Here is a 57,671-nt window from a genome sequence, read left to right as displayed (position 1 = left end):
TCTGATATTGCGACGCTGGAAGCGCGTATCAATGATCTGGAATCGCGCCTGGCACAAACTGAGCAAACCGCGCAGCAGGCGCAAGAATCCGCGTCTTCGTTTGAGTTCCACGGCTATGCGCGCGCAGGCCTTTTGATCAATGACAATCTCAATGGCGCAACAGGCACTGGCCCTTACATGACCGCCGCCGGTGCACTGGGTGCACCAGTTGGCCGCCTTGGTCTGGAAGACGACAACTATCTTGAAGCTAACCTGATTCACAACCGAACGCTTGATGACGGTTCGACCGCCCGCTTTCGTATCATGTTGGCTGACAGCGTTGAAACCAACAACGAATGGACCGCAGACGACAGCCAACTCAACGTGCGTCAGGTGTATGCCGAACTGGCGAACTTAAGCTCGTTCTCCGGTGCGTTTGAGCACTCGACCCTGTGGGCCGGTAAACGCTTCGACCGCGATAACTTTGACATCCACTTTTTTGACTCTGACATTGTGTTTCTCTCTGGTACCGGCGCTGGCATCTACGATGTTCAGTTTACCGACAGCTGGAAAGCCAACTTCTCTGTCTACGGCCGAGACTTTGGTGAAATCGACAGCTCAAGCACCGACGTGGAAAACTACATTGCGACCATGAATAACCGTTTTGGCAACTTCCAACTGATGGTCAGCGGCATGACTTCGTCGGATAACCAAGGCCGCGACACCGACAGCGCCTCACCAAGCAAACGTGCAGAAAACGGTGTACACGCGCTGTTTGCCTACCATGGTGAGAGTTTCTATGGCCTGAGCGACGGTTTCTCCAAATCCGGCGTGTTGATCGGTCAGGGCTTGGGTGCTGAACTGAAAGGCATCGGCTCAAACGGCGACCTGAACGATGACGCTAAAGCCATGCGTTTGTTCAGCTACGGCGTGACCCGCTTTGCGGACAACTGGCGCATCGCCCCGGCCGTCATGGCGGAATACAGTCAGGACCGCATCAAAACCAATGACGAATTCAAATGGGCTTCGGTCAACGTTCGCCTCGCGCAGGAACTGACCCAAAACTTTGAAATGGTGTACGAAGGTTCATACCAGTACATGGATCTGGACAACAGCGTCGATAAAGCCAAAGGCAGCTTCTACAAAGCGACGATAGCCCCGACTTTCAAACTGGCGACGTCAGCGGGCTTCTTTGACCGCCCGGAAATTCGCTTTGCCGTGAGCTATGTCGACTGGAGCAGCGCGCTGGATGATTACGCCGTCAGCCTCGACAGCGATGCCAGCACCATGGGCAGTGGCGGCGAAACCGTCTTTGCCCTGCAAATGGAAACCTGGTTCTAAACCACACCTCCCATCAACCCGGCTTCGGCCGGGTTTTTTGTTGCGTTTAAGATAGCAAGCCGTCAGTTGCAGAGCCTAAAGGAGCCAGCTAACCTTTAGGCTGGGTTTACAATTAGGTGGATGTAATGGGCGAAAAATCAGAACATTGTGAAAGAATAGTCTGCCAGCAATGCGCGGCAGAGCGTGCGTTGGACTTCGATTTTACCATGGCATTTCAGCCTATTATTGACTGTCAGGCGCAACGTGTATTTGGCTACGAAGCACTGGTGCGAGGTCTCCACAATGAGCCTGCTCCTGTGGTGATAGCACATGTAACCGAAGAAAATCGCTACCTCTTTGACCAGCAATGCCGCATTAAGGCCATTTCTCTTGCCGCGAAGCTGGGTATTGACGGCATACTGAGTATCAACTTTTTGCCCAATGCGGTCTACCAGCCGGAACGCTGTATTCGCACCACCCTGGAGGCGGCGAAAACTTATCAGTTTCCCACCCAGAACATTATGTTTGAATTCACCGAAGGCGAGCAAATTTCCGACAGTCGTCATATCAAACGCATTATTGAATACTATCAGTCGCTGGGGTTTAGAACGGCGATTGACGATTTCGGTGCCGGCTATTCGGGGTTAAATTTGTTAGCTGACTTTCAAACCAACATCGTCAAACTTGATATGGCGCTGATACGCAGCATCGATAGCGATTTCGCGCGCCAAGCCATTGTGCGCCATTGTCTGGCGATGTTTGCCGAACTCAATATTACGCCGCTCGCTGAAGGGATTGAAACGCTGGCTGAATATCAATGGCTCAAGGAAGCGGGTATTTCTCTGATGCAAGGCTATCTTTTTGCCAAACCCGGTTTTGAGTGCCTGCCTGCGGTAAATTTTATCCGTTGATCGTTACCTTGGTCTGCAAAGACAAAAGCCACCTTGGCGGTGGCTTTTTAGCATGCGGTGAAATCACCAACGTAATGATTAACGCGGTGCAAATGACCATTGCATGGCGTTGAGCGGGGCAAACGTGGCGCTGGCTACCGCATGATTCAGCGAAATATGCGTCGCGTTTGACGGCGTAAATACGCGCCCGGTCATCACGTGCTCACCATCATTGATGAAGATTTCCAGCGATGAGTTGTCCGCCAGAATGCGCAACTTCACCTCGCTTGATGTCAGTGGCAGTTCACGAATGGTATCGCCCTGACGAATCTGGGTGTGGCTTCGGTCAAACCGCAGCACGCCTTGCTCGCCGTCAAGAGTCAGCACCACAGCGTGCTCATCATTGTGCAGTAAACGCAGTTCACTGCCCCAAGGCAGTGTCACTTCCAGATCGAAGCTTTTGCAACCCAGATCCAGCGGCTGCTGGTTGAGCGTCAGTGCGCGAGCCTCACCACGCAATTGCGCCAGTTCTGCAATAGGTTGTTGAATGATTTTGCCGTTGTGCCAACTCAGCTCGCGCAGCGCAGTAAACTGATGAATCCAACCATTGTCACAGCTTGGGTGTTGAACCTCGTCCGGCAATCCCATCCAGCCGCACATCACGCGGCGGCCATCGGCGGTTTGCATCGATTGCGGAGCATAGAAATCGAATCCCGCATCGAGTTGCCAGCCTTGCAGAAAATGAAAGCCGCCGTTGTCATCCTGATGAATGCGAAAGATGCGATTGTGATGAACGATGGTGTGATGCGGATTATCCGCATGAATCCCTTGCGGACCAAACACCACAAACTGCTCACCGGCCATTTCAAACCAATCCGGGCACTCCCACATATAACCGTAGGGCGCCAACTCTTCGCCATACAGCTTATCAAACTGCCAGTGCTGCAAATCCGTCGAATGGTAGACGGCCAGACGACCTTGCAAATCTTGAGTCTGTGCACCGAGCAACATATGCCAGCGCCCCTGGCGTTGCACCACTTTCGGGTCGCGAATGTGTTCCGTGACGCCCGGCGGTAACGTGCGAATCTGCGGGCCTAATTTTTCAAACTGATTCTGTTGATTGAGGCGCGCTGCACACTGCATTGTCTGGCGTTGACGGTCGTGTCCAAGACGCGTGTTACCGGTGTAGAACAGCCATAAATCGTCACCATCACTGACAGCATGACCAGAAAATACCCCGTGGCTGTCGAACCAATCCGACGGCGTTAAGGCAATGGACTGCCACGTCCAGTTCACCAGATCCTGGCTTTTCAGGTGCACCCAGTATTTGTCTTTGTGCTCACAGGCAAACGGATACCACTGATAGAACAGATGGTACTCTCCTTGGTGATAGATAAAGCCGTTCGGATCATTGAGTAATCCCTGCGGCGGTGAAATGTGCCACTGTGGGCGATACGGACAAGGCGTCGGCTGCAAATACGCTGAAGCGGCCTGACGCTGCGCACTGGCGATGGCCAGACCAAGCTCGGCGAGATCAGCATCGGTGATGTCGCTACCGCGCGCCATACACAGCTGCCACTCGCCCAGTACTGACTCAGCACTCACCTCTTGCGGCAGCGGATGAACACGCTCAGCATCACGCACCGCCACCGTCACCCGCCCTACCGGGGCTAAAATTCGTTGAATATTATCGACCCCGCCCGCGAGATCAATAAGTCGCTGTAGTGACATGAACTTACCTAATATCAAATTCGGGAACGTTCTCAAAAATATAAAACAAACATCGTTTAGGCAAGTTTTTCCGTAATAAAGCGAGGGATAATCCGGTTGAGTGTGAAGCCGGGCACAGAAACCCGGCAACAGCAGAGAGGAATGTGAACGTGAGTTTTAGCAGGTTTCGCGGGCTACATTCTGGAAAGTGAGCACAACTTTACTCATCTCCTGGCCGCGTCCGGCAATGCGTTCCAGAAGCATCTTTGCTGCATTTTCTCCAGCTTTATCAAAGGCATAATTAAAAGTCGATAACGAAGGTGTGCTGACATAGGCCAGTTCGTCATTGCCGACTCCGAGTAGTTTCACCTGTTCACCAACCTTTACGCCAGCTTCTTGCAGCGCTTTGATCGCGCCGACGGCCAAACGGTCGGTTGCACAGAACAGGCCATCCATTTGCGGATATGATTTGATCTGCTCTTTCGCCAGACGATAGCCGGATTCAATCGAAAAATCGCCACGCACATGAAACAGCAGCGGCTTATTGTGAAACGCCAGAGCCTGCTCCAGACCTTGTGAACGTTGGACATCCACCGCAATGTCATCACTCTGCACGCCGATAAAACCGATCTGTTCGCAGCCCGCTTGCACTAAGCGGTTGCCCGCTTCAAAGCCAACGCGCGTATCATCGTGCACCACACTCGGAATATTGTGCAGCGAGCCGTCCTGTCCCACCAGCACCACCGGCACCGCCGATTGCTGAATCGCTTTAACGAGCGGCGCGTCCAGATGGGTGGCATAGAACACAATCCCTTCGACACGCTTTTGGTTAAATATTTGAATATATTCAAGTTCTTTTGCATGAACCTGATGAGTATTGGCAAGCAATACATGTTTGCCCGCTTGTTCGAAGATCGCCGTCAGGCCATCCACGCCTTGTGCAGTCGCATGGGACGATACCCGCGGCACAATCACACCAATCAGGTTAGTTTTCTGTGATTTAAGATCTTTCGCCACCTGGTTAACGACGTAACCACACTCAGAAACTGCCTTTAACACTTTGATTTTGGTCGACTCTTTTACGCCGTACTCATCATTAATTACGCGAGAGACGGTCGACTTTGACACGCCAGCCAACCTGGCGACGTCATGCAAACTTGCCATAAAGCATCCTATTTCACCTTCCAATTGGGATTGATTGCAGAAATACCCGATTCCAACCCCGGCATTAGCGTGATTTTACCCTTGTTTTGTTGTTTCTCGATCCTGCTTTTGGCGATCATTCTCACAGAATTCATCACGATCTTTTGACCGAGCGGAATTAATTGACAAGAATCGCTTTTGCAAACGTTCCCAAAAATATAATCATAAAGCAGTACACAACTAAACCCAGACACATTGAAGCGGCCGACACCGCGCAACTTCAGACAGGACGGGTATACTGACAAGTAACAAGAACCGGGGTGAGTTATGGACTATCCAGTCATAGCAAAACAACTTCTCGAGCACTTGGGTGGCAAAGCCAACATCCAGGCGCTGGCACACTGCGCAACACGACTACGTCTGGCAGTGAAAGATGAATCACAGATTGATGAAAGCGCAATCGAAACGCTGGATGGCGTCAAAGGCCAGTTCAAGGTCGCGGGCCAATACCAGATCATTTTTGGCTCAGGTATCGTCAATCAGGTGTATGCCGAAATGGCGAAACTGACCGGCATGGCCGATATGTCGACCAACGATGTCGCCAGCGCTGGCGCGCAAAAACAGAACATCGTGCAGCGCGCGGTAAAAGGCCTATCCGATATTTTCGTGCCTATCATTCCGGCCATCGTTGCGGGCGGTCTGCTCATGGGCCTGTTCAACGTACTGACCGCCAAAGGCTTGTTTATTGATGGTCAATCGCTGATTGATGCCAACCCCGGTCTGGCGGATTTGGCCAGCATGATCAACACCTTCGCCAACGCCCCGTTTGTTTACTTACCCGTTCTGCTGGCGTTCTCTGCGTCACGCAAATTTGGCGGAAACCCGTTCCTTGGCGCGGCACTGGGTATGCTGATGGTTCACCCGGATCTGCTTAACGGTTGGGGCTTTGGTAGTGCGACCGTGGCTGGCACTGTGCCGACGTGGAATATTCTCGGGCTGGAAATTCAGAAAGTGGGCTATCAAGGCTCGGTTCTGCCAGTGCTGGTTTCGGCCTTCATTTTAGCCAAAGTTGAGCTCGGTCTGCGCAAAGTGATTCCGTCCGTGCTCGATAATCTGCTGACACCGATGCTGGCGATTTTCATCACCGGTTTCCTGACGTTCACCTTAGTGGGCCCAATCACGCGTGATGTTGGCTTTATGCTGGGTGACGGCCTCAACTGGCTGTACGATTCGGCAGGCTTTATCGGCGGCGCGCTGTTTGGTTTTATCTATGCTCCGTTCGTGATTACCGGCATGCACCACAGCTTCATTGCGATTGAAACTCAGCTGCTGGCGGATATCGCAACCACTGGCGGCACCTTCATTTTCCCGATTGCAGCCATGTCAAATGTGGCACAAGGCGCCGCAGCGCTGGCGGTCGGCTTTACCACCAAAGACATCAAGCTCAAAGGCATTGCCGTGCCATCGGGCATTACCGCACTGCTGGGCATTACGGAACCGGCGATGTTTGGTGTGAACCTGAAACTGCGTTACCCGTTCATCGCCGCCATCACAGGTTCTGCGATTGCCAGTGCGTTCATTACTCTGTTTAACGTCAAAGCGCATGCACTGGGTGCGGCAGGTTTGCCAGGCATCATCTCCATCAACCCGGAGAAAATCGGTTACTACGTGGTGGGCATGGTGATTTCGTTTGCGGTTGCGTTTGGTCTGACTCTGATGTTGGGCATGCGTGAAAAAGCAAAACAAGGCGTTCGCGCTACAGCGTAATACGTGCCCCCTATAACGATTACGCTTTGCCCACTCGATTGAGTGGGCATTTTTTATTGCCAGAGGAAGTTGATCGTTACCTCGCGGCCATTGTCGCGTTCAATGGTGTGATACTGCCATTTATAGTGACGAATAATGCGATTGGTCAGCTCAAGGCCCAGACCAAAGCCGAGTGTATCCTGAGCATCACTGCCACTGTGATCCTGATTGGAAATGGTCACCTGAGCCCCTTGCTGAGTGATGAGCACTTTGCCAAACAACGTGTGTTGATAGGCATTGCGAATGAGGTTACTCAACACAATGTGACACAGCGTTTTGGGCAGTAAAAACTGACCGGGAGAGAGATGCACTTCCACCTCTACCTCTTTGTTTTGCACCAGATAACTCAGTTCCTGACTGATGTGTTCAACCAATGTACACAGCTCCACTTCACTCAGCGGTGGTTCACTCTCGTTGCCGCGATTGAGCCATAACAGCGTTTCAGTCAGGTCGGTCATCGTAACCCCTGCACGTATTATCCGTTCCACCACTTGTTTCTGCTTGTCCAGGCTGTCCGGTTTATCAAGCAGCTTAGCCAGCAACTCAGCGTTGCTGCGCACCACGGCGATCGGTGTGCGCAGCTCATGGCTGGCATGAGCGAGGAACTTCTGTTCACGGCGCAATGAATCTTCCACCGATGACACGCTATTGCGCAGGACATCTGCCAGACGGTTCAACTCGTTGTACTGAAAATCCGGCAGCGGCTCATTGAGCTGCGCAGGGGTCAGGTTTTTCGCCCAGCGACCCAGTCTCTCCACTGGTTTGGCGACCAGTTGCATCAGAAAATACATACATAACGCAAACAGCGCGATACCCAGCGCGCCGTAGCTCATCAGTTTGACAAAATGGGGCCACTTGCCTTTGGGCATACCATGGTCAATTTTGGCGTGCGTAAAGTCATCCATCACGCGCGAAATGTAGAGTGTTTCGGTCGTGCCCTGATCGTAACGCATCAGAAACAGCGCGCGCTCCGGCACCGAGAACCAGCTCGAACTGTCGATACGTTTGCTAAAGTCGAGATGTTCACCGGGCACGGCAAACACTTCGCGAATCGCGGGTTGTACGTCCTGCCAGCGGCGGGCGACCTGAAAGCCGAGAATCATCTTAGGCTTGCCGTTCTCCAGTTGCGCGTGACGGCCGATTTCAACCATGGTCATACGCATACCGCCATCAAGCCCTTGCTCGAAGTAGTTGGCGGCGAGAGTGGAATAGCTCAGCACCGTGATGGTGCCCATCGCCATCACCGCGCAGGCAAAGAATATTTTCAGGCTACGACGCAGTTTCATCATTGCCCTGCCGTTGTATGGCGAATCCGTAACCGGGAAGAGTGTGAATCAATGGTTCTAATCCCTCTTTGTCTATCTGTTTACGCAGGTTGAACATGTGTACTTTGAGGCTGTTGCTGTCCGGTTGTTCATCACCCCACACATTCAAGACAATTTTTTCCCGTGATACGCCCGATGGGTATTCACGCATCAGCAATTCGAGAATTTTAATCGCAATCGGCGAGAGTTTGATCTCCTGCCCGGCGCGCGTCACTTTGCGCTGCGCCATATCCAGTTCCAGATCGGCGACACGCAATTTCGACACCTGTCCGCTGCGGCGCTTCGCCAACACCTGAATGCGCACCATCAGCTCTTCCATCGCAAACGGTTTGACCAGATAGTCGTCCGCACCATGGCTAAAACCTTGCAGTTTATCGTCCAACGTATCGCGCGCGGTCAGCATCAATACCGGTGTTTCAATTCCGCGTTCACGAATACGCTCGCATACCACCAAACCTTCTATTTTGGGCAGATTGAGATCGAGTACAATCACGTCGTAGCGATTTGCCATGATCAGGTTGTAGCCAACTTGTCCGTCGGCGGCGAAATCGCATTCGATCTCTTCCAGAGACATATAGTCAATCAAAGCGGTGGCCAGATCGATATCGTCTTCCACCAATAACGCCTTTAACATTCCTTTTTACCTACTGCTGTTACGGATAAGGGCTTTGCTGAATCTTTCGACCTGAAGGTCACTGTGCAAGGCCGAATGGCGCGCGTGACGCTCATTCTTGCGCTCTGCTTTACATCATAGCGTAACTGAATGATGCCAAAGAAAAAGGCAGGTCAAAGCCGACGAATTTTTTTGTCGTGCTCAGCGTAATGGAACGTGGGTTAAGACCGGGTTAACCGAATGCAAGACGCCCGGCCAAAACCGGGCGCTTGAGATTGGCAGATTAGAACTGATAACCGAGTTTCAGCTCGATGGTGCGTTCCGCGCCATACCAGCAGTTCATGTTGTTGTAGCAGGTGTAGTACTCCTGATCGAACAGATTACTGGCGATAAGATCCGCACGCGCCCCTTGCAGACGCTCACTCACGCGGCCGAGATCGTAACCCAGTGACAGGTCAACCACGGTGTAATCCGGCACTTTGCCTTGAGTATTGGTCGCGTCCATGTACATTTCGCCGACATAGCGCGCGCCGCCGCTCACTCTGCTGCCGCCCAACATCCCTTCATCAACTTGGTAAGTGCTCCACAGTGTGGCGCTGTGTTTGGGTACATAAATCGGCGTAGTCCCTTGCAAACCATTGGCGCTGTCTTTGGTCACTTCGACGTCGGCGTAAGTGTAGCTTGCCGCGATGTCCCAGTTTGGTATCAGCCACCAGCGGCCTTGAACTTCCACGCCTTGAGAGAGCACTTCGCCCACCTGAATATCATCCTGATAGTTAGCCGAGCTTGGGTCCGTCACCACTACATTGTTTTTCACAATGTGGTAGAGCGACACGCTGGCCTGCTTGCTCAAGTCCGCCGACTGATATTTCACGCCCACTTCCATCTGCTCGCCCGTTTCCGGCTTGAACGGCTGACCGAACTGACTGTCGGTGCCCGCCACTGGTGAAAAACTGGTGGCGTAGCTGGCAAACGGTGCGAACCCGGAATCAAACTGATACAGCGCGCCAACGCGATAAGAAAACGCGTTATCGTCGGCTTTGGTGCTGTAACCGGACACCACGCTTTCGCTGGTGTAGTGATCGAAACGCCCGCCGGCAATCAGCACCCAGCGATTCCAGCGCAGTTGATCCTGGAAATAACCGCCAAGCTGTTTGATTGCGATATCGTAGTCGTACGCATACTGCGCCGACACTGTGCTGCTATCGAGCAAATTGTTGTTGGGATTGAACAGGTTAAAGCTGTAAAAATCGCTGTCGGTGGTGGCGTAGGTTGTATACAGCGAGTCGCCTTTCAGGCGTTGGTAATCAACACCGAACAGCAGATTGTGTTCCACGCTGCCCCAATTGATCACGCCGGACAGTTGGTTATCGACCACCAAACCGTTGTAACTTTCATCGGTGCTGTAAATGTTGCGCGTCAGTACGACCGTGGTTTCATCAAAACCGCCACTGCTGTGATAGAGGTTTTTCTGGCTCAGCGACGCGTCGGTGTAACGCAGGTTCTGTAAGAACGCCCAGTTGTCGGTGAACTGATGCTGCACTTTATAACCCAGCATCAGAATTTCACGCTCGAATGCGCTCCAGTTGGTGTCGCCAGCATAGGTCGAGGAGGACGTTGAACCGTTGGCGTTGGACGTCACGGTGCCCGACGCGGGCAAGGCCGAGTTCATGCCCATCGACGGATCGTTCTGATAATAGAGGTTAAGATTGATCAGCGTTTTGTCGCTGACTTGCCAGTCGAGTGACGGCGCAATCAAATAGCGCTCTTCCTCAGTGCCATCGACCTGACCGTCCTGTTTGCGCGCTTTGGCAATCAAACGGTAAGAGAGTGCATCGCTCAGCGGCCCGGTGGTATCGAGCGTCACCTGCTGCAAATTGCGCGAACCCGTGGAGGCTGACACCTCGGTACTGCGCTGCTTTTGCGGCGCTTTAGCAATCACATTCACCATGCCGCCCGGAGGCATCGCGCCATACAACACCGATGTTGGCCCTTTGAAGATCTCCAGTTGCTGCATCGCAATCGGGTCAATCTGTGGCTGCAAGTTCCAGCCTTTGAGGTATTGCAGTACCAAGCCGTCGTAATAGCTTTGGTCGACCTGAAAACCACGAATGTAGAAGTTGTCGTACATGGTGACCGAACCGCCTTTGGTTTCCGTCACCACGCCAGGTGCGTAGCGCAGCGCCTGACCAACCGATGTCACGCCGCGCTGCTCAAGCAGTTCGCCGTCAATCACCGTGATACCTTGCGGCGTCTCTTCCGGCGCCAGCGCCGTTTTGGTCGCGGTGTTGCGATAAGTCTGACCTAAAATGGTCACCGTTTCCGTTTCTGAGCCACTTGGCTCATCGGCGGCAACACTGGTGGTGGGCATCAAAAGTGACAGGATCGCCAGCGCGATCGGCGAAAATGTGGTGTGTGGATTCAAATCCATGATGTTTAACTACCCTGCTTTTCTTTTTGTGAGAATAACTATCATTTGTATTTTATGAAAAGTGCAGGTCGAAAAGTTAACAATTTGGAGCATGTTAAGTTTGCTCAGGCAATTTCAACCGGTAGCCAGTATTCCATCTCAGCATTCAAAGCCGTGCCGTCGTAGCCATCGGGGTAACGCTCCAGTTCAAACCCATCCACACCGCGATAGTTCGATTGCGGCAGCCAGTCGAAGATAAACCACGCCAGCGTTTGTGGCAGCAAGGCAATCGGCCCGCGATGTTTCACGACTGCGTAAGTTTGCGCAGGCACCGTCACGCGATCGGCACCCGATACCGGGTGCGCGCTGGTTGCCCAGTAGATCAACGCATGGTCGTTGCCAGAGGCAGCCGTCACGTCAATCACGCCAGTCAGTGGCTGCGTGGCTTGATGCTCAATCAGCGGCGAAAACTGCGCCCACAAACTTGGCACCTGCTCAGCAAAATCGGGCTCTGCAGCCAGCAAGCCACGAATCGGCGTCGCAAGGCCATAAAAGGTTTCCGATTCAGCCGATTCGACCCGCAACTGCATCAGTTGCGGCGCTTGGCTTACCTGAGGTGGGCGCTGCGTGGTTTGCAACGGTTTGCGCAGCCCGGTGCGACGACCGAGCTTGCGATAGTCACGCGGACTTAGCCCAAAATGCTGCCGAAACGCACGGCTAAAGCTGATTTCAGAGCTGAAACCGTTGGCGAGCGCAATATCAATCACCCGCTCTGAGCCGCCAATCAGGTTTTCGGCGGCTTCGCTCAGTTTCAGCTCACGCACGTAGTTAGCCACGGTCAGTCCGGTTTCACTCTGAAATACCCGCTGTAATTGCCAGCGTGACCAACAGCTTTGCTGCGCCAAATCATCCAGCGACAACGGCTGATCCAGATGCGCATGGATGTAGTCCAGCAGTTTGCAAAGGCGATTAAACGATAAAGAAGGACGAGTCATGACAGCAAAACACCTCAAAAACAGAGGGCTTAGTGTCGCACAAACTCGCAGTTAATGAGAAGTATTATCAACTAATAACTCAACAACCGTGAGTTCGATTTAGGTAGGCAAATTAAAAAAGGGGGGCTGAAAGCCAACGAGAGTCCAATTCCTGACAAACAGCCCCGTGGATTAATTCGTTTAATGCATGTTATTTAGTGCGCCGCGGACGGGTCCACCGCGTGTTTCGGTTTCGGCGCAAACCAGATCATGCACGCAGCAACGGCAAAAATTACCGCGATCACAAAGAACAGTTGGTTGGTCGCGACCATCACACTTTGCCCTTGCAGCATCCAGTCCATCGCCGAACGGGTTTGATCGGCGCTCATGCCCGCGTTTTGCATCGCTTGCGTCGCCACACCTGCTTTGTCGGTCAAGCCCGCCAATTCAGCATGCACGTAGCGTGACTCGTGCTCCCAGGAGGTGTTGATCATCGAGGTGGCAAACGCGCCGGATAAAGTACGGATGAAGTTCATCAACCCCGCCGCCGATTCCATCTCATGGACTTTGACACTGCCGAGCGCAATCGCCGTCAGCGGCACAAAGAACAGCGGCATACCAATCCCCTGAACAAACATCGGCCAACTGATTTGCTCAAAGGTCATATCAACCGTGTTGAAACTGCGCATAAAGGTCCAGAAACCGAGCCACATCACGCCGACAAACACAAACGGCCGCGGATCATATTTCGATGACAAGTTGGCGATGATCGGTGCAAGAAACACCGCCAATATGCCCATGGTCGCCGTCGCGTGCCCCGAGATGGTCGCGGTGTAACCCATGTAAATTTGCAGCCACAACGGCGTCAATACCGAGATACTGAAGAAGGCGCCAAACGCCAGTGACAAGGTCACCATGCTCATGGAGTAGCCGCGATGCCGGAACACTTTCAAATCCACCACCGGATTACGCTCGGTCAGCTCCCAAATCAGGAAAGCGACAAAGCCCACCGCGGCAATCACCGCCAGCGTGACAATACGTGACGATTCAAACCAGTCGTGATCTTTACCTTCATCCAACATCAGTTGCAGTGCAGCAACCCACACCACCAGCAGTGCCAAACCGACCTTGTCGATTTTCGAATGGGCAGTTTGAGTTTCAAATTTCTTCAGCAGCTTCCAGCACAAAATCGCCGCCACAATCGCAAAGGGCGTTTTGACGAAGAAGATGTACGGCCAGCTGAACTGGTCACACAGTACGCCGCCCAAAATCGGCCCCATGATCGGCGCCACCAAGGTGGTCATCGACCAGATACCAATCGCCGCGTGGCTCTTGTTTTTGGGGAAGATACGAATCATCAGCGTTTGTGACAGCGGCATCAGCGGACCACCAGCAAAGCCGAGGAACACGCGGAACATCACCAGCATATTCATGCTGGTCGCCATGCCACACAGCAACGAAAACACACCAAACAGCAGAAAACAGGTAACGAAGACGCGAATCGACCCAAAACGCCGCGCAAGCCATCCGGTTAAGGGAACCGAAATCGCTTCAGCCACCGCATACGAGGTGATCACGTACGTGCCCTGACTGGTTGAAGTGCCTAAGCTGCCGGCAATGTTCGAGACCGACACGTTGGCAATCGTGGTATCCAAAATGGCGAGAAAGTTCGCCATCGCCAGACATAGGGCGCCGAGAAACAGCGCCCCACCTGACAAAGGTTTGATCTCATTGTCAGAGGAATGACTCATGGCTTCACCTTAGCCTTGCTCTGACGCTTTCGCTGCGCGGAACTGAGCAATCGCCTGCTCATTGGTGTCAGCGGAAGTATCCACCGTGACGATCATCGACAAGCCCACTTGCAGCGGATGAGACTGCAAATCTTTCGGGTCGAGTTCAATGCGCACCGGCAGACGCTGCACGACTTTGATCCAGTTACCCGTTGCGTTTTGCGCCGGAATCATCGAGAACGCTGAGCCCGTGCCGCCAGAAAATCCTGCGACCACACCGTGATAAGTGACATCGTCACCGTACAGATCGGCGGTCAATGTTACTGGCTGCCCCACTTTCACGTTGCGCAGTTCCACTTCTTTGAAGTTGGCATCGACATAAATGTTGTTCACTGGCACCACGGTCATCAGCGGCATACCGACTTGAACACGGCGGCCCACCTGAACCTGACGCTTGGCGATGATGCCGCTGATTGGCGCGCGAATCACGGTGCGTTCCAGATCGATCTGCGCCTGTTCGTAACGCGCTTTCGCCAACAGCACTTCCGGGTTGTTTTCGACCGTGGTGTTATCGGTCAGCGCGGCATTGGCTTTTTGTGAACCAATAGTCGACAGCTTGGTGGCCTGTGCCTGTGCCATCGCCGCTTTCGCTGCATTCAGGTTGGCCTGCGCTTGTTGGAAACCGGTTTTGGCGTTGGTCAGTTCTTCGCCGGACACCGAACCACTGCGCACCAAGTCTTCACGGCGCGCGAGGTCTATCTTAGCGCGCGCAAAATCGGCCTGCGCGGCTTTCAGTTGTGCCTCGGCACGTTGCTCGCTCGCTTCCTGCGCTTCAACCATCGCAGTCAAACCTTCGTCATTGGCGAGGTAGCTACGTACGCGGCGCGTAGCCAGCGCCAAATCCGCTTCCGCCTGGCTGAGCGCCAAACGCGCATCGGTATCGTCGATTTGCACTAACACGTCGCCTTTATTGACGTATTGGGTATCGACCACGCTCACGCTGGCAATAATGCCACCCACCGCCGGGGTCACTTCGGCAATTTCTGCCGCCGCATAGGCGTTGTCGGTCGACACATAGCGTGAACCGATAAAATGCCAGTAGGCGCCGTAACCGCCACCCGCCAGAATGACTGCGGTGGCCAGTGCCAGAAACCCTTTTTTACGCGACTGCTTGGCTCGCGCAGCATCAAATTCTGTTGTTTCTGTATTGGTATTGTCTGATGAACTCATGGAATAGAAACCTTTTTAAAACCGAATCAAGACTGTGTTGATTGAAAACCGCCGCCCAAAGCATGGATCAGAGCGAGGTCTAAACTGAACGCGCGTGACTGCAAGTTCACCAGCGCTCGTTGGTTATTCAATAGCGACTCTTCTGCCACCAGCACGTCAAGGTAAGTAGCGAGGCCACCCTGATAACGGTTGCTGGCAATCTGCAACGCGCGCTGCGCCTGCTCGACCGCTTCCTCTGTTTTGGCGATGCGCATATCCAATGCCTTGGTGCTGGTCACCACGTCGGCTACGTCATGCAACGCTTGGGTGAGCGTGGCGTTGTATCCGCCGACCGCTTCCTGATAACTCGCCTGTGCCGACGTCAATTGACCGTCCAATCGGCCGCCGGTAAACAGCGGCAAATAGATAGCCGGACCAATACCGCCCGCGTCGTTGCCGCTGTTAAACAGGTTATCGAGACCAAACGCCTGATAGCCGATAAACGCAGACAACGTCACATCCGGATAAAACTGCGCTTCGGCAATGCCCACGCGCTGCGCTGCCGCTTCGGCACGCCAGCGCGCGGCGGTAATGTCGGCGCGATGCCCGAGCAAACCGATACCAGCATCCGTTGGCAATCCGTAACGAGCATTCAGTGCCACCTGGGGTTCCTGAATCGTCAATGCGCGATCCGGCCCTTGACCCGCTAAGGCGGCCAGTGCGTTTTTCTGCAATTGAATCGATTCATTCAGGCCCAGCAATTCCGCTTCAACGCTGGCTGCAATTGCTCTGGCCTGACTGACAGAACCTAAGGTTTCCAGCCCGTTTTCATAACGCTTTTGCAGCAGTTCGACAGTTTTGTTGCGCACATCCAGCGCCGCTTCCACCGTATGTTGGTTAGCATACAGACGCGCCAGTTCGGCATAGGCATTGGCGATAGAGGTAGCGAGCATCAGCCGTGCCGATACCCCTTCGGCTTCCGCCGCTGCCAGCTCAGATGTCGCTGCGGCAACTCCCGCTCGGTTCTTACCCCAAAAGTCAAAGTCATACTGGAAGTTAAGAGTTAGCGAACCGTAGTCATTCCAACCGTGCGGTGGCATTGCCGCCTGATATTGATAACTCACTTTGCTCTCTGTCGCCGACGCAGAAAGCCCGACATTCACCGAACGCGCCGCGCCTGCTTGCTGAGCAATACCTTGCGCATTTTTCATACGCGCCATGGCAATTTGCAACGTTGGTGATTGAGCAAAGGCTTCGTTGATCAATTGATTCAGCTGCGCATCCTGATAACGCTCCCACCAATGATCCGATGGCCAGTCCATCTCGGCATGATTGGCAAAGGTTTGTTGCGATTGAAGGTCGGCCGCATCGGCGACCGTGCCCAGTTCACTGCTGTGATTAGGCGTAGAACAGCCCGCCAGAATCAGCGTGCTGAGTAATGTCATGGAGAAATAAGGGACTGTTTTGCGCACTATCCCTTGGCGTTTGGCACTGCTTTTCACATTTGGAAACCTTATAACTAAACCGTACCGTACAGTTATACTCTTGACAGATTTGGATCGTCAAGAGAAACTTATCCACAATTTTCCACGGGAATAGACGAGTTCATGCGAGTAAAAAGCGAAGAAAAAAGACAGGCCATTTTGGAAATTGCGAAAAATTCCTTTACACAGCAAGGGTTTGAACAAACCTCCATGTCCCATATTGCCAAGGAACTGGGTGGATCCAAAGCGACGCTGTACAACTACTTCAGCTCTAAGGAAGAGATCTTTTGTGCGGTCATGAAGTCTTCAGCGACCGAACAAATTGCTCAATCTTTCCTCTCTCTTGACCCGAATCGTGAAATTCGCACTTCGCTTTTAGAATTTGGTTACAATTTTTTGAGCTCAGTTCTGACGCCGGATGCCATGGCCATTTACCGCATGGCGATTCACGAAGCTGACCGATCATCGATTGGCCGTCACTTTTATGAAAATGGTCCGAAATGTGGTTGGACACACCTGAGCGATTACATCGACAGTCAGGTGAAAAAAGGCACTTTGAAGGCCTGCGATACCTGGATTGCTGCAATGCAGTTCAAAGCATTACTGTCGGCGGAGCACATTGAACCGTTCGCCTTAGGTGCAATTGAAAAACCTAAGCCAGCAGAACTCAAAGCCACCACCCTGCGCGCAGTCGACACCTTCCTGACACTCTATTCCGCCTGATTTTCTCAGCTCAAACCGGCCTGATGCCACGCTCAGGTCGGGACATATTTTCCTGCTAACGTTCAATTTGCACTAGACATGAGAACCATTCTCATGCTGCAATATTGTTATGTTATAACATTTCAGCATGGAATTATGAAAAAGCTATTGATACTCGCTCTGGTGTTGGGCGTGGGCGCGACTCTATTTTGGAAACCTTCTGCCACGACGCACGACACACTCTCTATTTCTGGCCCGTTTGAATTCAACAGTCAGGATCTGTCGAAAGACGGGTTTGTGTTCTCCCGTCTACAAGTGGTGGAATCGTTGGTTGGCATCAACGATGACGCCGAACCTTACCCGCTGTTGGCACAAAGCTGGCAGCAAAGTGATGACGGCCTGAGCTGGACATTCACCCTTCGGCCGAACGTGCAGTTTCACGATGGCACACTGCTGAGCGCGCAGGCGGCAGCGCAGTCGCTTAATATCGCGCTCGCCAAACCGGGCGTGATTCGCCAAGTACCGATTCAGTCGATCAGCGCGCTGAACGATCGCGTGGTCATCACGCTGGATCGCCCTTACCGCGCGCTGCCCTCAGTGCTGGCGCACTACTCCACCGCGATTATCGCGCCAAGCTCGATGGACGCCAGCGGCAAAGTGATTCAATTACAAGGCACCGGGCCTTATCAGATTGCAACCCTGCAAGCGCCGCACAAAGCTAAAGTGACACGCTTTGACGCCTATTGGGGTACGCCTGCCCATATCGAGACGGTGGAATACCTTGCCGGCCATCGCTCAGAAAGCCGCGCCTTGTTGGCACAAAGTGGTCAAGCCGATTTGGTCTACACCCTCGACCCCATCAGCATCAGCACACTGCAAGCGGCAAAAAATATCGACCTGCATGTGGAATCGATGCCGCGCACGGTGTTGGTCAAACTCAACAACGCGCACCCGTTTCTGAATGACAAAACCGTGCGACAGGCACTGAGTTTGGCTCTGGATCGCGAAGGCATCGCGCAATCGGTGCTGCGCCTGCCAGGCTCTGAAGCCTACCAACTGTTTTCGCCCGCGCTGGGTGCATGGCACATCGCGCAGCGCGATCATCAACCCGGTACCGCTCACGTCAACAATCAGCACGCGGACAAGCTGCAACAAGCGAAAGCGTTGCTGAGCGCACAAGGGTGGCATGCCAATGCGCAAGGGCTGTTGCAACGCGACGGCCAGGTGTTTCGCGTGCAGTTGGTGACTTACGCGGACCGCCCGGAGCTGCCGCTCATCGCCACCGCACTGCAAGCCCAATGGCGCGAACTGGGCATCGATGTGCAGATCTCGATTGATAACTCCAGCGCCATTCCAACCAAGCACCACGACAACAGCTTGGAGATGGCACTCATCGCCCGCAACTTCGGCACTTTGGCCGATCCCCTGCCGCTACTGATGAACGATTTTGCGACCGAAAAAGGATCCGACTGGGGGCCGATGCACTGGTCATCCAACACCTTTAGCACGTTGCTCGAACAACTCTCTGGCGAAGCCGACCCGGCGCAGTATCGCCAGTTAGCACAGCAAGCCGCCACGGTACTGGCTGACGAAATGCCACTGATCCCGGTGACCTATTACCGCCAGATTGTCGCGGTCAATCGCCACATCGACGGCTTCTCATTCGACCCGTTTGAAATCAATTACCGCGTGTCGGAGATGCGTTTCCATGACTAAGATTTTGCTATCCCGTTTGTACCAGGCGCTGTTTGTGGCGTGGTCGGTCGGCACGTTGACCTTCGTGTTGATGCGGCTGATTCCGGGCGACATCGCCTACCGCATTGCCGCAGGGCGTTACGGTTATGACTACGTGAACGCCGAAGCTGCGCAAGCGGTGCAGGCAGAATTGGGGCTGGATCGCTCTGGATTTGAGCTGTATTTCAACTGGTTGTGGGACCTGCTGCATTTTAATCTCGGGAATTCTCTGGTCAGCGGTGAGCCGGTGATCGCCGCACTATCGCACCAGTTGGGGCATTCCTTGCTACTGGCTGCGGCCGCGACCGCACTGTCGCTGCTGATCGCCATTCCGGTCGGGCTGTATTGCGGTCGCCGCGCCAATCAGTGGAGCGATCACGCGGCGCTGTTTGGTTCCATCATCATCAAGGCACAGCCGGTGTTTCTGATTGGTTTGCTGTTAGTGTTGGTGTTTGCACTCCATTTCAACCTGTTCCCCGTTGCCGGGTTTGGCAGCGTCGAATATCTGGTGCTGCCTGCATTGGCACTGGCGCTGAGCATGGCTGCGATGTCGAGTCGAATGATTCGCAACGCGACGCATCAGGTACTGAACTCGCCTTATTTTCAATTCGCGCGCTTAAAAGGGCTGAGCCATCAGCAAGCGTTTACCCGTCACGCGCAGCTCAATATTGCACTGCCGGTGATGGCATTTGTCGGCATTCAGGCCGTCAGTTTAGTCGAAGGCATTGTGATGATTGAATCGCTGTTCTCATGGCCGGGCATCGGCCACGCGTTGTCGCACGCGATTTTTCGTCGTGACATTCCCATGATTCAAGGCGCGGCGCTGTTGATGGGACTGCTGTTTGTGGCCATCAACACGCTGGTCGATGTCGCGCAGTACTGGCTCGACCCACGTCAGCGTTTGGCGACCAAGGCGGTGATGGCATGAAACAGTTCTCGCGCAGTCAATGGGCAGGCATGAGCATTCTCGCCGCGTTGGTGGTTTTTGCTGCCTTTGAAGCCCTGATTTACCGCGGCGATCCCGCGCAGCAATCCTTGGCGCAAGCCTTTGCCTCGCCCTCATGGCAAGAGCCGCTGGGACGCGATCATTATGGCCGCAGCAACTACGCCCGCTTAGCGAGCGCCGTGAGCACCTCCCTGCTGATGGCGGTAGTGAGCGTAGTCACCTCGGCCGCTTTGGGTTTGCTGGCTGGCGTGACCGCCGCGTGGAAAGGCGGTTGGTGGGATAAATCGCTCTCGTGGTTGGTCAATATGTTACTCGCCATGCCGGGGCTGATTCTGGTGCTGCTGTTTGGCGCCATGGTGCCGGGCTCGTTTTTGATCCTTTATCTCGCCATCTCGTTGATGTTGTGGGTGGAATATTTCCGCGTCGTGCGTAGCCGCACCTTGAGCTTGTTGCGTTCACCCGAAATCGAAGCCTCGCGTTTGTACGGTTTTGGCGTTTGGTATCAGTTCAAACGCCACCTGTGGCCGGAGCTGCGCGCCGACCTGTTTACCCTCGGCTGCTTTGGCGCTGGCAACGCAATTCTGGCACTGGCCTCCATTGGCTTTTTGTACGTCGGCCTTAAGCCGCCTGCGGCCGAACTCGGTTTGATGATGGTCGAGCTGTTCCGCTATTACCAACAGGCGCCGTGGGTGCTGGTTCAACCGATTGTGGTGGTGTTTTTGTTAGTGATGAGTTTTCACCTGTTGGCACGAGGAAAGCAGGCATGAGTGTGTTATTGAACGTCGAACAGTTGTCGATTCAAGCCGGTGAGCAAACCTTGGTTGAGCCGCTGTCATTTGAGCTTCATCGCGGTGAAGCGGTCACGATTTTGGGCGAAACCGGCTCGGGCAAAAGCCTGATGGCCAACGCCATTATCGGCACCTTGCCGGAAACGCTGATCATGCAGGGCGACGTGACGCTGTTTGGCGACGCGCAGCGCGACCTCAGCCACGACGCTCGCCAACAGTTGTGGGGCAAAAAGCTGGCCGTTTTGCCACAAGAGCCGTGGTACGCCCTGAGCCCATTGATGGCGGTGGGCGAACAGGTGCGCGAAGTGCACGAGGTGGTCAATGGCGATCCCGCGCAAGCGCACACTTATACCCAAGCGGCATTTCAGGGCGTTGAACTGGGTGACGACATGGCGAAATTCCCGCATCAGTTATCCGGCGGGATGGCACAGCGCGTGGCCTATTTGTGCGCGACCCAAGCCGGTGGTGAACTGCTGATTGCCGATGAGCCAACCAAAGGCCTGGACGTCAGCCGCCGCGACCAAATCATCGCGCAGTTGCTGAGCCATAAACAGCGCGGCGCTGTGCTGACCATCACGCACGACATTGAAGTCGCGCAGCAATTGGGCGGCGAAATCATCGTGATGAAAAAAGGCGTGGTACAAGAGCGAGGGCCTGCGCAACAAGTGCTGAGCGCGCCGCAATCGGACTACGCCAAAGCACTGATCGCCGCGGATCCACGTTTCTGGCCAAGCGCATCGCTACCGACAGTTGGTGAGCCGATGCTGCACGTAGAGAACCTGAGTATGCATTACGGCGATCGCACGCTGTTTGCGCAGCTCAATTTTTCCATTGCGCAGGGCGAAATTCTGGGCATCAGCGGAGACAGCGGATGTGGCAAATCCACGCTGGCGGACATTTTGGTCGGCCTCAAACGCGCCACCGGCGGCACGTTGCGGCGCACCACACCGTTTGCGACAGGCGATGTGCTCAAGCTGTATCAGGATCCGCCAAGTGCGCTGCCGAAAAGTGCAACGCTGCACACGCTGCTGAGCGATTTGTGTCAACGCCACACCATCGAACCAACCCGCATTGAGCCGCTGATGGCCAAGCTCAAATTGTCGATGCAGCTGCTGGAACGAAAAGTGACTCAAGTGTCCGGCGGCGAGCTGCAACGCTTTGCAATTTTGCGCGCGTTGCTGATGAAACCCAAACTCTTGATTGCCGATGAACCCACCTCACGCCTCGACCCCGTGACGGCCGCCAGTACATTGCAATTGATGACCACATTGACGCAGGAAATGGGCTGCGCGCTGGTGCTGATCAGCCACGACAAAGTGGCACTGGAGAAAACCTGTCACCACATCATTCGCCTCTAACCTGCCCGTTGCCGCTGATTCCTGCACGTTCAGCGGCAATGTCACACGAGCCTAGCTCCGAGCGCCACACATCTGCTATCATCGACGCCTATAGTCGGGGAGCCACAAGGCTGAGATCGCCCCCACTGCCCTGCGGCAGCGGCGCGAGACCCGTAGAACCTGATTCAGTTAGCACTGACGTAGGGAACTATTTACGTTTCGTGATGCTCCCGCTTTGAAAAGTGGCACTATCACCAAGCGTATGGCTGCCAGCCCGGCAGCCGTTTAGCCACCAGCGGTTGACTTCCACTGTGCTAAACCGGTTCCTGATTGTCGGAGATTAGGAGCCCAAATGCCTCAATCAGACATTCAATGTAACACCCCTATCGTTCTCACTATTGCCGGCTCAGACAGCGGCGGTGGTGCGGGCATTCAAGCCGATATCAAAGCCATTTCTGCCACCGGCAGCTTTGCGTGCAGCGCGATCACCGCCATTACGTCGCAAAATACGCTCGGCGTGTCTGCCATTCTGCCCATTCCTATTGCTCACGTCGAAAGCCAACTGGACGCCGTGTTCAGCGACCTCAACGTCGTCGCCGTCAAAATCGGCATGTTGGCTGACAGCGCCATCATCCAAGCGGTCGCGGGTAAACTGCGCCAATATCAGCCTCAGTTTGTGGTGCTCGATCCGGTCATGGTTGCCACCAGCGGTGATTTGCTGCTGGAAACCGAGGCGATCAGCAGCCTCAAAACCGAGCTGCTGCCGCTGGCGACCGTGATCACCCCCAACTTGCCGGAAGCCGCCGCACTGACCGGCCTGCCGCTGGCCGAAACTGAATCGGATCTGGCCGCACAGTTCGCTGCGCTGCGTGCGCTGCCTTGCCAAGCGGTACTGCTCAAAGGCGGTCATTTGGCGTCGGCCACCCACAGCGATGACTGGCTCATCCGCGCTGGCGATCACCACACTTTTCGCGCCGAGCGAGTTGCCACACGCAATACGCACGGCACCGGATGCACGCTCTCTTCGGCGATTGCTTCATATCTGGCCCAAGGCGTTGCACTGACTGACGCGATTCAATTAGCGAAAACCTACATTTCGCAAGCCATCGCCCATGCCGATGAACTGGATATTGGCCGCGGCCATGGCCCGGTTCACCATTTCTTTGCTTTGAATGCTCAACCAACTTCCGCCCAGGAGATCGCATGAATACACTATTGATCGCTGATACCTTCCGCACTCTGCGTGCCACCAAACCGCTGGTGGTGAATATCACCAACTATGTCGTGATGAACAACAGCGCCAACGCGTTGCTGGCTGCGGGCGCCTCCCCCATCATGGCGCATTCCCGTCAGGAAATGGACGAACTGATGCAGTTTGCCGGCGCGCTGGTGATCAACATTGGCACGTTAGATGAAATCTGGCTGGCACGCATGGAATACGCGATTGAAGCGGCCAACCGCAACCACAAACCTGTGGTGCTGGATCCGGTGGGCTGCGGCGCAAGTCGCCTGCGCACTGACGCATCGCGCAATCTGGCGGCCAAAGCCGATACGCTCATCATTCGCGCCAACGCATCGGAAGTGATGGCCATGGCCGGCGAAGCGGCACAAGGCCAAGGCGTCGACGCGCGCGATTCCAGCCACAGCGCCATTGCTGCCGCCAAAGCCTTGGTGAATCGCTATCAAGCCAATGTGGTGATTTCCGGTCCGCAGGATTTCATCGTCACCGATTCGCACGTGTGCCAGCTCAGCAATGGCGACAAGTTGATGCCGCTGGTGACTGGCATGGGGTGCAGCCTGAGCGCGCTTACGGGTGCCTGTGCCGCTGCAGGCGATCTGACGGGCTTAACGGCCGCCGCAATCATGGGGGTGGCTGGTGAACTGGCTGCACGCCGCGCCAAAGGCCCGGGTAGTCTGCAAATGGAACTGCTCGATGCGTTGCATCAACTCGATGAAGCAACGCTGCTGCAACTGCTGCGTTTTGAAGACGTCAGCGAGGCGATAGCATGACTCCCTACACACTCTATTTGGTCACCGATGACCAGCAAGATCTGAGCACCCTGTGCCATGTGGTCAAACAAGCGATCGCAGGCGGCGTTTCGCTGGTTCAAGTACGCGAAAAACAGGGCGACGTGCGGACTTTTATCGAACGCGCGGCGGCGGTGAAAGCGGTGCTGAGCGGCAGCGGCGTCCCCCTGATCATCAATGACCGCGTTGACGTGGCCTTGGCCGTGGATGCCGACGGCGTACATCTGGGTCAGAGCGACATGCCCGCCACGCTGGCGCGCCAGCTGCTCGGCCCAGATAAGCTGATTGGCCTGTCAGTCGAAAACGAGCAACAATTTGAACAAGCGCAGTCGCTTCCGGTCGATTATCTCGGGCTCAGTGCGATTTTCGCCACGCCAACCAAAACCAATACCGTCAAGCATTGGGGGCTGGATGGTTTGAACTGGGCGATGGCACGCAGCCGTTTGCCCATGGTGGCGATTGGCGGCTTGAATACCAGCAATATCGGGGCTGTCGCTCAAACTGGCGTGCAAGGTATCGCGTTGGTGTCGGCCATCAGTCATGCGCCTGACCCACAACAGGCCGCTCGCGATCTGCGTTTGCTGATCGAACAAAATCGCCCGGCTTCGCTTGTTCGAAATTATTGAATGACCACAACAAGCTGCGCGGCTGTTGACGCCTGTCCGAAAGGGCTAGACTTCGTATCAAGCCGGAGGGAGTCAGCCATTCCCTTCCCCAATATCAAGAACGATTTGGTCCGCCAAGTCGAAGGAGCAGAGCATGATTGAAGTAAGAAAAGCAGAGCAACGCGGCCGCGCAAACTTTGGCTGGTTGGATAGCAAACATACCTTTTCATTTGGTAGCTACTACGATGCGAAGCACATGGGCTTTTCAGATCTGCGCGTGATCAACGACGACAAAGTTACCCCCAGTGCCGGCTTTGAAACCCACGGCCACCGCGACATGGAAATCATCAGCTATGTGCTCAGCGGCACTATCGCGCACAAAGACAGCGCTGGTAACGTCAAAACTTTGCCCGCGGGCGAGTTCCAGTTAATGTCCGCTGGTCGAGGTATTTACCACAGCGAGTTCAACGCCTCCGACACCGAGTCACTGAGCTTTCTGCAAATCTGGATTCAGCCGAACCGCTTTGGCGGTGAACCGGGTTATCAGCAAAAAGACTTTGGTCAACAGCCGGGCCTGACCACCATCGCCACTCCAACCGGTGAAGATGGCACGTTGCACATCAAACAGGATGCGCGCTTGTTGCAACTGATTTTGGAGCCTCATAGCTCGCTGACTTACGACGTGCCGCAAGGTCGCCGCGTGTATGTGCACCAAATCGACAGCGCATTGAGCATCAACCAAGTCGAGCTGAATCCGGGTGATGGCGCAAAAATCGCTGACGAAAGCCAGCTTGTACTGCGCAACGACAGTGACTTGCCAGTGAAAGCCTTGGTGTTCGATTTACCATAAGTAAGTTCAAACCCTATAAACCGCAAGCCATCTGATACCCAAACGCCGCGTGTATGACGCGGCGTTTTTATTGCTTCCGCTCCATTGCCCTCACGTTCAAACCACCTTCATCTCTCACAAACCTCCAATGTTCATTGGAATTTGAAACCGGTTACAGAAACCGGTTCCATTTTAAAATTTACTGATCTAGAATGCGCTTAAATTGACTATGATTGATTCAGATTTGTTCATAGTTGGGGTCGGTGGATTCGCTGGCGCGACAACCTCATCAACACCAATAGAACACGGCACAAAGGGGTAACGAAATGTCACAACAAGGTTTTCCAAACGATTTTCTGTGGGGCGGCGCTGTCGCAGCGCATCAGGTTGAAGGCGGCTGGAACAAAGGCGGGAAAGGCGTCAGCGTCGTTGACGTGCTGACCAAAGGCGCACACGAAGTACCACGCGTGATCACCGACACCGTGGAAGCAGATCAGTTTTATCCTAACCATGAAGCGGTGGATTTCTACGGTCACTACAAAGGCGATGTGGCGCTGTTTGCAGAAATGGGCTTTAAGTGCTTTCGTACCTCGATTGCCTGGACACGTATCTTCCCGAACGGCGATGAAGAAACCCCTAATGAAGCGGGCCTGCAATTCTACGATGACCTGTTCGATGAACTGCTGAAATACGGCATCGAGCCGGTGATCACCCTGTCGCACTTTGAAATGCCAAACCATTTGGTCAAGCAATACGGCAGTTGGCAAAACCGTCAGGTGATGGATTTCTTCGTCAAATTCAGCCAAACCGTAATGCAGCGTTACCAGCACAAAGTGAAGTACTGGATTACCTTCAATGAGATCAACAATCAGCGTAACTGGAAACTGCCGATTTGGGGATATTGTAATTCGGGCATGATCTACGCCGATCATGAACATCCGGAACAAGTAATGTACCAAGTGCTGCATCACCAATTTCTGGCCAGCGCCAAAGTGGTCAAACTGGGCCATGAGATCAACCCGGACTTTAAGATCGGCAGCATGATCCACATGATGCCGCTCTACCCGGCGACCTGCCGTCCGGAAGACATGCTGTTGGCGCAAGAGTTGATGCGCGAGAAATACCTGTTCAGCGACGTTCAAGTGCGCGGTTACTACCCAAGCTACCTGCTGAAAGAGTGGCAACGCAAAGGCATTCAGGTGGAGATGCAAGACGGCGATGATCAGATTCTGCGTGACGGCTGCGCTGATTATCTGGCCATCAGTTACTACATGACTAACATCGTTTCCGCGCAAAAAGATGAGGAAGGAGAAACCACCTCACTGTTTGAAGGCAGCCGTTTGAACCCGTACCTACCGGCGTCAGACTGGGGTTGGCAGATTGACCCGGATGGCCTGCGCTTTGCGTTGTCTGAGCTGTACGAGCGTTACCAAAAACCGATCTTCATCGTCGAAAATGGCCTTGGCGCCGTCGATCAGGTGGAGTCCGATGGCACCATCAACGATGACTACCGCATCAACTACCTGAGCGCGCACATTCAGGCGGTGAAACAAGCGATCAGTTACGATGGTGTCGAGGTGATGGGTTACACTCCTTGGGGCTGTATCGACTGCGTCTCGTTCACCACCGGCGAATACAAAAAACGTTACGGATTCATTTATGTCAACCGCCATGATGATGGCAGCGGTGACATGGCGCGTTCGAAGAAGAAGAGTTTTTTCTGGTATCAGAACGTGATCGCGACTAACGGCGAAAGCCTGTAACCCGGCTGGCCAGCAGATAACTGTTTCAATCTGCTGGTGAAGTTCGCTAAACTCGCCATCCGGCCAGGGAATTTTGCTCTCGCCGGATGGTTTAATTAAGGAGCAGCGATGGCCACAATCAATGATGTATGTAAAGCCGCAGGTGTATCGAAAGCGACAGTGTCACGTGTTTTGAACGGCAGCGGACAGGTGAAAGAAGCCACCCGTCAGGTCGTGATGAAGGCGATGAGCGATCTGGGCTATCAGCCCAATGCGCTGGCACAAGCGCTGGCCACCAATACTTCTCACTCCATTGGTCTCATCCTGCCACAATTTCAAAGCAGCTATTTCGGCAGCGTGCTGCATCACGCCGAACAAGGCGCGCAGCAGGCGGGCAAAAAGCTGTTGGTGGTCAACAGCAAAGATACCGCAGACGGTGAACGAGAAGCCGTCGCGACGCTGACCAACCAACGCTGCGACGCCATCATGCTCTACAGCCGTCATCTGTCACAGGATGACCTCGACCAGCTGCAACACTCCATTGCCGTCCCTTTAGTGGTGATCAACCGTCAACTCTCTATCGATTCTGTTCCCAGTTTTGGCCTTGACCAGTGCCAGTTGGCGACCATTGCCATGCAGCATCTGCTGGATTTGGGCCATCAACGCATCGCATGTATCACCTCGCCACTGCAAAGTGAAACGGGCCGATTACGTTTTGGCGTCTATCAGGATATGCTCACTCGACATCACATTGAATGTCAAAACGAATGGGTAGCAGAAGGCAACAATACGCTGGAGCGCGGTTATCAGGCAGCGCAAGAATTGCTGGCGCATGGCTGCACGTTTAGCGCCATTTTTGCTTGTAATGATGACATGGCGATTGGTGCGATTCGGGCGCTGCACGATGCGGGCCTGTCGGTGCCACACGATGTGTCGGTAATTGGGATTGATAATGAACCAGCCGCCGCTTATGCCATTCCGAGCCTGTCGACCGTCTCTCTGCCGATCACCAAACTGACTCAGGACTCGGTAGCACTGACGATTGCTCTCGCCAACAAACAGCAACAGGCCCCGCAGCATCAGACCTACTGCGGCGAATTGGTGAGACGCGAATCAACCCGCGCGGTAAAGTGAGTGAGTTAAGAATAAATCGAAGCGAGCGCCCTGCTCGCTTCTTTGTTTTCACTCAGGATGACGCGTGGCATTGCGCCAGCGTGATGACGCGCTGTTCATCCCAGAGATAATGCACCTCAAACACCCATGCGCCGCCAGCCAGTTCCGCAGCGCGCTGCACCAATTGCAACGTCAATCGCCCATTCGCTTCATCCCATGTCAGCAAACACGAATCGTGAAAATCAAGGTATTGCCCCACGCGAGGATACAACGCTTTGAATAAGCTCTCTTTGGCCGAAAACAGCGTGGTGACGCGCTGCGCGGCATTGAGAGATACTCGGGCCAAAATGGCCGCTTCCTGCGCCGTCGCAATCGTGCTTTGAATGGCGGGCAGTGAACGGTTATCAATCCGGCTTTCCACATCCACGCCAAGCAGCAACGCGTCAACGTCACTGTCGACCCGCTGCGCTACCGCCAGCGCGAGGTTTTCGTTGTGTGAAATCGAGCCCACCACACCTTGCAGCCACCGCGGCGCGCGATGTTTGCCCACTACCAGCATCTGCGGCGGAACGCCAACCGCTTGCAGCGCGTCACACGCGGCAACGCGGCCCGCGATAAATTCCGCTTGACGCTTGGCGACCGCGCGCTGTAAATCCTCCGGCAGCGTTAACCCATACGGCATGCGCTCATGCGATGCCGACGGGGGCGCGACATAACGCGCCACCTCAAACTGACGCAAATGCAACGTATACCCGCCCAACTCACATTGCATCGGCGCGCTGAGAAAAGACTCATTCATGCCGTTTGCGACCGCGTGGAATCACCAACGGCGTGTGGCTGACCGGATCTTCAATGATCACGCTTTCCAGGCCAAACACGTCACGCACCAAGTCAGCGCTGATCAGTTCGCTCGGATTGCCTTCCGCGATGATTTTGCCATGTGCCATCGCAATCATGTGGTCGGCATAACGACACGCCTGATTGAGATCGTGCAGCACCGCGATCAGCGTGTGGCCGCTGTTGCGGTTGAGATCGCGAAACAGTTCCAGCAGCTCAATCTGATGAGCGATGTCGAGATACGTCGTCGGCTCATCGAGCAGCAGCAGCGGTGTTTGCTGCGCGAGCACCATGGCAATCCACACCCGCTGACGTTGACCGCCCGAAAGTTCATCCACTTGGCGTTCGGCCAGCGCGTCAATGCCCGTCACCTGCATGGCCGCGCGCACCGCGCGTTCATCGCCCAGACTCCATTGGCGAAACAATTCCTGATGCGGATAACGCCCGCGCGCCACCAAATCGACCACACGAATGCCATCGGGCGCCGTGGCGCTTTGTGGCAACAGTCCTAACTGGCGCGCCAGCGCTTTGGTCGGCAGCCCATGAATGTCGTGCCCATCGAGGCAGACCTGCCCTGCTTTGGGCTTGAGCAAGCGGCACAGCGTGCGCAGTAAGGTCGATTTCCCGCAACCATTAGGACCGACAATGACGGTAAACTTGCCATCAGGAATGCGTACATCAATGCCATCAAACACGGTGTGCCCTTCGTAGCCTAATCGCAGGTTACTGCCCGTCAGGCGCGCTTCAACTTCGGTGTTCATGCGTGTTCCTTTGTCATCCATTCACTGTTAAGCATTGACCAGTTCGCACAGTAAGGTTTGTTCAGCGTTTGGCTCGGCAAAACGTGCCAACATGCGTTGCGTGGTTTCGGTCAGGGTTTTCACCTGCGCATCGCCATATTGATCGCTGCGATAACTCATCAATACGCGCACTCGGTCTTCACCGCCAACACGCTCTTCCATCACTTCAAATTGCAGCCCAAGCGCCGACTCGCTTTTCTCCGGGTCGACCTGCTCAAAACGCACCGCCTGCTGCGCGCTCACCAGTTCGCCGTGCAGTTTGTTTTTGGCATGCAGTTGAATCATCACCTCAAACAGATGATGTTTGTCGGTTCGCTCGCCAAGCAACGCATCTTCAACCCAATCAATCGGTACATCGGAATAATCCAACGATTCGTTGATGGTGTTTTTCACCTGTGCGATGAGCTCTGCCACCGACTCGGCGCTATCAAAATGCACCACATGCATCGCCAGCGTGGTGAAATAGCCCACGGTATCGAAGAATTCCGCATCCAGACGCCCGGAGGCCGGCGTGCCGACAATCAGTTGACTTGGCGCGCCCAGTTTTTTCAGCGCCAGCGAAATCGCCGCATACACCACGTTAAACAGCGACGCGCCCTGCTGACGTGCGAGCTGATTGAGTCCCAATGCCACGTTGGTATCGAGTTTAAATTCCACCCAGCCGCCGGCATCGGACGGCTCGGCATTCGGCTGATTTTGCAACTCTGGCAGCAGCGGCGCATTCAGCAGCACACCGTCAAACTGCTTCAGCCAGTAGGCTAAATGCGACTCATCAAAGCCCCGCTCATGTTGGCGAGCGGCGTATTCACTAAACGGCAGCGGCTGCGCACGCCACTGCGGCGTGGATCCTGATGCACGTGCCTGATACGCCTCACGCAAATCATCCATCAGCACGTTCACCGACCACTCATCCAACACCACGTGATGGAACAGGAACGACAGATATTGCAGCGCCGAGTTTGGATCGCGCACAAAGCGCAGCCTGACGGGCAGCTCACGACTCAAATCAAAGACATGGGATGCTTCCTGATTCAGCGCGGTTTGTCGCTCGACGTTGCCGGTGTCTTCCGAGCGCCAGAACCAGCGATACTGGCTGAGTTCAGCTTCCGGCACCACGTGTTGCTCAACGGTGTCGCCCTCGGTCACAAAGCGAGTCCGCAGCACCGAATGACGGCGCATCACATCTTCAAACGCCAGACCAAACAGCGTTTCATCCACTGGGTCTAAAAAGCGCAGCGCAAACGGAATGTTAAACAGTTCGTTGTAACCAAAGGCCGCGTACGCTTTCCACAACGATGCCTGCGCAAACGACAGCGGCGCGTGATGGCGCATCGGTTGCACCTCATTTTGCGCTTGAACAGGAAGCGAGTGGCTGTGCGAAATCGCGTGTTCTGCCAATCCCCACGCCGTCGGCTGGCTGAACAGATCGTTAATGTGCACTTCGACCTGATGCTCGGTTTTAAGTTGACCAATCACGCGCGTGGCGATCAGCGAGTGGCCACCGAAATCAAAGAAATCATCATGAATCGAGAAGTTGGCTCTGTTGAGTGCAGCGCCAAATGCTTCGGCGATCAACGCCGCAATGCGTTCACGTTCGCCGCGCTGCGGAGTGAGCTCATTCACCACCGATTCCGTTGGTGTCGTCGTTACGGCAATATTGATGTCATGGCCGAGCGAAGCGGTAAACTGCTCCAGCAGCCAACCGGCGATATAAGGCGAGAGACGCTCGCCGGTGGTCAATTCCAGCAGCAGCTTGTTGTCGCAGCTGATTCCCAGTGCCAGTACCAGGTCAAAATCACAATGCAGCGGCGCCAGACGTACGGTTTCCGTCTGTACTTTTCCCAAGCGCAGATGCACGGCCGGATCGACGCTCCAGGTAACCAAGATCGCCAAGTCATCGGGGTTAGCGAGACCGCAAGCGTTCGATTCACCGGCTCGCCATTGGTTTTCGACGTTATCGAACAATGTCTTCCGAGGTTGATTGGCGGTATCGAGCGTGAGACGCAATAAGCCACTTTGCACTACGCTGCCGTTGAGTTCATGATGGCGCTGAACCACCTGTTTGGGCGCAAACACCGTTTGCTGCGTTTTACCACTCAGGCGAGCGATGAAGCGGGCGAACTCGGTGACGGCCGCGCACAGCATCACGCCGTGATCAAGACTTGCCTGCGCCCCTTTATGTTCGGTCAGTTGCGTTAACGCATGCACCGGCAGCGATACACGCACTTTTTCTGCGCGACGCTGGGTGGTTTTGATTCGTTCGCTGCCCAACCATTCGATGCTGCTGCGCGCTGAACTCTCTCCGGCTGCGAGCCATAAGTAGGCCGAATTTAAAGGTTGCTCGCGCGAATAGAGCGGATGCGCCAACGGCAACTCAGTTTGATGTGACTGCGTCCAAGCCTCGGCATTGAGTTCGCCCTGATAAAAACTGCTCAGTGAGTTAAGCAGCGTCTGCCAGTTGATGTTGTGCGCGAGAATACGGTGGTGGCGAGCTGCCAGAATCAGTTCATCGCCAAGCAGTAAGCGAAATTGCATCGGCGGTTCGAAGGCTAAATCGATGCGTTCGTTTTGCCAGTTAAGCAAATGCTGCACCGCTTCGGTTCGGTCAGCGACCTGCACCAACTCCACTCGCTGACCGGGCGACGTAGAGAACAACTTGATCAGGTCAAACTCATCATTGAGCTGGTAGCGCACATTCAGGTCTGGCAGTGATTGCAACATCGACTCCAGCGCTTCAAGCAACAGAGAAAGATGCACGTCGCCACTCAAACGAAACGCACTCAGCCATTGATGCGAACTGTCGCCACACTGCTCATGGTGCAGCCACACCTGCTGCTCAAATTCACTGAGCTGGTGCGGCTGTGCGGCGCTGTCTGCCGAGCGCTGAGGCGCAAAAGAATGGTATTCACTCATGATTCGTTCCTTGTGACTGAGAGTGGTCATCGGTTGGGGATTTAAGGGCGCGCTGAACCAGCGCAATCCACTCATTTAATGTCGGTCGAGATGCCAGAGGAAGATAGCCGATATAGCTGCCGCACTCGGCGCTGAAACGTTCGCTCAGGCGCAGGATCAGCAGTGAATGCAGGCCCATTTCGTAGAGGTTGGTGTCAAAATTGAAGGCATGAGAAGGCAGCGCGAGCGCTTGGGTCACTTCGTTGATCACCAGTTGTTTTGCATCGACCATTGTTGAGCTCCGTGGGTGTTAGCAAAGATTCTCTGGTCCGCGGTTGCCAACTACGGTTTCACTCGCCAGAGGGTGAAAATAGCGGTGCCCGCTACCGGGCACCGGGGGACATCAGAAGTCCAGTTGTAGAGAAACACCCACCAGACGTGGTTGCTGGGTCACAGCGGTATACACATCGTTGTCGGTGATCATGGTTGGTTGCGTAGAGTTGAACAGGTTGGTCGCAAACAGCGTTGCACGGCCCATGCTGAAGTTGTAAGCCAGCTGCACGTTGGTGATCCAATCTGCATCGATCTTACCCATCTCATCGTTGTCGTAGTACGAGTAGTAGGTATCGGTGTAGTTAACCGTCGTACTGAACACGAAATCGTTGAAGAAGGTGTAATCCGCACCAAAGTTCATGCTGTAAGACGGCGCACGTGGCAGTTCATTGCCTTCGTATTCACTATCGCTGAACTTGTTGATCTTGGTTTTCAGCAAGCCCACCGCTGCCGACAGTTCCAGATCCGAGATTGGCAACCAGCGTGAGCTGAATTCGGCACCGTAAGTCTGGGCTTTCTCGGCGTTGATGATTTTGGTGGTACGCGCACTGATGTAGAACGGCAGTTGCAGATCATCGTAATCGTTGTAGAAGAAGTTCGATGTCAGCTCGACTTTGCCATCCAGCAGGCGGTGGCGCGTGTACATCTCGTAACTCCACACATACTCTTCATCGTAGGTATATGCTGTGTAAGGGGTATCAAAGGTCATACCCGCGCCGCCCGCGTTGTAGCCTTTGGCGACCATAACACCGACCGTGTGGTCACGATTCAGCTTCCACGCCACATCCGCTTTTGGCAGGAACACGTTGTAGGTTTCGTCAAAATCGACTTCCACCGTTGAACTGCCGCCCTTACGGGTGCGGTGTTCGCTTTCCAGGCGTCCGGCGAGCGTCAAATCAACCGCTGGCAATACCGCGTAAGTGACTTCCGCAAATGCTGAACCGGTTTCGGTTTTGTCGTCAAACGTGCTGCCGCCAAACAGGTAAACATATTCGTCTTGCGAGGAGTGGTAGTAACGCAAGCCCGCTAAACCGCGCCACTGCTCATCGTTAGTGGCAAAGTGCAACACTGGTTCAACATGGAATTCCGCACCATCAATATTGGCGTAAGGCAACGTGGTGGCCGTGCGGCGGTTGATGGTGAAATCGGTGTAGGCAATTTGGTTTTCAAAGCGCAAATTGCCTGCCGTTTGATATTCAAAATCCCAGATACCGCTGGTATTTTTAGTTTCGAATACCGGGCGACGTTCGTCATAACGCGCACTTTGATGTTCAGCAGACGGGATCAACGCTTCGTTTTGCGGCGCCTTGCTGTCGAAATGGTTCAGCGTCAACTTGGTAGACAGTCCAGGAATGGCGGAAGGTTCATACAGCAACTTACCGCGTGCAGTGATGGTTTCGACGTCACGCGGGTCGCCAACCGGATCGTACGATGGCATATCAACGAAGCTTTCACGAGTTTGGCGGTCAATCGACAGACGGAACGCGAGTTCATTGTCGATGATCGGGCCAGACACTACAGCCGCGGTTTGAGAGTAGCCCTGCTCACCATACGAGCCGCGTACTGAACTTTCCCATTGATAGGTTGGATCTTTCGATTGCAACACCACGGCACCCGCCATGGCGTTTCGGCCTTGAATATAACTTTGCGGGCCGCGATACACTTCGACCTGTTGCAAGTCCCACAACGATTGCGGGCCAAACGCCAGTTCATTGTAAGTCAGCGAGCGGCCATCGAGTGACACGTTCAAACGTGGACGCGTACCGTTGAGGAAAGCGTTCGCGCCGCGCGCCGCGCCAGAACCGTCAATACCGCGAATCGCCGGCACATCGTTGCCGACACCCACATCGACAATGTTTGGTGTGTTTTGCAGCAGGTCGGTCACATCGGTCGCATTGGGCATCGAGTCGATTTTGCTTTCATCATACACTTCGACGCTGGCACTGGTTTCCTGCATCGAACGCGCCACTTTCTCACCATACACAGTGATGGTGGAAACCGCTGAAGGCTGGGTCGCGTTGGTGTCTTCAGCCAGCGCCAAAGGGGCGTGGCACAGGCTCATGATCATGCCCGACAAAATGCAAACCTTTGTATTGAGAGTTGTAGACGGTTTGTTTTGTCGGACAAGGTGTGATGCTGTCATTTTTTTCTCCTTTCGTCAGCATAAACGTCACACACTCACGTCGTGTTTGCAGATCAGGTTTAAGCCCACTGCGAGGAGAAAAAGCCTGCAAGTCAGCGACGTGGATTGTTCTGTTTGACTACATTCCAAACCAAACAGGGAGCCTACTTTAGAACTGAGAAAATCAAATGTAAAGGATTCTCATTTACATTTGATAATAATTTTCATTATTTTGTTACTTATCACCTAATCAAGAAGAATAGCTCTATAAATAATTTAATTATCAATAATATAGTTTAATTGCGTTAACCTCTGTGAATGAACGTCACGCAACAAATCATCACAGTTTTGGTGAACGTGTGAGCAGCCAGATCAGGTACAAACCACCGACAATACCGGTCATGCGACCAATCGGCAGTGTCAGATTGAGCGGTTGCAGTTGCGTGATGAGATCCGCCACCACCATCAGCAGCGCGCCCATCACCGCCGAGCCATACACCGGCAGTTGCGAGGTGCGTAACAAACGGCTGATCAACTGCGGCGCGGCCAAGGCGATAAATGCAATCGGCCCTGCTGACCCCGTCGCAATCGCCGCCAAAATCACCGCCGCCAACAACATCACCAAGCGCACCCGCTCAACACGAATGCCCAACTGCGTCGCCAGATCGTCGCCCATTTCCATCAGGGAAAGCTGCCTTGCCAGCAGCATGATCAACGGCACCAACACGATGACACCGACCATGACCGGAATGGCGTGCGACCACGTACGCGCATGCAGCGATCCCGCCAGCCAGAGATTGGCGGTAACTGCGTTGTCGATGTTGCCTTTGACCAACATCAACCCATTGAGCGCACTGAGCACCGCACCAATACCGATCCCGGTCAGGATCAAGCGATAACCACCGACCACGCCAGCTTTGCGCGACAGAAAATACACCATCAAAGCGGTGACAATCCCACCGAGGATCGCCGCCAATGCCACCTGCACCGGCCCTTGCTCAAACAGCACAATCTGCGCAATCGCACCGGTCGCTGCGCCAGTGGTAAAACCAATCACATCTGGCGACCCCAACGCATTGCGCGATACCGATTGGAAAATGCCGCCTGAAACGCCGAGCGCCGCCCCCACAAATACTGCGGTGACAATGCGCGGCAGACGAATATTCCAAACGATCCGCTCCTGCACCGCACTGCCCTGCCCACTGAGTACTTGCCATAAGTCCGGCATCGAGATAGTGTAGCGACCAATCGTGAGTGCGTAGGCAGCAAGGCCTATTACCAACACCGTCAGCAGCAATAACCACCCCATCGACACCGCCGAATAGCGCAGCGACCAGCCGCCACGACGCCAGACTTGATACATCGGTTGAGAACAACGATTCATAACTGCGCGATCTTCCATTTTCGAACCAACACCACAAAGAATGGCCCACCAATCAGCGCCACCATAATGCCCACACTGATTTCATCCGGATAACCGATCACACGGCCAAGTATATCCGCCACCACGGTGAGTAACGCCGCGATCAGCATTGAATATGGCAACAACCAACGGTGATCCGGGCCAACCAGAAAACGCGCCAGATGCGGCGCCGTTAACCCCACAAAACTGAGCGGCCCAGCGGCCGAAGTCGCCGCGCCTGAAAGCACCACAATCACACTGGAAGCCAGAATCCACACTCGCTGCGGATTGGCACCCAGCGCTTCCCCCAAATCTTGTCCCAACGAAACAGTATTCAGCGCTTGGCGCAGCGCCATGGACAGCGCCAGTCCGAACACCACCAACAGAGTGACCGGCCACAGCACATCGTATCCGCGGCCTTGCAATGACCCGACCGCCCAGTGACGAAACTGGTTAAACACCTCTTGGTCACTGTTGACGGTGATGATGTGCGTGAGTGCGAGTAGCACCACCGATAGCGCCGAACCAGCGAGCACCACGCGCACCGGATTGATGCCACGGCGCAGCCCCGCCAGCAGATACACCGCGCCACCAGCGATGGTGGCACCAATCAAACCAAACCACATGTAACCAAACACATCGGTGATGCCAAATAGCGCAATCGCACTGACGATCGCCACCGTCGCACCCGCGTTTACCCCAAGAATGCCCGGGTCCGCCAATGGGTTACGCGTCAGTGCCTGCATCATCGCCCCCGCCACACCCAGCGCGCCGCCCACGACCACCGCCAGTAGCGTGCGGGGCACGCGCAAATAGTGCACGAGCAGATGCTCGCTCTGGGTCGGGTCAAAGGCGGTGAGCGCTTGCCAAGTCACCGCAGGCGCCACAAAACGCGTGCCGATAAACACACTCAAAGAGGCGCAGCCAAGCAACGCCAACAGCAGCCCCACAATGCCCCATATTTTGGCTCGATCGTGGCGGCGAAGGTTCATTCGATCAGCAGCACAAGAGATCATGGTGCAACGGGCGCTGCAAAGCGCGCGCGAATGCCGTCCACAATTTCGTGCGCGCTGAAATAATCAATGCGAAACGAATTCGCCCCCAAACCATACACCTGACCGGTTTTTACCGATGGCAAATTGGCGAGCACCGGATCATTTAAAAACTGCGGCACTTTGGCATCGGTGGCGTTAAATAAGAATGTGGTCGGCGCGGTCAATTCGGTCAGATGTTCGTAGTGAGCGCGGACAAAATCGTTGAGTCGGCTCGGCCCAGTTTGCCAAGCGGGATTGGGACCTTCGATATCAAAACCGAGTGATTTCAGCAACATGCCGTGTGAACCGTGTGGCGTGGCGATGGGGTTGGTGACCCCAGGGCCGTTATAGCTGATGATGTTCGCCTGCCCTTTCGGCAGCGTCAGTGCCGCGCGAGTTTGCGCGATATAATCATCAAATTGAGCAATTTTAGTGGCCACTTTCTGCTCAATTCCCACCACTTCGCCAATTTTCTCTGCGAGTTGTTGCCAGTTTTGGCCGCCGTAATCAAGCACCACCGTCGGTGCGATTTGGCGCAGCTCATTCAACTGACCGAGCGCAGAATCCGCACCGCCCAGCGACACGATGATCAAATCCGGTTCAAACGCATACGCCATTTCCAGATCCACACTGCCCGCCGGCCAGAGACGTTCAACTCCGCGCTGCTCGGCAACCGAGCACCACTGCGCAAAGTAGTCACCACTGGTCGTGGTGGCACTGGCAATCACCGGCGCATCGACCGCCAGTAGAGTGCCGGTGATGGACACGGAGGTAGAAAGAATACGTTTCGCGGGCGCGTTCAACGAGGTGGAGGAACCGTCAGCATTAAGGAACGTGCGCGGCCAACCTTGCGCCTGTACGGCGCTACTGACGAGGAGCGTGAACAAAAATAATTTTCTAATGATATTTATTATCATTGTGATTCTCATTACATTAATAGACTTCAATATCGCGTAAAAAGACGTTTATACCTGAAATTTATGGGAATTTTCACAGAGCGAGGTGATGGCTCTGACTAAGGGAATCTTTCACACGAGACCGACATGCGAGTGCGCAATCCGGTTCCGACACACATGAGTGAGCCCTCATGCTACACACAAGTTCCCCATAAGTTCAAGAAGTGAGCGTGAAAAACGCCACGCATGATCCGCAGCATCACACTGAGTGGTGCTGGATTGAGTAATCTGGCCCCAGCGCGATCCATTCGCAACAACAGCCCAATTTAGAAGGACCCGTGATGAGTTCCCCCCAACCTTTGTGCATTGGCATGGCCTTGGCCATCAGTTGGCTCACCAAGAACGGCTGGCGCCGCGACGACAGCGGTGTCGAACGCATGTATGACACCGATGTGTATGTCGAGCTGGCCCAGCGCGCCGAACGCGCCAAACTGGATTTCCTGTTTCGCCCCGACACCCTGTTTCTCGCGACACACGCTGTCGCCACCGAACCCGGCTTTAGCAGCTTAGATCCGATGGTGCTACTGGCCACATTGGCACGTGAAACCACCCACATCGGTTTGGTTTCAACTGCGTCCACTACCTTCAATCCACCTTATGTGGTGGCGCGTCAGTTACAATCGCTCAACTGGGTGACCCAAGGACGTGCCGGGTGGAACATCGTCACTGCGATTGACGGCCAGCAGAACTTTGGCCAGCAGACCATGCTGCCGTCCGAAGCGCGCTACCAGAAAGCGCGCGAGTTTACCGACGTGGTACTTCAGCTGTGGAACAGCTACCCCAGCAGCGCCATCAAAGCCGATAAACAAAGTGGCCAGTACGCGGACATTGACCAGATTCAGCCCATTGCCCATCACGGTGACTACTTCGACGTACAAGGGCCGCTCAATGTGCCCAAGCGCCCCGGCGGCGACATACCGCTATTTCAAGCCGGCGCGTCTGAATCCGGACGCCAATTTGCCGCCAGTATCGCCGATGCGATTTTTGCCGCCACGCCCGATATCGATGCTGGCGTTGAGCTGCGCAATGATCTGCGTCGCCGCGCGTTGGCACACGGTCGCCCTGCCCATGCGGTGAAAGTGTTGCCGGGGTTGTCACTCTATCTGGCCCACACGCGGGAAGAAGCGCAGGCGCTGCACCGCGAAACGCACGCCAATATCGATAACAAGCGCAAGTTTGCTTACGTCAAAGAAGCGCTCGGCCTTGACCTCAGCCAGTTCGCCCCTGAGCAGCGCATCACGGCCGATATGCTGCCCCACCCAGAGTATCAAGTACGCAGCCAAACCCATTCAAACTTATTGCGTCGTTTGATTGAGCGCGAATCGCCCACCGTGGCCACGCTGATCGAGCGCCCGGAAGTGATTGGGTCTGCCCACTGGATTGTGATTGGCACGGTTGATGATGCGTTTAACGCCATCGTAGAACGCGTGAACGCGGGCGCGGCGGATGGTTTTATTGCCGTTCCGGGCGGCTCATGGCAATCGGTCGATCTGTTCTTTGATGAACTGATACCAAGATTATCGCAAGCCGGACTGTTTCGTTCCGACTACCAAGGGCGCACACTGCGCGATCACTTAGGGCTGTGATTGGGTCAAATTTTGACATTGATGCAAATGATAATAATTGCCATTATCAAATTTAACGCTAAACTTATTTGCGTGAGTGGCTGTTCTTTCTCCTCCCTAGAATCCCGAAGGAACAGGCGCTCACGCAAACTCCTCTTGAAAAGGCACAAGCTTCACGGCTTGCGCCTTTTTCTTATCACAACAATAATTCAAGGCTTTTTACATGTCAGTTACTGGTTCGGCTCTTCATTGGATGCCCCTTACTCTGCCCCAGCTCGATTTTTGGGAAGAATTTTCCCTTCACCCGGATGAGCCCCTCTCGACCGTCGCTCACTACATTGAACTCAAAGGCACGGTGAATGAAGCGGCGCTGTGCCGCGCCATTGCCCAAACCGCGCAAGAAACCGATGTGCTGGCGCTGCGTTTTCGACTCGATGACGACAGCAAAACGCCGTTGCAAGCCCACGATCCGGCGCGCATACCGCAGGTGGAGATCAAAGATCTGCGTAGCAGTTCGCAGCCACTAGTAGATGCCAAGGCACTCATGGATGGCGATGTGCATGCGCGTCTCAATTTGCTGCGCGATCCGCTGTCCGCGCAATGGCTGATCAAACTGAGCGACGATCATTACCTGTGGTACATTCGCGCGCATCACATTGTGATGGATGGCTTTGGCATGACGCTGTTTGAGCAGCGCTGCGCCACACTGTATCAGCACTATTTGGAGCGCACCGATGCGGGCAAACCGTTTAACGCGTTCGTCAGTTTCTTGGATGAAGAGCAGAGCTATCAAGCCAGCGTGCGCTATCAGCAAGACAAAGCGTTCTGGCGCGATTACCTGTCGAACCCAGCGCAACTGACCGTCCTCAACAAGGAGGATGATTACGGCGATGAAACGCTGCACGTTGCCCATGAACTAACGCCCGCAATGAGCCACGACATTCGCCAGTTGGCGCACCAAGTCACCATGGGCTGGCCGGATTTATTGGTGACGTTGTCAGGTCTTTACATGCATCGCTATTTGGCCGACGCGTACTTGGGCCAAGGCAACGCAATGCCGTTGTGGATCCCGTTTATGAGCCGCTGGGGCAGCGTGGGCGCCTACATGCCTGCCCTGCTGGTCAACATTCTGCCGTTGTATGTGCAGGTGGAGGAGAACACATCGCTGCGTGATTACCTGACGCAGACCGGCAAAACGCTGCGCCAACTCTACGCGCGCGGCCGCTATCGTGTGGAGCAGATAGCCCGCGATCAAGGCGTGACAGAAAACAGCCGTTACTTCTTCTCGCCTTTTGTCAACGTGCTGCCGTTCGATCCGCCGCAATTTGCTGGCTGTCAGGTCAAACATCATGTCATCACCAGCGGACCGGCCGACGGGTTTAACCTTACCTTCCGTGGGCAGACCAATGCCGATGGCTTAGTGCTGAGCTTGGATGCCGATTCTGCCGCGCACCCGCATGACGAGTTTGATCAGCACGCGCAACGCGTGATGACCTTCATGCAGCGGGTATTGAACGAGCGCTACCTCGACCAACCCATTTCAGCGTTGTATGACGCGATTGATCACGCCTAAGCCCTAAGCACCCGAGTGAAAAGGTCGCGAACACGTTCGCCAAAACATCGTCAAAAAAAAAGCCGCTTCAACGAGCGGCTTTGTTATTTCGACAGGTCGAAGTCATTTCGTTAACTCACCGGACAGCACATCAACTCAGTTCGAGCAGTTTCGACACCTGGCCTGCGTTCTTGCAACCCAAGAGCTGGCGCGGCTGCACCGATTTGCCAAAGGTTTGGCTGAGTTTCTCCGCCACAGCTTTCACGTGTGATGGCATTAGGCCAACCTGAATAAAATCGGCATGTTCCGTCAATGAAGCGGCGCGCTCCCCCAGTACCTGCTGATAGACATCAACGATGGACTGCCAAGGCGCCGTTTTTTCTGGCGTCAGCGAAGTGGTTTGAGACTCGCGGGAAGACTCGAATGGCGCCGCTACGTTAGCCGCCGCATTGCGCGGCGATTCATTCGCGGCCGTGAGCATGGCCAAGAGCGCGCGTTTGTCTTTCTTCCCATTGGCAGAGAGCGGAAAGCGCTCCAATGGCACAAAACGCTGCGGCAGGTGCGATGCGGGCAGCCGCTGCCCCACGATGTCACGCCACTGCGCCGCATTTTTCACAGCGCCGTCAACCGGGACATAAAACAGCGCCAAACCAACATCGCCGGAGATCGGATCGTTAAAATCAATCACGGCTAAATCCTGCACGTTCGCGACAGTCATCAGCACTTTCTCCACATCAGGCAGCGAGATGCGTACGCCGCGCACTTTGACGTAACCGTTAATCCGCCCAGCGAAGATGAGACGCCCATCGTCGCGATAGTAGCCCAGATCACCAGTTTTAAACGCGCGTACACGCTCACCGTGTGGCGTCTCGATGTTAATAAAATCGGTTTGAACCACCTCGCCATCAACCAGATACCCCAGCGAAAGATTCACGCCCGCCGTGACGATGCGCCCCACCACACCTTGCGGGCAGTGTTGGTGCTGCTCATTCACCACGTAGTATTGCGTGGCCGGTAGCGGCGCGCCGTAAGGAATAACAACGCCATCCTCAGGTTCAAGCTCATGCCAGATGCTCCAGATGGTGGTTTCCGTCGGCCCGCCAAGCGAGAACAAGCGTGCGTTAGGCAGACGCTCGCGCAGCGTCTGAATAGTCTGCGGTTTGATGTAATCGCCGCCCTGCGCAATCAAGCGCAGCGATTGCCCCTGCGAAGTAGATTGGCAGGCCAGCAGCATCTCCAAAATGGCGGGCACCGAACACCACAACGTAACGCTGTGCCGCTCGACCAAGGTGTTCCAGTGCAGCGCATCCTTTTCGGCCTCAGGTTCCGGAATGACCAAGGCAGCGCCCGCGCACAACGACCCCAGCAGATCAAACACCGACATGTCGTGATGCAGCGGCGTCACCGAGAGCATGACGTCACGCTCATTCACCTGCCACGTCGCTAACGTGTGATGCAGCACATTGGCGGTCGCGCGGTTGTTAAGCACCACACACTTGGGCTGCCCCGTCGTACCAGAGGTGTAGAGGTAATAAGCGGGGGCTTCACTGTGACTGCGCGCGCGCAGCACCTCTTGGCTTGGCAAGCGCGCCGCTTTCAGCGCTGGCTGCAGCAACTCACGCATCGCGACACAATGCGGGTGTTCAGCATTTTCCACATCGTCGCTGGTCACAATCACCAGCGCCGGCTGGCAGTGCGACAGCAGATACGTTTTGCGCTCCGGCGGACTGGCGGCATCAATCGGCACCCAAATAACGCCCGACAACGCGCAGCTCAGTGTTGCGATGACATGTGCTGCGCTGCGAGGCAGGCAAATCGCCACCACGTCGCCAGCTTTAACGCCGCGCGCCTGCAGATGGGCCATCATGATGGCGACCTGCTCTCCCAGTTGCTGATAGGTCCAGCGCTGCTCACCGCAGAAAAGCGCAGTGCGCTGACTCGGCATGTCCCACAGGCGCTCCGCCAGCGTGGTCAAAAACGGCGCCGTCCCGTCATCCGAGTCTTCGGTGTTGCGGTGATAGTGGCTTAAATCCAGCGCTTCGCGGCTCACCCACTGCAAACTCTGGCGTTCAATCATGCTCAGCGCCGCTCGCTTGCAACTGGTCAACCACGCGGCCACCTGCGCCTGACTCAACGCTTGCGTGACATAATCGGCGCTGATGACCAGATTTTTATGTGCGTCGTAAGCAAGGCGAATATCGAGCGCGATCTGCGGCGTTTGGGTCAGCCCATCATGCTGCTGCAACGTATTGTCGGCTCGCAGCGTTTCCCACCCCAATCCATTGGTGATCACCACGGGCAGCGGCATGGTACGCGCTGGTAACTGGCTCATCAATTGGCGGTTAAGTTCAATGCCCGAAAACGCCAGATGCGCCATGCCTTCGGCTACATCGCGTTGCACACGCCGAGCTTGCGTAGCGAAGTCCGCTTCATCCAGCGCGTAGGTCAGCGCAATAAAGCTGGAGCGATTGGTCAACTCTCCGGCCAGCGGGGGCGGCGCAACCGGCAAACCGATGCACAAAGGCGTACCCGGACACCAGTTCGCGAGCGTGTGCATGGCCAGCGTTGTCAACACGCTGTTCGGAAACAGTCGTTCACTTGCCGCCAATTTCAGCAGCGCGCGCGTTTCGTCGCGGCTCAGCGTGACGCTTTCTCGCGCGTAACGCGGTTGGTAAAGGGTATGAAGCGGCGCTTGCCACGGCAGCGCCATCGGTTCGGTCACACTGCCCAGCTTTTCGCGCCAGTAAGCTTGCGCCGTTTCGCGCGCGTTGGCTTCTTGCTGCTGAGTGACGTTTTGTTGAGTGGTGTGTTGCTGAGAAAGAGGCTTCGCTGGCACCTCGCTCATGGCACCCCACGCAGGGGGCGCGGCGACGGGCTTGGGGTGATTTTCCAGCATGCGAGCCAACAGATAGGCGATGGAATGGCCATCGGAAATCAGCGCATCAAAACTGGTGAGTACAATGTGGCGAAAAGCGTCAGTTGCCAGCGTGTCCGGTTCAGCTTCGGGTAGCGACACTAGCCAGACTTTCCACGGTGAGCACGATAAATCATGCCGACTGTGCGAGACCTGCTCGATCAGTGCCTCTGCTAGGCTTAATGCCTGCGCCCGACTCCGATCACGCAGGTCGCAATGCTGCCAGTTGACGATTCGCTCATCACTCACCCATTGCGTGAGCGTAGTGTCGTCGATGCGAGTGCGCAGCACGGGCAGTGTGTCCACCAGTTCCACCAAACGCGCGTGCAACTGATCAGCATCGACGGTCCCGCGATAAACACGAAAATCCTGCATCGCCACGCCCCCCAAAGGTAAGTGCTCACTGCGCCCAACCAGATACGCCTGTTGCAATCCATTCAGTGGTGTTTGGTGAGGGCGTTGCGCGCTGCTGGACGCACTTGTCGTCTCAATACTTGTCGCCTTAATAGTACATGGCTGCAACACACGTTCGGCGCGCTCAGCCAACTCACTCAACAGCGCTACATAACGGGTGAACAGCGACTGATAGAATTCGCGCGGCACACTGTCCGTGCGCACATCCCAGTTGATCAGAACGCCGCGCTTGTAAGGCACAATCTGCGCGTCCAGCAGCACATGCGCGCCCTGAGAACAGGCCCACACCATGTCGCCCAGCGTGTCGTGCACCCGCTGAGAATAGAGATCGCCGCCGATGTCCCAGCCCGAGGTGAACACCACAGGCGAGGTTTGCAGAGAGCCCTGCTGGCGCGACAGATCGCGCATGACATTAACGCCGCTGTAATGACGATGCTCCAAGCACGCCATCAACTGATGTTGGGTTTGTTCAAACAGCGTTAAAAGTGGTACGTTCGGCGCACAATTAGCGCTAAATAGCGTTAAATTAGCAAAATCCCCCACCGTATCGTCAAACTCTTGCGGGCGATAAAACAGCGGCACGTTGATACGAAACGCTGGCTGTTTAAGGGCATCCGCCAACAGCGCATTGAACGCACCGAGCGACACAGCGCTCAGGCTCAGGTGATGTTGGGCGGCCAACGCTTCGAGTTGCGCGCGCTGCTGAGCCGACAGTTCAAACGCCAAGCGCTCAGTATGCACAGCAGCCGAATCTGGATTAACGGGATCACGCTCGGGCAACTTGGGCGCAGGCGCAATCGTGCTTTGCAGCGCTCGCCAGTAACGGCGATCGCGCGCTGCTAATGCCTGCTGAGCAGCCGTCGTCATTTGATGTTGAAACTCAGCAAATGGCGCGCTGCGGGCATCACTCAGTTCACCATGATAAGCCGCAACCAGCGCTTCTATCATCAGACGAAAACTTTGCGCATCTGCGGCAATCATGTCGACATCCACATGCAAACGAAAGCGATCGTCAGGTAACTGAGTTAAAACAAACTCTGCGCCTTGCCCTTGATTCAATGCCAGCTTTTGATGGGTTTTCCGCTCACGCATGATCCGAAGTTTTTCGTCGCAATCCGCAGCGTCGAGCGCGCGCCAATCCAACACCTGCAATGCATGAAATTCGTTGAGTTCACCGACGGACCATTGGCCGTCCTCGCTGACCGTGACGCGCAGCATCTCATGGCGAGCAAAGAGCGTGTGAACCGCGGCGGCCAGTCGCGTTTCATCGATTCCCTTCCCTTCAAATTCGATATACAAATGGGCCGCATCGCCAGCCCTTGGTGTGGTGGATTGCCTGCCTACCCAATAGGCCGCCTGTAACGTTGTCATCTCGTGCATGATGTTTTCAACACGCCTCTTGTTGTGTTTTGATTATTTGTTAGTCACCATTATTGTTACAATTAAATACACATAATGACAATAATTATCATTTACAACAACCAGCATTGGCATCACTGCACGCCAGCAAAGGTTATTAAAATCATTGTGTTAAAAATTCGTTGTTTGGCCCGCTTCCCCCTATTTTCTCGACTCAACATCACATTTCAGCGTGAATCGCCGCTTGACAACAAAACCGAGCGTTGCCGATAATCGCCAACATTAAATTTGATAATAATTATCATTTGCAAAATATAACAACGATGATTCCGCCCGTTTTACTGCCCGTCTTGAGGGGGACGAATGCAAATCCTTAACAACGTCATACGCTCATCCACTGTCGGCCAACTGCCGTTTGTCGAAACACTGCTTGGCTCAATTCCCACCAGCGCCACCCAGCAAGCGCTGATTACCCAACGCCGCCAAGCGATCGCCGCCATTCTGGAGGGTCAGGACCCGCGCCTGCTGGTGATTGTAGGCCCATGCTCGATTCACGATCCTCAGCAAGGGCTTGAATACGCACGTAAACTCGCCGCGGTACAAGCCGATTACGCCGACCAACTGCTGATTGTGATGCGCACCTATTTTGAAAAGCCGCGTACGCGCACCGGTTGGAAAGGCTTGATTGTTGATCCCGACCTCGATGGCGCACACAACATGGCAAAAGGCCTGAGTGTGGCCCGCACGTTTTTGCGTGACGTGACCGACTTAGGACTGGCGACGGCGACTGAATTTCTCGACACCACCGTTTATCCGTACATCAGCGATCTGATTTGCTGGGGCGCAATCGGCGCGCGAACCACCGAGTCACAAATTCACCGCCAAATGGCGTCCGCACTGCCCTGCCCGATCGGGTTTAAAAACGGCACCGATGGCAACGTGTCCATCGCGATTGATGCGATTCACGCTGCGCAGGCCGAGCACGTGATGAGCGTAGCAGGCACTCAAGGCGCCCCCGCCTTGGTGATGACACACGGTAACCCGCACGGACACGTGATTTTGCGCGGCGGCAAAGTACCCAACTATCACAGCGATGATGTGGTGTCGGTGTCGAAACAGTTGGAGGAAAGCGGCCTCAATCCGCGCTTGATCATTGATTGCAGCCACGGCAACAGCCTGAAAAAAGCGCACAATCAACTCGGCGTAGCGCAAGATATCGCGCAGCAATTGCTGGCGGGCGAAACCTGCATTGCTGGCGTGATGTGCGAAAGTTTTCTCAAACAAGGCAATCAGAGCCTGGGGAACGGGGACTTGGAGCCGGGGCTATCGATTACCGACGAATGCCTGAGTTGGGACAACACAGTTAAACTGTTGGATACGTTGGCGGAAGCAATGAATGGCGTGCTCTCGCAGCGCTATTCCACCGTCGCCTGATTCGGCAATATCACGCACAACAAAAACCCCGCGAATGCGGGGTTTTCTTATTTGTGGAGAGGGCTTATTTGTGTGAAAGATCATCAATTGTCGAGCGTCGCGCCGCCATCGACGCGCAAATCGTGCATGGTGATGTGATTGGCCGCATCCGACAGCAGAAACAGAATGGTTTTGGCAATGTCTGCTGGCTCTGCGATTTTCTGCAGCGGGATCCCCAGGCGATAGCTTCCCGCATCTCCGGCGATGGCATTGGCTTCGCCATAATGTTCGTTCCACAACTGCATTTGCATGTCGGTGCGTGTGGAGCCCGGGCTGACAATGTTACACCGCACACCAAATGGTGCCAGCTCAATGCCCATGCACTTCACCAGCATGTGCAGCGCCGATTTCGACGCCCCATACGCGCCCATATTCGGACGCGGCGTGTTGGCCGCATTCGAGCCGATGACCACCATCGCGCCGCGTTTGGCCGCTTTCATCGACGGGCTGAGTGCCTGCATCACACTCAGAATGCCAAAGGTGTTGACCATAAACGTCTCCTGCACCTGAGCAAACGGCATGTCGTTGATGGCGCCCAAATGCAAAATACCCGCACAACTGACCAAATGATCGATCGGACCGTGTTGCTGCTGCAGCGCCCCAATGACGGCCGCCGTTTTATCCGTCTGGGTCACATCCAGCTCGGCACATTGCAGTTTTTCCCCATACCGGGCACGCAACACTTCGGTGTGACTCAACAGGGTTTCGATACGCACATCGGTGGCCACCACGCGCGCGTTTTGCGCCAGCAAATGTTCTACAACACTTAAACCAATCCCTCTCGCGGCTCCGGTAACCAATACCATTTGCTCATTTAATGACAAATCCATCGTTATAACCTTTTATTTAGCATGAATATAGCCAGCACTTACTGACTGAACTGTGAATTAACCACGGTAAAAACTGTGACCTTTAATCAATAATGATATTTATTATCAAATGACAATGATAAACGTTATCATTAAAAGTGTTATAACTGTATCGATTGCCCAATGAAATGGCAAATGATCTCTACCTCGGTGGTGGGCCACTGTGCATGACGCGGCCGACCGCTGAGTCACATCAGAAAATAAGTAGTCACGTCAGAAAGTAAAAGAGGGATTCAAAATGCAACGTGAAGTGATTGGCTATACAAAAATGGAGAGCGAACTGCTGAGCGATCAGCTTGAACGCGCGCCGTTTTTCTTCGCTTCTCCTAATAATACGATGCTGGGTATCGGCATCGAGCAAGAAATCCACCAGCCTATACCCTTTGCTCAGTTGGCAGAGCAAGCGCAAACCATGCTGCAAGCCGCAAAACAGCACGAATCGGATAACCCGGTGCTGTTTGGCATCGTGCCATTTCGTGAAGAAAATTCGACCCGATTTGTGATTCCGCAGCAGCTGTTTGTCTCCAGCAGCACACGCGGCTCCGCCAACACGGCGGCCAACCAAGCGGCGCAGGCCAAGGTGATTTCCTCCCCATCTGGACAACATTACCGCCAAGGCGTGAGCGATTTGCTCAATCTGTTCGCCACCACTAACCTCGCCAAAGCGGTGCTATCGCGTGCAGTGGAAGTGGAAACCGACACCGACATTCACCTGCCGGGCCTGCTACGCAACTTGCTTGCGATCAATGCCAAAGGCTACACCTTTGCCGCCGACACCTTGCCGGGCGTGAAGCTGATGGGCGCAAGCCCTGAACTGCTGGTGGCGAAAAAAGGCAGTTACGTGGTGTCGAACCCGTTGGCTGGCTCACGTCCGCGCTCAGCCAGTGAGGCACAAAACGACGATTCACGCCTGTCGCTGCTCGACACGCAAAAAGATTTGCACGAGCACGGCTTGGTGGTGGAAGAGGTAGAACGCGTGCTGAGTCAGTACTGCCACAACCTGTATGCGCCGATGATTCCATCGGTAATCGAAACCCAAACCATGCTGCATCTGTCGACGCTGCTTGAAGGCCAAGCGAACGACGCCAACCTCAATGTGCTGAAGATTGCGGCCGATTTACACCCGACGCCGGCGGTATGCGGCTATCCGCGCGCCAATGCCTATGAAGCGATTCGTAACATTGAACAGTTTGATCGCGGCTATTTCACCGGCATGGTGGGCTGGTGCGATTCGCGTGGAAACGGCGAATGGGTGGTGACCATCCGCTGCGCCGAAGTGCAAAAACGCCAAATGAAGGTATACGCCGGTGCGGGCATCGTCCACGAATCTGTACCGCAAAGTGAACTGGATGAAACCGGCGCCAAGATGGGTACCATTTTATCCGCCGCTGGCATTCAGCTGAACGAACTCCTCACCGCCTAGGACGCCCCATGAACGCACAACGAGAATTAGATTACACCCCTTGGCCGCAGCAGCTGGCCGACCATTACCGCATGCTGGGTTATTGGCAAGATAAAACGCTGTTGGATTACCTGCTGGAAACCGAAGCCAAGTTTGCACAGCGCGAGGCCATTGTGTGTGGCCAACGCGCGATCAGCTATCGCGAACTGGTCAACAGCGCGGCACAACTGGCAGCGGGATTTCGTCAGCTCGGTTTGCAGCGCGGCGACAACGTCGTGTTGCAAATGACCAATATTGCCGAGTTTTATCAGTGCTTCTTCGCCCTGCTGCAAATTGGCGTGCGCCCGGTGCTTGCGCTGCCCGCGCATCGCCAAATGGAAATCAGCTACTTCTGTCAGCACGCCGATGCCAAAGCGTATCTGATTGATGGCGAGGCGAGCAGCTTCAATTATCAGACATTGGCAAACAACATCGTGGCACAGTGCCCGACCATTGAGCATGTGATTGTTCGCGGCCAAGTCACGGTGGACGACCACCGGTTCGTGGCGCTTGATGAATGCCGTCAACCTGCGCTGCAAGAGCAGGATGCCGACGCCAGTGATGTTGCGTTTTTCCAGCTGTCGGGTGGCACCACGGGCACACCGAAACTGATTCCGCGCACGCACAATGATTACGCCTACAGTGTTACCGGCAGTGTGGAGATTTGTCATTTCGACCATACGACGCGCTTTTTGTGTGCGCTGCCGGTCGCGCATAACTTTCCGCTCAGCTCTCCGGGCGCGTTGGGCGTGTTCTGGGCGGGTGGCTGCGTGATTCCCACCCAAGATCCAACGCCACAACATGCGTTTGAGATGATTGAGCGTCACCGTGTCACCGTGTCTGCGTTGGTGCCGCCACTGGCACTGCTGTGGATGGATTTCGCCGAAAAGGCCACGCACGACATTTCCAGCTTGGAACTGCTGTTGGTTGGCGGCGCTAAGTTTAGCGAAACCGCGGCGCGGGAACTGCCAAGCCGGCTTCACTGCCGCCTGCAACAGGTGTTTGGTATGGCCGAAGGGTTGGTGAACTACACTCGGTTTGACGACAGTGATGAGGTGATTGCAAGCACCCAAGGCCGCCCGATTTCACCGCACGATCAAGTGCGCGTGGTCGATGAAGACGGGCGCGATGTCGCCGTCGGCGAAGAGGGATTTCTGCTCACGCAAGGGCCGTATACTATTCGCGGTTATTATCGCGCGCCAGCGCACAACGAACGCTCATTTACGCCAGACGGCTTTTATCGCACTGGCGATCTGGTCAAACGTACTTCGGAAGGCAACATCATTGTTACTGGCCGGGACAAAGATCAGATTAACCGCGGCGGCGAAAAAATCGCGGCAGAAGAGATTGAAAACTATCTGCTGCGCCACGAGGCGGTGCACGACGCGGCGCTGGTGGCGGTGCCGGATGATTATTTGGGCGAGCGCAGCTGCGCGGTGATCGTCAAGCGCGAAGGACATCAGGTGAAAGGATTGGAGCTAAAACGCTTTCTGCGTGATTTAGGCTTAGCGGATTTCAAACTGCCGGATCAAATCCAGTTCATCGATGTGTTGCCGAAAACGTCAGTCGGCAAAGTCGACAAAAAAGGACTGCGCGCGCTGTACAGCTAAGCAATCAACGCACGCAAAAAAGCCCGGTTGACCCGGGCTTTTTCATGCCTCTTTTTTCGCTCTATACCGCCATATCAGCAGCATTGGCTTCGCCGGTGCCGTGCGGATTTCGTTGCCCCATAAAAAAGGGCTTTGCCAGTGGTAAACTCGCAAAGCCCATCAACCGGTTTGGCCACCATGACGTTATGCCATGGCAGGTTCCGCCTCCGTTCGCGTGGTCGGTTCACCGATAAGCATCCACCATTCCTGCAACGTCACTTTCTCAATCAGTTGCGCGAACGTCACATTCACACCGTACGGACGCCACTTCTCCAGCAGCACCATGGCGCGAATCGAATCCAAGCCGAGGAACAGCAGGTTCTCGTTCACATCGACTTCATCGAGATCCAGCGACAGCGCTTCAGCCACATCGATACACATTTGATCCAGCGTCAGTGATGGCTTGCGGGCAAGCGTCTGCTCCACCGCGTGCAGTGTCTGCACACTTGCAGCGCGACCTGCCAGATAGTTAAGGGTATGAATGTGATCCTGCTGACTAAAATCGGCAATCGCATCGCCAATCACGAACGGTTTGATATCCAGCATGAACGCTTCGAGCGCGGTCGACAAAATACCGATGTGACCGTACACGCCGCAGATAATCAGTTGATCCCGGCCTTGCGCCTGCATATCTTCCAGCAGCGATGTTTTCTTAAATGCGCTGTAACGCCATTTCACGTATTCCACGTCATCTGCTTCTGGCGCTAATGCTGCAAGAATCGCCGTTTCTTCTTGTAGTCCAGGCCCCCAGAAATCGGTCAGCAGCGCACGCTCGGCCGGATCTTGATTGGCCGGCTGCGCCGTATACACCACAGGAATGCCGACTTGTTTAGCCGCCGCTTTCAAACGTTGAATATTGTTGATGATGTCGCTCATCGGCGACTGAGTGGTATCAAAGAAGTTAACGAAGTATTCCTGCATATCATGGATCAGCAGCACAGCCTTGGCGGGGTCAACCTGCCACTGAGTTTTGTTGAGCGGGTAGTGTTCGCTGGCAGGCAGTGAGTAACCTGCAATTCTTGGGATTGCCATTAATCCGAATCCTTAATTCTTGTGAACCTCGACCATTCCAACTGACCGCGCTCTTCGCGGCCACTCGGGTTGGACAGATCTCTTTTTTAGATGCTGACGTTGTTAGCGCGCCCGCCTTGTTGTTTTGAAATATTCCCAGAACACTTCAAAACTTCAGCCACAACAAGGCGGCGCGTTAAGCTGACTGCATACTAGCAACTCACCAACACCATGTAAACGATATTCATTCTCATTATTATTTGTCATGATAAAAATGAATGCATTTTGGAATCGGATTCGAGTTTTTCATGCCGTTGTGATGGTTTTGCAACCTGCTCTCGCCTTTCGCGGACAATAAAAAAGGCAGCCACATGGACTGCCTTTTTCGCATTTAACCATCAACGAATCGATGGGAATTTTTTCAGCAAGGTCACAATCAGCAACAGCGCCAGCAGCGCAAAGCCGGAGCCAACATAACCAATCGCTTCCAGTGAGCTGAAATGAATGACTTTAGCGCCAATCAACGCACCAGCGCCAATACCCAAGTTGATGATCCCGGAGAACATCGACATGATCATATCGGATGCATTGGTGTCGATATTGAGCACCTTAACTTGCATCGCAAGACACACGATCATCAATGCTGTCCCCCACAGCAACAACAATGTGCTCACACCCCATGGGCTGCTGGCCGAAAGCAGCAGTAGTACCATGCACAACATGACCACGGCAGTATTGCTCACCAGCAATTTGGTGTTGGCGCGCTCACCCCAGTAGCCAAAAATTACACTGCCCAGAATACCTGCACCGCCAAATAGGAGTAGCAGGAAGGTGGTGAAGTTTTCACTCACTTGGCCTACCACTTTCACAAACGGTTCAATGTAGCTATACGCGGTGTAGTGCGCGGTGAACAGCAGGAAGATAAACAGGTACAAACCGAGCAGCGTTGGTTTACGCAGCAGCTCCGGCAGTTTTTTCATCGAGCCTGAGAACAAACTTGGCAAGGTTGGCAACAAACGGAACAGCGCAAACATGATCAGCAATGCCGTCACACCGATGACACCAAACGTCACGCGCCAGCCCAACCACTGCCCGATAATCCGCCCCAGCGGCACACCCAATACCATCGCCAAAGAGGTGCCTGTTGCCAGTACGCTCAGTGCCAGCGTTTTCTTGCCCGGAGGCGCAACGCGTATCGCAATCGACGCCGTGATCGACCAGAACACCGCATGCGCAAACGCGATACCAATCCGGCTCGCCACCAGCATTTCAAAGTTCCACGCAATGACGGAGAAACCGTGGCTGACAATAAACAGCGTGAACACACTCAACAGCAACGTTTTGCGTTCCATTTTACTGGTCAGCATCATCATCGGCAGAGACATCGAAGCCACAATCCAGGCATAAATGGTCAGCATCCAACCTGCCGAGGCAAGCGGCACATCGAAGTCTTTCGCAATATCGGTCAGCAAGCCAACCGGAACGAATTCTGTGGTGTTAAAAATAAAGGCACTGAAGCCCAGCGCAAAAACGCGTAAATATTGATTGTGGCGCGAATTGTCATTCGCCGCCGAAGCGGTTTGAGTCATATGCAAACAGGATGTTCTAGGAGGAGGACAAAGAGTGATCATTGTCTCGCTTTTCTTACATAAAGAAAAGAATTTATACAACTTATTTTATATCTCGTTATTTCTTTTACATTTGGGCTACCTGACCGGGCTTTCCCCTGCCACATCTGAGATCAAATAGGTGTAAATTCTTATGCATACGCCAATATTCATTTGAATGCAGTGACGAATTGGATAACTATTTTAACACGCTCAACCACACGCCAAGATTCTATGACCAGCCAACGTATTCTGATCCTCTACGCCCACCCTTGTCAGCACAAGAGTGAAGTCAACGCACGCCTGTTTAAAGCCGCCCGTTACGCACGCAACGTGACCCTTGTCGACCTCTATGGCGAATACCCGACGTTCAATATTGATGTCGACAAAGAACAGCAACGTCTGCTGGAACACGATGTGATCATTTTCCAGTTCCCGATGTACTGGTACTCCACTCCGTCGATTCTCAAAGAGTGGCAGGATCTGGTGTTGGAGTATGGTTTTGCCTATGGTCAGGACGGCACGGCTTTGCACGGTAAAACGCTGCTGTGTATCACGTCAACGGGCGGAAAATCCGAGAGTTATCAGGCCAGTGGCTATAATCACTATAGTGTGCGTGAACTGCTGCGCCCTATTGAGCAGATGGCCGGCATGACCGGCATGCAGTATCTCGCGCCATTGGTGCTGTTTGATGCCCGCGCCGCATGCGACGACGAACGTCTCAACGCGCACATCAAACGGTACATGCAGGTTCTGCAGGCCTTAGGCGATGATCGCATCGATATCGAACGCGCCGGCGAACTGTCGACACTCAATCAATACTTCCGCCCTATGGAGCTGAGACACTCTGCATGACCAGTTATTTTATTCAGGCCTTCATCTATCTTGTCGCTGCGGTGATCGCGGTGCCGCTTGCCAAGCGTTTTGGCCTCGGCTCAGTATTGGGTTACCTGATGGCAGGCGTGGTCATCGGTCCGGTCGTCGGACTGGTTGGCGATGAAACATCCACCATTCAGCATTTCGCCGAATTTGGCGTGGTGATGATGCTGTTTCTGGTCGGTCTGGAACTGGAACCGAAAATGCTGTGGGCGATGCGTACACGCCTGCTCGGTCTGGGTGGTTTGCAGGTTGGCGTCACCACGCTGGCGACCATGGGCATGTGTTTACTGTTTGGCCTCACCTGGTCTGTGGCGCTCACCATCGGTTTGATTTTCTGCCTATCTTCAACCGCGATTGTGCTGCAAACCTTTAACGAAAAGCGCCTCAACCGGACTGAAGGTGGTCAAAATGCGTTTTCGGTCCTGCTGTTTCAGGACATCGCCGTCATCCCAATGCTGGCTTTTATTCCGCTGTTGGCGTTGCCTGAGCTGATTGAGCAAGCGCAAACAGCGGCCAATGCCGCCGCCGCGCATCACGATGAGCTGACGCTGATCGCCGATCTGCCGGGCTGGGCATACGGTCTGGTGATCACCGCAGCAATTGCCACCGTGGTGGTGGGCGGTCACTACCTCAGCCGCCCGCTGTTTCGTTTCGTAGCCAGCGCGGGTGTACGCGAAATCTTTACTGCCACGGCACTGATGCTGGTGGTCGGTATCGCAACGTTGATGAATGTGGTGGGCTTGTCTCCGGCACTGGGCACTTTCCTTGCTGGCGTTGTCCTCGCCAACAGTGAATTTCGCCATGAACTGGAAGCCAACATCGAGCCGCTGAAAGGCTTGTTACTCGGGCTGTTTTTCATCACCGTGGGCGCTGGCATCAAATTCGACATTCTGTTCAGCCACTTCTTTATCATCATCGGCGCCACCCTCGGTGTCATGTTACTCAAAGCGTTGGTGCTCTATCTGTTGGCGCTGATCTTTCGTATCAAAGGCAGCAACCGCTGGCTGTTTACCCTCAGTCTGGCGCAGGCGGGCGAATTTGGTTTCGTACTGTTAACCTTCACGCAGCAACGTCATGTTCTGCCTGCCGATTTAGCGCAGATACTGTCTCTGGTGGTCGCGCTGTCGATGTTCCTCACTCCGGGGCTGTTCATACTGTTCGACAAAGTGATTCTGCCGCGGTTTGAGCAGGTGACCAACGAACGTGAAAGCGACACTATCGACGAAAAAGGCACCGTGATCATCGCAGGTATCGGCCGTTTCGGCCAAATTGTTAATCGTCTGCTGGTTGCCAATGGCGTTCAAACTGTGGTGCTCGACCATCAGGCGGTGCAGGTTGATAACCTTCGTCGTATCCGAACCAAAGCGTACTTCGGTGACGCGACCCGCCCAGACCTGCTGCATACCGCCGGCATTGAGGAAGCGAGCCTGCTGGTGGTGGCGATCGACAATCAGGAGAGCAGTGTTGAGCTGGTCAAATACGTCAAACACACCTACCCGCATGTCAAAGTGCTGGCTCGGGCGTTTGACCGTGGCCATGGCTATCGTCTGCGTCAGGCTGGGGTCGATATGGCGGTCTCGGAAACCTATCACTCTGCACTGGAAGTGGGGGCAGCGGCAATGAAGACTCTGGGCTTTCACCCCTTCTTCGTCGAACACCAGAAAAATATCTACAAGAAAGTGGAAAGTACGCACTCCGATGGCTTATACGCCGCCTGGAATGCGGAGACTTTCGGTAAGGAGCGGATGGACAACAACTACATCAAGCTATTTATTGAACTGGAAGAGCGCCTGAAAGCTGAAATGGCGTTCGACCGCACCGATCGTCGTTTTGATACCGAACGTCACTGGACGCCACCGCCCAAAGCAACGGCTAGTGACAATATGCAAAAATAGCCTTGGATGACTAAAAATAACGTTTAAACGAATTTCTCCTTTCGCGTTTAAACGTTATTTTCCACCAACCCGACTTTCCCTTTCGAGATATTTCATTACCAATTTCAGCCTATACAACCCACACTAAAACTCGCCACATTCTGAAGCAAAATCAACTATTAACATTATTTACCCTTACTCACCTCTCTTTTTCTATCCACCATCAATTTTGCAACCATAATTACCGGAACAATAAATTGATTCGCATCAA

At 54.5% G+C, this 57,671-nt stretch carries 42 protein-coding genes and 1 riboswitch (1 of these 43 running past the window's edge); of the genes, 21 read left to right on the top strand and 21 right to left on the bottom strand.

The window, feature by feature from the left end:
• Both LGV68_RS02000 and LGV68_RS01995 read left to right on the top strand, forming a co-directional pair.
• A protein-coding gene (locus LGV68_RS02000; RefSeq protein ID WP_222763070.1) for a carbohydrate porin crosses the window boundary here: on the top strand, positions 1 to 1,320 show its 3' portion. The gene continues 69 nt to the left of window position 1, outside the view; 1,320 of the gene's 1,389 nt are visible here — the last part of the coding sequence; its start codon lies beyond the left edge, outside the window; its stop codon occupies positions 1,318 to 1,320.
• Positions 1,321 to 1,445: 125 nt separating this feature from the next.
• Positions 1,446 to 2,210, top strand: a complete 765-nt coding sequence (locus LGV68_RS01995; RefSeq protein ID WP_047457064.1) for an EAL domain-containing protein — start codon at positions 1,446 to 1,448, stop codon at positions 2,208 to 2,210.
• Between the two features lie 78 nt (positions 2,211 to 2,288).
• Here the strand turns inward: LGV68_RS01995 and LGV68_RS01990 are convergent, their stop codons facing one another.
• Together LGV68_RS01990 and LGV68_RS01985 are read right to left on the bottom strand one after the other, a co-directional pair.
• Positions 2,289 to 3,920, bottom strand: coding sequence for a glycoside hydrolase family 32 protein (locus tag LGV68_RS01990; RefSeq protein ID WP_222763072.1), 1,632 nt, complete (start codon positions 3,918 to 3,920; stop codon positions 2,289 to 2,291).
• A gap of 156 nt (positions 3,921 to 4,076) precedes the next feature.
• A complete protein-coding gene (locus tag LGV68_RS01985) occupies positions 4,077 to 5,063 on the bottom strand; it encodes a LacI family DNA-binding transcriptional regulator (RefSeq protein ID WP_020330112.1) in 987 nt (328 codons plus the stop codon).
• A 306-nt stretch (positions 5,064 to 5,369) separates the two neighbouring features.
• On the opposite strand from LGV68_RS01985, the gene LGV68_RS01980 reads away from it, so the two are divergent.
• Positions 5,370 to 6,809 (top strand): sucrose-specific PTS transporter subunit IIBC, encoded by a 1,440-nt coding sequence (locus tag LGV68_RS01980; protein WP_020330111.1) that lies wholly within the window; start codon positions 5,370 to 5,372, stop codon positions 6,807 to 6,809.
• Between the two features lie 53 nt (positions 6,810 to 6,862).
• On the opposite strand, the gene LGV68_RS01975 is transcribed toward LGV68_RS01980, so the two are convergent.
• The 7 genes from LGV68_RS01975 to LGV68_RS01945 form a co-directional block, all read right to left on the bottom strand.
• Positions 6,863 to 8,137, bottom strand: coding sequence for a HAMP domain-containing sensor histidine kinase (locus tag LGV68_RS01975; protein WP_233927421.1), 1,275 nt, complete (start codon positions 8,135 to 8,137; stop codon positions 6,863 to 6,865).
• Positions 8,118 to 8,807 carry a response regulator transcription factor gene (locus LGV68_RS01970; RefSeq protein WP_024373188.1) on the bottom strand — a complete coding sequence of 230 codons (690 nt, stop codon included), beginning with the start codon at positions 8,805 to 8,807 and terminating at the stop codon, positions 8,118 to 8,120. Before LGV68_RS01970 ends, LGV68_RS01975 begins: the two co-directional genes overlap by 20 nt.
• 262 nt (positions 8,808 to 9,069) lie before the next feature.
• Entirely contained in the window at positions 9,070 to 11,157 is a 2,088-nt protein-coding gene (locus tag LGV68_RS01965) for a TonB-dependent siderophore receptor (protein ID WP_252536718.1), read from the bottom strand.
• 164 nt (positions 11,158 to 11,321) lie between these two features.
• Positions 11,322 to 12,191, bottom strand: a complete 870-nt coding sequence (locus tag LGV68_RS01960; protein ID WP_024373186.1) for a helix-turn-helix domain-containing protein — start codon at positions 12,189 to 12,191, stop codon at positions 11,322 to 11,324.
• 194 nt (positions 12,192 to 12,385) lie between these two features.
• Positions 12,386 to 13,921, bottom strand: a complete 1,536-nt coding sequence (gene vceB / locus LGV68_RS01955; protein ID WP_020330091.1) for a multidrug efflux MFS transporter permease subunit VceB — start codon at positions 13,919 to 13,921, stop codon at positions 12,386 to 12,388.
• Between the two features lie 9 nt (positions 13,922 to 13,930).
• Positions 13,931 to 15,130: an HlyD family secretion protein gene (locus LGV68_RS01950; RefSeq protein ID WP_158150761.1), complete on the bottom strand. Its 1,200-nt coding sequence runs from the start codon at positions 15,128 to 15,130 to the stop codon at positions 13,931 to 13,933.
• Positions 15,131 to 15,156: 26 nt separating this feature from the next.
• Positions 15,157 to 16,611: an AdeC/AdeK/OprM family multidrug efflux complex outer membrane factor gene (locus LGV68_RS01945; RefSeq protein WP_143682927.1), complete on the bottom strand. Its 1,455-nt coding sequence runs from the start codon at positions 16,609 to 16,611 to the stop codon at positions 15,157 to 15,159.
• 105 nt (positions 16,612 to 16,716) lie between these two features.
• On the opposite strand from LGV68_RS01945, the gene LGV68_RS01940 reads away from it, so the two are divergent.
• From LGV68_RS01940 to LGV68_RS01890, 11 genes are all read left to right on the top strand, one after another.
• Positions 16,717 to 17,316 carry a TetR/AcrR family transcriptional regulator gene (locus tag LGV68_RS01940; protein ID WP_020330088.1) on the top strand — a complete coding sequence of 200 codons (600 nt, stop codon included), beginning with the start codon at positions 16,717 to 16,719 and terminating at the stop codon, positions 17,314 to 17,316.
• A gap of 135 nt (positions 17,317 to 17,451) precedes the next feature.
• Positions 17,452 to 19,011, top strand: coding sequence for an ABC transporter substrate-binding protein (locus tag LGV68_RS01935; protein ID WP_252536143.1), 1,560 nt, complete (start codon positions 17,452 to 17,454; stop codon positions 19,009 to 19,011).
• Complete coding sequence (locus LGV68_RS01930) at positions 19,004 to 19,957, top strand: ABC transporter permease (protein WP_014204815.1); 954 nt, start codon at positions 19,004 to 19,006, stop codon at positions 19,955 to 19,957. The genes LGV68_RS01935 and LGV68_RS01930 overlap by 8 nt, the downstream gene beginning before the upstream one ends.
• Positions 19,954 to 20,742, top strand: a complete 789-nt coding sequence (locus tag LGV68_RS01925) for an ABC transporter permease (RefSeq protein WP_222794025.1) — start codon at positions 19,954 to 19,956, stop codon at positions 20,740 to 20,742. The genes LGV68_RS01930 and LGV68_RS01925 overlap by 4 nt, the downstream gene beginning before the upstream one ends.
• Positions 20,739 to 22,121: an ATP-binding cassette domain-containing protein gene (locus tag LGV68_RS01920; protein WP_252536141.1), complete on the top strand. Its 1,383-nt coding sequence runs from the start codon at positions 20,739 to 20,741 to the stop codon at positions 22,119 to 22,121. The genes LGV68_RS01925 and LGV68_RS01920 overlap by 4 nt, the downstream gene beginning before the upstream one ends.
• Positions 22,122 to 22,206: 85 nt before the next feature.
• Positions 22,207 to 22,324: riboswitch (TPP riboswitch) on the top strand.
• 128 nt (positions 22,325 to 22,452) lie between these two features.
• Positions 22,453 to 23,307 (top strand): bifunctional hydroxymethylpyrimidine kinase/phosphomethylpyrimidine kinase, encoded by an 855-nt coding sequence (gene thiD, locus LGV68_RS01915; protein WP_020428869.1) that lies wholly within the window; start codon positions 22,453 to 22,455, stop codon positions 23,305 to 23,307.
• Positions 23,304 to 24,110, top strand: a complete 807-nt coding sequence (gene thiM / locus LGV68_RS01910; protein WP_158147341.1) for a hydroxyethylthiazole kinase — start codon at positions 23,304 to 23,306, stop codon at positions 24,108 to 24,110. The genes thiD and thiM overlap by 4 nt, the downstream gene beginning before the upstream one ends.
• Positions 24,107 to 24,754 (top strand): thiamine phosphate synthase, encoded by a 648-nt coding sequence (thiE, locus tag LGV68_RS01905; RefSeq protein ID WP_055452854.1) that lies wholly within the window; start codon positions 24,107 to 24,109, stop codon positions 24,752 to 24,754. Before thiM ends, thiE begins: the two co-directional genes overlap by 4 nt.
• Before the next feature lie 133 nt (positions 24,755 to 24,887).
• The gene (locus LGV68_RS01900) at positions 24,888 to 25,583 is read left to right on the top strand and encodes a pirin family protein (protein WP_252536136.1); all 696 of its coding nucleotides are present in this window, start codon (positions 24,888 to 24,890) and stop codon (positions 25,581 to 25,583) included.
• A 305-nt stretch (positions 25,584 to 25,888) separates the two neighbouring features.
• On the top strand, positions 25,889 to 27,325 hold the full coding sequence (locus tag LGV68_RS01895; protein WP_165879854.1) for a 6-phospho-beta-glucosidase: 1,437 nt from the start codon (positions 25,889 to 25,891) through the stop codon (positions 27,323 to 27,325).
• Between the two features lie 108 nt (positions 27,326 to 27,433).
• Positions 27,434 to 28,438 carry a LacI family DNA-binding transcriptional regulator gene (locus LGV68_RS01890; protein ID WP_203344302.1) on the top strand — a complete coding sequence of 335 codons (1,005 nt, stop codon included), beginning with the start codon at positions 27,434 to 27,436 and terminating at the stop codon, positions 28,436 to 28,438.
• A gap of 52 nt (positions 28,439 to 28,490) precedes the next feature.
• Here LGV68_RS01890 and LGV68_RS01885 read toward each other — a convergent pair whose 3' ends face one another.
• From LGV68_RS01885 to fepB, 8 genes are all read right to left on the bottom strand, one after another.
• The gene (locus tag LGV68_RS01885) at positions 28,491 to 29,216 is read right to left on the bottom strand and encodes a 4'-phosphopantetheinyl transferase superfamily protein (RefSeq protein WP_252536134.1); all 726 of its coding nucleotides are present in this window, start codon (positions 29,214 to 29,216) and stop codon (positions 28,491 to 28,493) included.
• On the bottom strand, positions 29,209 to 30,015 hold the full coding sequence (locus LGV68_RS01880; protein WP_020330076.1) for an ABC transporter ATP-binding protein: 807 nt from the start codon (positions 30,013 to 30,015) through the stop codon (positions 29,209 to 29,211). Before LGV68_RS01880 ends, LGV68_RS01885 begins: the two co-directional genes overlap by 8 nt.
• 27 nt (positions 30,016 to 30,042) lie before the next feature.
• Positions 30,043 to 32,967, bottom strand: a complete 2,925-nt coding sequence (locus LGV68_RS01875) for a condensation domain-containing protein (protein WP_252536129.1) — start codon at positions 32,965 to 32,967, stop codon at positions 30,043 to 30,045.
• Positions 32,960 to 33,238: a phosphopantetheine-binding protein gene (locus tag LGV68_RS01870; RefSeq protein WP_020428887.1), complete on the bottom strand. Its 279-nt coding sequence runs from the start codon at positions 33,236 to 33,238 to the stop codon at positions 32,960 to 32,962. The genes LGV68_RS01875 and LGV68_RS01870 overlap by 8 nt, the downstream gene beginning before the upstream one ends.
• 111 nt (positions 33,239 to 33,349) lie before the next feature.
• On the bottom strand, positions 33,350 to 35,422 hold the full coding sequence (locus LGV68_RS01865) for a TonB-dependent receptor (protein ID WP_252536127.1): 2,073 nt from the start codon (positions 35,420 to 35,422) through the stop codon (positions 33,350 to 33,352).
• 319 nt (positions 35,423 to 35,741) lie between these two features.
• Positions 35,742 to 36,785 (bottom strand): iron chelate uptake ABC transporter family permease subunit, encoded by a 1,044-nt coding sequence (locus LGV68_RS01860; RefSeq protein WP_252536126.1) that lies wholly within the window; start codon positions 36,783 to 36,785, stop codon positions 35,742 to 35,744.
• The gene (locus LGV68_RS01855; RefSeq protein ID WP_252536124.1) at positions 36,782 to 37,795 is read right to left on the bottom strand and encodes an iron ABC transporter permease; all 1,014 of its coding nucleotides are present in this window, start codon (positions 37,793 to 37,795) and stop codon (positions 36,782 to 36,784) included. The genes LGV68_RS01860 and LGV68_RS01855 overlap by 4 nt, the downstream gene beginning before the upstream one ends.
• Positions 37,796 to 37,815: 20 nt before the next feature.
• Positions 37,816 to 38,784, bottom strand: a complete 969-nt coding sequence (fepB, locus tag LGV68_RS01850) for a Fe2+-enterobactin ABC transporter substrate-binding protein (protein ID WP_252536123.1) — start codon at positions 38,782 to 38,784, stop codon at positions 37,816 to 37,818.
• 290 nt (positions 38,785 to 39,074) lie between these two features.
• Between fepB and LGV68_RS01845 the strand changes: the two genes are divergently transcribed.
• Together LGV68_RS01845 and LGV68_RS01840 are read left to right on the top strand one after the other, a co-directional pair.
• Complete coding sequence (locus LGV68_RS01845) at positions 39,075 to 40,379, top strand: NtaA/DmoA family FMN-dependent monooxygenase (RefSeq protein WP_252536121.1); 1,305 nt, start codon at positions 39,075 to 39,077, stop codon at positions 40,377 to 40,379.
• A 202-nt stretch (positions 40,380 to 40,581) separates the two neighbouring features.
• Positions 40,582 to 41,931: a condensation domain-containing protein gene (locus tag LGV68_RS01840; protein ID WP_252536114.1), complete on the top strand. Its 1,350-nt coding sequence runs from the start codon at positions 40,582 to 40,584 to the stop codon at positions 41,929 to 41,931.
• 130 nt (positions 41,932 to 42,061) lie between these two features.
• Here LGV68_RS01840 and LGV68_RS01835 read toward each other — a convergent pair whose 3' ends face one another.
• Positions 42,062 to 46,618: an amino acid adenylation domain-containing protein gene (locus tag LGV68_RS01835; RefSeq protein ID WP_252536112.1), complete on the bottom strand. Its 4,557-nt coding sequence runs from the start codon at positions 46,616 to 46,618 to the stop codon at positions 42,062 to 42,064.
• A gap of 342 nt (positions 46,619 to 46,960) precedes the next feature.
• On the opposite strand from LGV68_RS01835, the gene LGV68_RS01830 reads away from it, so the two are divergent.
• Positions 46,961 to 48,031 (top strand): 3-deoxy-7-phosphoheptulonate synthase, encoded by a 1,071-nt coding sequence (locus tag LGV68_RS01830; RefSeq protein WP_252536110.1) that lies wholly within the window; start codon positions 46,961 to 46,963, stop codon positions 48,029 to 48,031.
• A gap of 83 nt (positions 48,032 to 48,114) precedes the next feature.
• On the opposite strand, the gene LGV68_RS01825 is transcribed toward LGV68_RS01830, so the two are convergent.
• Positions 48,115 to 48,900, bottom strand: coding sequence for a 2,3-dihydro-2,3-dihydroxybenzoate dehydrogenase (locus LGV68_RS01825; RefSeq protein ID WP_100267347.1), 786 nt, complete (start codon positions 48,898 to 48,900; stop codon positions 48,115 to 48,117).
• Positions 48,901 to 49,177: 277 nt separating this feature from the next.
• On the opposite strand from LGV68_RS01825, the gene LGV68_RS01820 reads away from it, so the two are divergent.
• Both LGV68_RS01820 and LGV68_RS01815 read left to right on the top strand, forming a co-directional pair.
• On the top strand, positions 49,178 to 50,362 hold the full coding sequence (locus LGV68_RS01820; protein ID WP_252536108.1) for an isochorismate synthase: 1,185 nt from the start codon (positions 49,178 to 49,180) through the stop codon (positions 50,360 to 50,362).
• An 8-nt stretch (positions 50,363 to 50,370) separates the two neighbouring features.
• Positions 50,371 to 51,990 carry a (2,3-dihydroxybenzoyl)adenylate synthase gene (locus LGV68_RS01815; protein WP_252536106.1) on the top strand — a complete coding sequence of 540 codons (1,620 nt, stop codon included), beginning with the start codon at positions 50,371 to 50,373 and terminating at the stop codon, positions 51,988 to 51,990.
• A 183-nt stretch (positions 51,991 to 52,173) separates the two neighbouring features.
• Here the strand turns inward: LGV68_RS01815 and LGV68_RS01810 are convergent, their stop codons facing one another.
• Together LGV68_RS01810 and LGV68_RS01805 are read right to left on the bottom strand one after the other, a co-directional pair.
• The gene (locus tag LGV68_RS01810; protein ID WP_100267349.1) at positions 52,174 to 53,061 is read right to left on the bottom strand and encodes an isochorismatase family protein; all 888 of its coding nucleotides are present in this window, start codon (positions 53,059 to 53,061) and stop codon (positions 52,174 to 52,176) included.
• A 377-nt stretch (positions 53,062 to 53,438) separates the two neighbouring features.
• Positions 53,439 to 54,629: a sugar transporter gene (locus tag LGV68_RS01805; RefSeq protein ID WP_020330058.1), complete on the bottom strand. Its 1,191-nt coding sequence runs from the start codon at positions 54,627 to 54,629 to the stop codon at positions 53,439 to 53,441.
• A 252-nt stretch (positions 54,630 to 54,881) separates the two neighbouring features.
• Between LGV68_RS01805 and LGV68_RS01800 the strand changes: the two genes are divergently transcribed.
• A complete protein-coding gene (locus tag LGV68_RS01800; protein ID WP_158142766.1) occupies positions 54,882 to 55,502 on the top strand; it encodes an NAD(P)H-dependent oxidoreductase in 621 nt (206 codons plus the stop codon).
• Positions 55,499 to 57,421, top strand: a complete 1,923-nt coding sequence (locus LGV68_RS01795) for a monovalent cation:proton antiporter-2 (CPA2) family protein (RefSeq protein WP_047457154.1) — start codon at positions 55,499 to 55,501, stop codon at positions 57,419 to 57,421. The genes LGV68_RS01800 and LGV68_RS01795 overlap by 4 nt, the downstream gene beginning before the upstream one ends.
• Positions 57,422 to 57,671: the final 250 nt, after the last annotated feature.

Source organism: Vibrio sp. LQ2, from assembly GCF_023920125.1.
Classification (GTDB): Bacteria; Pseudomonadota; Gammaproteobacteria; order Enterobacterales; family Vibrionaceae; genus Vibrio; species Vibrio fluvialis.
Note: the sequence above shows the minus strand (reverse complement) of the source record. Positions and strands in the feature narration are given on the sequence as shown.

Bases quoted from the DNA above. Each gene is read 5' to 3' on its own strand.
- LGV68_RS01995 (WP_047457064.1), top strand. From the start codon at position 1,446: ATGGGCGAAAAATCAGAACATTGTGAAAGAATAGTCTGCCAGCAATGC.
- LGV68_RS01990 (WP_222763072.1), bottom strand. From the start codon at position 3,920: ATGTCACTACAGCGACTTATTGATCTCGCGGGCGGGGTCGATAATATT.
- LGV68_RS01985 (WP_020330112.1), bottom strand. From the start codon at position 5,063: ATGGCAAGTTTGCATGACGTCGCCAGGTTGGCTGGCGTGTCAAAGTCG.
- LGV68_RS01980 (WP_020330111.1), top strand. From the start codon at position 5,370: ATGGACTATCCAGTCATAGCAAAACAACTTCTCGAGCACTTGGGTGGC.
- LGV68_RS01975 (WP_233927421.1), bottom strand. From the start codon at position 8,137: ATGATGAAACTGCGTCGTAGCCTGAAAATATTCTTTGCCTGCGCGGTG.
- LGV68_RS01970 (WP_024373188.1), bottom strand. From the start codon at position 8,807: ATGTTAAAGGCGTTATTGGTGGAAGACGATATCGATCTGGCCACCGCT.
- LGV68_RS01965 (WP_252536718.1), bottom strand. From the start codon at position 11,157: ATGCCCACCACCAGTGTTGCCGCCGATGAGCCAAGTGGCTCAGAAACG.
- LGV68_RS01960 (WP_024373186.1), bottom strand. From the start codon at position 12,191: ATGACTCGTCCTTCTTTATCGTTTAATCGCCTTTGCAAACTGCTGGAC.
- vceB (WP_020330091.1), bottom strand. From the start codon at position 13,921: ATGAGTCATTCCTCTGACAATGAGATCAAACCTTTGTCAGGTGGGGCG.
- LGV68_RS01950 (WP_158150761.1), bottom strand. From the start codon at position 15,130: ATGAGTTCATCAGACAATACCAATACAGAAACAACAGAATTTGATGCT.
- LGV68_RS01940 (WP_020330088.1), top strand. From the start codon at position 16,717: ATGCGAGTAAAAAGCGAAGAAAAAAGACAGGCCATTTTGGAAATTGCG.
- LGV68_RS01935 (WP_252536143.1), top strand. From the start codon at position 17,452: ATGAAAAAGCTATTGATACTCGCTCTGGTGTTGGGCGTGGGCGCGACT.
- LGV68_RS01930 (WP_014204815.1), top strand. From the start codon at position 19,004: ATGACTAAGATTTTGCTATCCCGTTTGTACCAGGCGCTGTTTGTGGCG.
- LGV68_RS01925 (WP_222794025.1), top strand. From the start codon at position 19,954: ATGAAACAGTTCTCGCGCAGTCAATGGGCAGGCATGAGCATTCTCGCC.
- LGV68_RS01920 (WP_252536141.1), top strand. From the start codon at position 20,739: ATGAGTGTGTTATTGAACGTCGAACAGTTGTCGATTCAAGCCGGTGAG.
- thiD (WP_020428869.1), top strand. From the start codon at position 22,453: ATGCCTCAATCAGACATTCAATGTAACACCCCTATCGTTCTCACTATT.
- thiM (WP_158147341.1), top strand. From the start codon at position 23,304: ATGAATACACTATTGATCGCTGATACCTTCCGCACTCTGCGTGCCACC.
- thiE (WP_055452854.1), top strand. From the start codon at position 24,107: ATGACTCCCTACACACTCTATTTGGTCACCGATGACCAGCAAGATCTG.
- LGV68_RS01900 (WP_252536136.1), top strand. From the start codon at position 24,888: ATGATTGAAGTAAGAAAAGCAGAGCAACGCGGCCGCGCAAACTTTGGC.
- LGV68_RS01895 (WP_165879854.1), top strand. From the start codon at position 25,889: ATGTCACAACAAGGTTTTCCAAACGATTTTCTGTGGGGCGGCGCTGTC.
- LGV68_RS01890 (WP_203344302.1), top strand. From the start codon at position 27,434: ATGGCCACAATCAATGATGTATGTAAAGCCGCAGGTGTATCGAAAGCG.
- LGV68_RS01885 (WP_252536134.1), bottom strand. From the start codon at position 29,216: ATGAATGAGTCTTTTCTCAGCGCGCCGATGCAATGTGAGTTGGGCGGG.
- LGV68_RS01880 (WP_020330076.1), bottom strand. From the start codon at position 30,015: ATGAACACCGAAGTTGAAGCGCGCCTGACGGGCAGTAACCTGCGATTA.
- LGV68_RS01875 (WP_252536129.1), bottom strand. From the start codon at position 32,967: ATGAGTGAATACCATTCTTTTGCGCCTCAGCGCTCGGCAGACAGCGCC.
- LGV68_RS01870 (WP_020428887.1), bottom strand. From the start codon at position 33,238: ATGGTCGATGCAAAACAACTGGTGATCAACGAAGTGACCCAAGCGCTC.
- LGV68_RS01865 (WP_252536127.1), bottom strand. From the start codon at position 35,422: ATGACAGCATCACACCTTGTCCGACAAAACAAACCGTCTACAACTCTC.
- LGV68_RS01860 (WP_252536126.1), bottom strand. From the start codon at position 36,785: ATGAATCGTTGTTCTCAACCGATGTATCAAGTCTGGCGTCGTGGCGGC.
- LGV68_RS01855 (WP_252536124.1), bottom strand. From the start codon at position 37,795: ATGAACCTTCGCCGCCACGATCGAGCCAAAATATGGGGCATTGTGGGG.
- LGV68_RS01845 (WP_252536121.1), top strand. From the start codon at position 39,075: ATGAGTTCCCCCCAACCTTTGTGCATTGGCATGGCCTTGGCCATCAGT.
- LGV68_RS01840 (WP_252536114.1), top strand. From the start codon at position 40,582: ATGTCAGTTACTGGTTCGGCTCTTCATTGGATGCCCCTTACTCTGCCC.
- LGV68_RS01835 (WP_252536112.1), bottom strand. From the start codon at position 46,618: ATGCACGAGATGACAACGTTACAGGCGGCCTATTGGGTAGGCAGGCAA.
- LGV68_RS01830 (WP_252536110.1), top strand. From the start codon at position 46,961: ATGCAAATCCTTAACAACGTCATACGCTCATCCACTGTCGGCCAACTG.
- LGV68_RS01825 (WP_100267347.1), bottom strand. From the start codon at position 48,900: ATGGATTTGTCATTAAATGAGCAAATGGTATTGGTTACCGGAGCCGCG.
- LGV68_RS01820 (WP_252536108.1), top strand. From the start codon at position 49,178: ATGCAACGTGAAGTGATTGGCTATACAAAAATGGAGAGCGAACTGCTG.
- LGV68_RS01815 (WP_252536106.1), top strand. From the start codon at position 50,371: ATGAACGCACAACGAGAATTAGATTACACCCCTTGGCCGCAGCAGCTG.
- LGV68_RS01810 (WP_100267349.1), bottom strand. From the start codon at position 53,061: ATGGCAATCCCAAGAATTGCAGGTTACTCACTGCCTGCCAGCGAACAC.
- LGV68_RS01805 (WP_020330058.1), bottom strand. From the start codon at position 54,629: ATGACTCAAACCGCTTCGGCGGCGAATGACAATTCGCGCCACAATCAA.
- LGV68_RS01800 (WP_158142766.1), top strand. From the start codon at position 54,882: ATGACCAGCCAACGTATTCTGATCCTCTACGCCCACCCTTGTCAGCAC.
- LGV68_RS01795 (WP_047457154.1), top strand. From the start codon at position 55,499: ATGACCAGTTATTTTATTCAGGCCTTCATCTATCTTGTCGCTGCGGTG.